This is a genomic window from Mucilaginibacter sp. P2_A4, from assembly GCF_056405015.1.
In genome coordinates this window covers 57,672-115,342 of record NZ_JBFUCX010000016.1, presented here as the reverse complement: position 1 = coordinate 115,342, position 57,671 = coordinate 57,672, and the positions used below count along the sequence as shown (strand labels likewise).

The 57,671-nt window shown below is 42.6% G+C and carries 37 protein-coding genes (2 of these 37 cut by a window edge); 13 read left to right on the top strand and 24 right to left on the bottom strand.

The window, feature by feature from the left end; all coding sequences use genetic code 11:
* Positions 1–336 carry the beginning of a peptidoglycan DD-metalloendopeptidase family protein gene (locus AC1DYB_RS24700; RefSeq protein ID WP_477438853.1) on the bottom strand. The gene continues 537 nt to the left of window position 1, outside the view, so 336 of the gene's 873 nt are visible here — the first part of the coding sequence; the start codon lies at positions 334–336; the stop codon falls past the left edge of the window.
* A gap of 197 nt (positions 337–533) precedes the next feature.
* On the opposite strand from AC1DYB_RS24700, the gene AC1DYB_RS24695 reads away from it, so the two are divergent.
* Complete coding sequence (locus AC1DYB_RS24695) at positions 534–944, top strand: BrxA/BrxB family bacilliredoxin (protein WP_477392043.1); 411 nt, start codon at positions 534–536, stop codon at positions 942–944.
* Between the two features lie 104 nt (positions 945–1,048).
* Here the strand turns inward: AC1DYB_RS24695 and AC1DYB_RS24690 are convergent, their stop codons facing one another.
* The 10 genes from AC1DYB_RS24690 to AC1DYB_RS24645 all read right to left on the bottom strand — a co-directional run bounded on the left by AC1DYB_RS24690 (position 1,049) and on the right by AC1DYB_RS24645 (position 25,555).
* The gene (locus AC1DYB_RS24690; protein ID WP_477438851.1) at positions 1,049–2,575 is read right to left on the bottom strand and encodes an alpha/beta hydrolase-fold protein; all 1,527 of its coding nucleotides are present in this window, start codon (positions 2,573–2,575) and stop codon (positions 1,049–1,051) included.
* Between the two features lie 17 nt (positions 2,576–2,592).
* Positions 2,593–4,977 (bottom strand): ABC transporter permease, encoded by a 2,385-nt coding sequence (locus tag AC1DYB_RS24685; protein ID WP_477438849.1) that lies wholly within the window; start codon positions 4,975–4,977, stop codon positions 2,593–2,595.
* Positions 4,978–5,092: 115 nt separating this feature from the next.
* On the bottom strand, positions 5,093–7,492 hold the full coding sequence (locus AC1DYB_RS24680) for an ABC transporter permease (protein ID WP_477438847.1): 2,400 nt from the start codon (positions 7,490–7,492) through the stop codon (positions 5,093–5,095).
* Positions 7,493–7,596: 104 nt separating this feature from the next.
* Positions 7,597–9,984 carry an ABC transporter permease gene (locus AC1DYB_RS24675; RefSeq protein WP_477438845.1) on the bottom strand — a complete coding sequence of 796 codons (2,388 nt, stop codon included), beginning with the start codon at positions 9,982–9,984 and terminating at the stop codon, positions 7,597–7,599.
* Between the two features lie 106 nt (positions 9,985–10,090).
* Complete coding sequence (locus AC1DYB_RS24670; RefSeq protein WP_477438843.1) at positions 10,091–12,451, bottom strand: ABC transporter permease; 2,361 nt, start codon at positions 12,449–12,451, stop codon at positions 10,091–10,093.
* A gap of 236 nt (positions 12,452–12,687) precedes the next feature.
* Positions 12,688–15,060, bottom strand: coding sequence for an ABC transporter permease (locus AC1DYB_RS24665; protein ID WP_477438841.1), 2,373 nt, complete (start codon positions 15,058–15,060; stop codon positions 12,688–12,690).
* A 173-nt stretch (positions 15,061–15,233) separates the two neighbouring features.
* Positions 15,234–17,606, bottom strand: coding sequence for an ABC transporter permease (locus AC1DYB_RS24660; protein WP_477438839.1), 2,373 nt, complete (start codon positions 17,604–17,606; stop codon positions 15,234–15,236).
* Between the two features lie 127 nt (positions 17,607–17,733).
* Positions 17,734–20,121: an ABC transporter permease gene (locus AC1DYB_RS24655; RefSeq protein WP_477438837.1), complete on the bottom strand. Its 2,388-nt coding sequence runs from the start codon at positions 20,119–20,121 to the stop codon at positions 17,734–17,736.
* 139 nt (positions 20,122–20,260) lie between these two features.
* Entirely contained in the window at positions 20,261–22,690 is a 2,430-nt protein-coding gene (locus tag AC1DYB_RS24650) for an ABC transporter permease (RefSeq protein WP_477438835.1), read from the bottom strand.
* A gap of 102 nt (positions 22,691–22,792) precedes the next feature.
* On the bottom strand, positions 22,793–25,555 hold the full coding sequence (locus AC1DYB_RS24645) for an ABC transporter permease (protein WP_477438833.1): 2,763 nt from the start codon (positions 25,553–25,555) through the stop codon (positions 22,793–22,795).
* Between the two features lie 321 nt (positions 25,556–25,876).
* Here AC1DYB_RS24645 and AC1DYB_RS24640 point away from each other — a divergent pair, with 321 nt between their 5' ends.
* A complete protein-coding gene (locus tag AC1DYB_RS24640; RefSeq protein ID WP_477438831.1) occupies positions 25,877–28,375 on the top strand; it encodes a M1 family aminopeptidase in 2,499 nt (832 codons plus the stop codon).
* 63 nt (positions 28,376–28,438) lie between these two features.
* Here the strand turns inward: AC1DYB_RS24640 and AC1DYB_RS24635 are convergent, their stop codons facing one another.
* The 6 genes from AC1DYB_RS24635 to AC1DYB_RS24610 form a co-directional block, all read right to left on the bottom strand.
* Entirely contained in the window at positions 28,439–29,899 is a 1,461-nt protein-coding gene (locus AC1DYB_RS24635; protein ID WP_477438829.1) for a serine hydrolase, read from the bottom strand.
* Positions 29,900–30,067: 168 nt separating this feature from the next.
* Positions 30,068–31,759 (bottom strand): serine hydrolase domain-containing protein, encoded by a 1,692-nt coding sequence (locus AC1DYB_RS24630; RefSeq protein WP_477438827.1) that lies wholly within the window; start codon positions 31,757–31,759, stop codon positions 30,068–30,070.
* A gap of 169 nt (positions 31,760–31,928) precedes the next feature.
* Complete coding sequence (locus AC1DYB_RS24625; protein WP_477392030.1) at positions 31,929–32,564, bottom strand: gluconate 2-dehydrogenase subunit 3 family protein; 636 nt, start codon at positions 32,562–32,564, stop codon at positions 31,929–31,931.
* A gap of 22 nt (positions 32,565–32,586) precedes the next feature.
* Positions 32,587–34,323 carry a GMC family oxidoreductase gene (locus AC1DYB_RS24620; RefSeq protein ID WP_295715926.1) on the bottom strand — a complete coding sequence of 579 codons (1,737 nt, stop codon included), beginning with the start codon at positions 34,321–34,323 and terminating at the stop codon, positions 32,587–32,589.
* A gap of 129 nt (positions 34,324–34,452) precedes the next feature.
* Positions 34,453–35,115 carry a 3-keto-disaccharide hydrolase gene (locus tag AC1DYB_RS24615; protein WP_477392029.1) on the bottom strand — a complete coding sequence of 221 codons (663 nt, stop codon included), beginning with the start codon at positions 35,113–35,115 and terminating at the stop codon, positions 34,453–34,455.
* 385 nt (positions 35,116–35,500) lie between these two features.
* Positions 35,501–36,475 carry a hypothetical protein gene (locus tag AC1DYB_RS24610; RefSeq protein ID WP_477392028.1) on the bottom strand — a complete coding sequence of 325 codons (975 nt, stop codon included), beginning with the start codon at positions 36,473–36,475 and terminating at the stop codon, positions 35,501–35,503.
* Positions 36,476–37,050: 575 nt separating this feature from the next.
* On the opposite strand from AC1DYB_RS24610, the gene AC1DYB_RS24605 reads away from it, so the two are divergent.
* The 3 genes from AC1DYB_RS24605 to AC1DYB_RS24595 all read left to right on the top strand — a co-directional run bounded on the left by AC1DYB_RS24605 (position 37,051) and on the right by AC1DYB_RS24595 (position 40,068).
* Positions 37,051–37,479 carry a CBS domain-containing protein gene (locus AC1DYB_RS24605; RefSeq protein WP_295715923.1) on the top strand — a complete coding sequence of 143 codons (429 nt, stop codon included), beginning with the start codon at positions 37,051–37,053 and terminating at the stop codon, positions 37,477–37,479.
* A gap of 183 nt (positions 37,480–37,662) precedes the next feature.
* A complete protein-coding gene (locus AC1DYB_RS24600; protein WP_295715922.1) occupies positions 37,663–38,910 on the top strand; it encodes a DEAD/DEAH box helicase in 1,248 nt (415 codons plus the stop codon).
* Positions 38,911–39,069: 159 nt separating this feature from the next.
* Positions 39,070–40,068, top strand: coding sequence for a glycoside hydrolase family 43 protein (locus AC1DYB_RS24595; protein WP_477438824.1), 999 nt, complete (start codon positions 39,070–39,072; stop codon positions 40,066–40,068).
* Between the two features lie 393 nt (positions 40,069–40,461).
* On the opposite strand, the gene AC1DYB_RS24590 is transcribed toward AC1DYB_RS24595, so the two are convergent.
* From AC1DYB_RS24590 to AC1DYB_RS24580, 3 genes are read right to left on the bottom strand one after another with little or no spacing between them, the layout of a single operon-like run.
* Positions 40,462–42,612, bottom strand: coding sequence for a xanthine dehydrogenase family protein molybdopterin-binding subunit (locus AC1DYB_RS24590; protein WP_477438822.1), 2,151 nt, complete (start codon positions 42,610–42,612; stop codon positions 40,462–40,464).
* Positions 42,613–42,618: 6 nt separating this feature from the next.
* Positions 42,619–43,608 carry an FAD binding domain-containing protein gene (locus AC1DYB_RS24585; RefSeq protein WP_477438820.1) on the bottom strand — a complete coding sequence of 330 codons (990 nt, stop codon included), beginning with the start codon at positions 43,606–43,608 and terminating at the stop codon, positions 42,619–42,621.
* Positions 43,605–44,249: a (2Fe-2S)-binding protein gene (locus tag AC1DYB_RS24580; protein WP_477438818.1), complete on the bottom strand. Its 645-nt coding sequence runs from the start codon at positions 44,247–44,249 to the stop codon at positions 43,605–43,607. Before AC1DYB_RS24580 ends, AC1DYB_RS24585 begins: the two co-directional genes overlap by 4 nt.
* 141 nt (positions 44,250–44,390) lie before the next feature.
* Between AC1DYB_RS24580 and AC1DYB_RS24575 the strand changes: the two genes are divergently transcribed.
* Complete coding sequence (locus tag AC1DYB_RS24575; RefSeq protein WP_477438816.1) at positions 44,391–45,611, top strand: GAF domain-containing sensor histidine kinase; 1,221 nt, start codon at positions 44,391–44,393, stop codon at positions 45,609–45,611.
* 141 nt (positions 45,612–45,752) lie between these two features.
* Here AC1DYB_RS24575 and AC1DYB_RS24570 read toward each other — a convergent pair whose 3' ends face one another.
* From AC1DYB_RS24570 to AC1DYB_RS24555, 4 genes are all read right to left on the bottom strand, one after another.
* A complete protein-coding gene (locus AC1DYB_RS24570) occupies positions 45,753–46,145 on the bottom strand; it encodes an RNA recognition motif domain-containing protein (RefSeq protein ID WP_477392021.1) in 393 nt (130 codons plus the stop codon).
* 859 nt (positions 46,146–47,004) lie between these two features.
* Positions 47,005–47,550: a 3-oxoacyl-ACP synthase gene (locus AC1DYB_RS24565; RefSeq protein WP_477438814.1), complete on the bottom strand. Its 546-nt coding sequence runs from the start codon at positions 47,548–47,550 to the stop codon at positions 47,005–47,007.
* A gap of 255 nt (positions 47,551–47,805) precedes the next feature.
* Positions 47,806–48,603 carry an alpha/beta hydrolase gene (locus tag AC1DYB_RS24560; protein WP_477438812.1) on the bottom strand — a complete coding sequence of 266 codons (798 nt, stop codon included), beginning with the start codon at positions 48,601–48,603 and terminating at the stop codon, positions 47,806–47,808.
* Between the two features lie 4 nt (positions 48,604–48,607).
* Positions 48,608–49,726, bottom strand: coding sequence for an alcohol dehydrogenase catalytic domain-containing protein (locus AC1DYB_RS24555; protein WP_477438809.1), 1,119 nt, complete (start codon positions 49,724–49,726; stop codon positions 48,608–48,610).
* Positions 49,727–50,006: 280 nt separating this feature from the next.
* Here AC1DYB_RS24555 and AC1DYB_RS24550 point away from each other — a divergent pair, with 280 nt between their 5' ends.
* From AC1DYB_RS24550 to AC1DYB_RS24520, 7 genes are all read left to right on the top strand, one after another.
* Positions 50,007–51,590: an alpha-amylase family glycosyl hydrolase gene (locus AC1DYB_RS24550; RefSeq protein ID WP_477438807.1), complete on the top strand. Its 1,584-nt coding sequence runs from the start codon at positions 50,007–50,009 to the stop codon at positions 51,588–51,590.
* A gap of 292 nt (positions 51,591–51,882) precedes the next feature.
* The gene (locus AC1DYB_RS24545) at positions 51,883–52,728 is read left to right on the top strand and encodes a dienelactone hydrolase family protein (protein ID WP_477438805.1); all 846 of its coding nucleotides are present in this window, start codon (positions 51,883–51,885) and stop codon (positions 52,726–52,728) included.
* Positions 52,729–52,809: 81 nt separating this feature from the next.
* Positions 52,810–53,784, top strand: coding sequence for a hypothetical protein (locus AC1DYB_RS24540; protein WP_477438803.1), 975 nt, complete (start codon positions 52,810–52,812; stop codon positions 53,782–53,784).
* A complete protein-coding gene (locus tag AC1DYB_RS24535) occupies positions 53,768–54,898 on the top strand; it encodes a glycosyltransferase family 2 protein (protein ID WP_477438801.1) in 1,131 nt (376 codons plus the stop codon). Before AC1DYB_RS24540 ends, AC1DYB_RS24535 begins: the two co-directional genes overlap by 17 nt.
* Before the next feature lie 91 nt (positions 54,899–54,989).
* A complete protein-coding gene (locus tag AC1DYB_RS24530; RefSeq protein WP_477438799.1) occupies positions 54,990–56,189 on the top strand; it encodes an ABC transporter permease in 1,200 nt (399 codons plus the stop codon).
* A 38-nt stretch (positions 56,190–56,227) separates the two neighbouring features.
* Entirely contained in the window at positions 56,228–57,466 is a 1,239-nt protein-coding gene (locus AC1DYB_RS24525; protein ID WP_295715906.1) for a PP2C family protein-serine/threonine phosphatase, read from the top strand.
* A gap of 132 nt (positions 57,467–57,598) precedes the next feature.
* Positions 57,599–57,671: the 5' portion of a ribonuclease HII gene (locus tag AC1DYB_RS24520; protein WP_477392728.1), read on the top strand. Its footprint extends 524 nt past the window's final position; 73 of the gene's 597 nt are visible here — the first part of the coding sequence; it begins with the start codon at positions 57,599–57,601; the stop codon falls past the right edge of the window.

Below are 57,671 nucleotides of genomic sequence, written 5' to 3'. Positions count from 1 at the left end.
ATAATCATTGATGGTTTTTAACTTGCCTTCAATAGCCTGAATATAGGATTGCGCGCTCCCTTCTTTATTGTTGGCCGGCGCCACAACCTGTGCCGGGATAGCACCCTTAAGCTTTACTATTTGCTGTAGCAGTTTTTGCTTTTCAATTTCCTGCTGCGTGTTTTGCGATCTTAAATAAATAATACATCCCACCAAAACCACTATTACCGACAAGATGCCGAGCGCATAATGCTTAAGCCTGCTCAGGTGTTTTGTTTTTATTTGTAAAGAACGGGTAGGCTGTTGATTTTTGTTAATAATAACAACAGTACTGATATCAGATGTCTTTTGTTTCATCAAAATCAATTAATTAGGGTCTGCAATATAACTATTACTGTGTATAAATCAATATGATTATAAACAAACAACTTATCACCTGATGGTTACGTTAAAATGTATATAGTCAGCAAAATGTTATTATTGCGTTTTTTAAACGTAAACTGTTAATCATTTCTTATTTTTGTTATTGATAAATTGTAAAAAAGAAACACATTATGTATCCAGAATATTTAGTTGCCCCAATGCGGGAAGATTTGACCAGGGTAGGATTTGAGGAGTTGAAAGATGCCGACGCAGTAAAAAACGCAATTGAAAGCGAAGGAACTGTGTTTGTAATGGTAAATTCTGTATGCGGTTGCGCTGCTGCTAACGCGCGTCCTGCTGCCAGGATTGCTGCTGCCAATGAGAAACACCCAGATAAATTTGTGACTGTTTTTGCAGGTATGGAAAAAGAGGCTGTTGATGCTGCACGTAACTACATGTTGCCTTATCCTCCATCATCACCGGCAATGGCTTTATTTAAAGATGGCAAACTGGTACACATTATTGAGCGTCACCAGATAGAAGGCCGCCCAGCACAAATGATAGCTGATAACCTGATCGGTGCTTTTGAGCAATACTGCTAATTAGCTTAAAGCCGATGGCTGAAAGCTGAAAGCTAAAAAGAAAGAATAAAAGAAAAGATCCGGTGTGAAAATACCGGATCTTTTCTTTTATCAATCGTTCCCCACTAATTACGGTTATACTGCAAATCCAGGGGGATTGTGATAGGATTTTTAGCAGCCATGATGCCTGGTGTAAGGTACACCAGCTTCAATTTACGGTCACCGGTTTTATGCAGGTACTCCAGCCTGAAAGGGTAAAACCCCTTTGTTAGCGGCAGTATGAATGATTTTCCGTCGCGATGTAAACTATCCGTAATTATCAATGGCTTATTACCGAGAGATAGTTTTGATCCGTTGTCGGCATCTAATGCAAAAATATAATAACCATCTTCCTTTGCTTCCAATAATCCATCAATAACCAGGGCGAAATTATTTTTCCGTGGAAGATTATTTACATCAAACTCTTTGTTTGTTATCCCTGTATTCGTAGGTTTTACGTTTTTGAGATCCGGCCATTTATCCCACTCTCCCTCATAATAGGCAAAGTTAAATCCGCCCGGTTTTGCGTTATTCTGCTTTGAAACAGGGCGAAGCATTTTTTCGACAGTAAAATTACCCGTTGAGGTTTTATCATAGCGGTTACGCCTGGTGAAACGTTTAAAAGTAATCGTGGCAGCGCCGGTTAAGGTTATCTCGGGCTGTGCCTTTGCAGATAAAATTGTGGGGACTGTTCCATCAAGCGTATAACGTACTTTGGTGGTATCGTTAAAATACCATATTTTAATAGGCTTGTCTTTCAAAACAATGCCATTCATCGGGTGAAATTCAATAGAACCGGTGGAACCTGCATAGGTAAACTTTAACCCATCATAAATACTTTTCAGCCTTACCGAACTATGTGTTTCATCGGGGTACATACTAATTTTCCAGGCTAAACCTGCGGGAGCACTTTTTTGAAGTATGGTATCCATGGTATCAATTTTCATCGATTTACCATCCTTACCTTCCCGGCCGCTTATAAAAAGTGTGGTATTTGAACCGGCTAAGGCGGGAAGCTTACCGGCCGCTATTTTTGGCAGATAGTTATTATCCCACCAAAGGCTGGGATCCACGGCGATATACGATTTAAACGTTTTTGGTTCATTCAACAGCGCGTACATTACAAACAAGCCCCCTAATGAGTGCCCCCAAAGTGTATTATCGCCATTGGAGGGGTATGTTTTATCAACATAGGGGATCAACTCATTTTTTATAAACCCAAGAAATTTATCCGCCCCTCCGGATGTTTTCCAACCTTCTAAATGAGTTGGTGTAAGATCTTTGTTCCGGTCGATACCCAAAACGCTTACAATGATGGTTGGAGGCATATTGCCTTCACCCTCTAAAAAGCGCTGTATCTCGTTTATTAAACCTGTATTCCAGTTGCCGCCATCAAGCACATATAGCACATCATATTTATCGGTGCTTCCCGGCTTATATTTTGGGGGAATAAATACCTGTATAAGCCTTTCCTGGTTTAATATGCCCGACTTTAAAGAGTCGAGCCTTGCGTTAACGGGAATTTTAAGAACAGTGTCCTGCGCCCTGGCCATGTTACCCAGGCAACCAATCATTGTTAGCAGGGTCAAAAAAACGCGCATTGTATTTTTCATTTTTATTGTATGATTCGTTATTCGCTCCTCAAACTTTTTACCGGGTTGGCTATTGCAACCTTTATGGTATGAAAGCTTACGGTAATTAAGGTAATAGTTATTGCCCCCAAACCCGACAAACCAAACACCCACCAAGCTATTTGCGACCGGTATTCATATTGCTGTAACCAGCCGTGCATAAAGTACCAGGCAATGGGTATGGCGATAAACAGGCTTATCGCTACCAATACAACAAACTCCATGGATAACAGCCGCCACAAGTTTATTACCGATGCGCCCAGTACTTTCCGGATGCCTATTTCGCTGGTGCGTTGTTCGGCAATAAATGATGCCATGCCAAACAGGCCAAGGCAGCTAATAAAAATTGCCAGCACAGCAAATGCGCTTGCCAATTGGCCGGTGCGTTTTTCGTTACCAAATTTTTGGGCATAATCATCATCAACAAACTGGTATTCAAACGGCTGTGCAGGGCTATATTTTTTGAAGATCTTTTCAATTTTATCCAGGGCATTGTGGGTGCCTGCTACCTGGTTTAGCTTTAACAGGGCTACCCTGCCAGCATTGGTTGATAAACGAAACAGAGCAGGCTGTACTTCCTGATACGGCGATTCCATGATCATATCCGCTACTACACCTATAACATGAAATGGCAATCCGTTCCAGGTTATTGTTTCACCTACCGGGTTCTGCAGCCCCATATACCTTACCGCAGCTTCGTTGATAACAAAGCCAGAGGAGTCTGTTGCAAAGGCATTTGAAAAATCGCGCCCGTTTTTAAATTGCCAGCCTATGGTTTTACCGTAATTGCTTGATACTTCAATATTCGGGAATACAACAGCCACGTTGGGATCTTTCCCTTTCCAGTTTAAACCGCCGGTATAGATACCTATAGCGGTGGTTGATCCGCCCGACTCGGCCATTTCTGTGATCGCCCCGACTTTCAGCAATTCATTCCTGATCACTCCAAAATGTTCATGAATATCCGGCGAAAACTCGGATATGGCGATAAGGCCATCCTGGTTATACCCTACCGGGCGGCTTTGGGCAAACTTCATCTGCCTGTAAACAATAACTGTGCTAATGATAAGAATAATAGATACCGAAAACTGTAATACAATTAGCACACGCCGTGGCATAGCAGCAAACCGGCCTGCTTTAAACACGCCTTTCAGCACCTTAACCGGTTTAAATGATGATAGGTAAAATGCCGGGTAACTACCGGCCAGTAAGCCGGTAATAAGTGTAAACACAGTCCCTGTTACCCAAAACAGTGGGTTGCTCCATAACATTTCAATCATTTTACCCGCCACCTGGTTAAACCACGGCAAACAAAGCTGTACCAAACAAACTGATACCAGGAAAGCGCATACTGCTATCAATAACGATTCTGTTAAAAACTGGACGATGAGTTGCCCGCGCAACGAGCCTACGGCCTTGCGGATACCTACTTCTTTGGCCCTTTTTTCTGACCGGGCCGTACTTAGGTTCATAAAATTGATGCAGGCCAGCAACAGTACAAAAATGCCTATCATGCCAAACATCCAAACATATTGAATGCTGCCGCCGGTATTTACCCCATTTTTAAAATCGGCATATAAATGCCATTTGCTCATGGGGTTTAAAAATAGTTCGGGTTTGTGCGTGGCTTCGTCTTTAGTGGCTTTGGCCAGTTTTGCATTTTTGATCTTTGCAGAAACTTTGCCCATATTGGCATTGTCGGCAATTTGTACGTAGGTTAAAAAAGCACTGCGTCCCCATTCGTTTTTTAAACCTGCCATCCAGGGGTTACTGCTTTCAAACAGCTGCCACGGCGCAAAAAACGAGGCATTGGAAAACGTGGAGTTATATGGCTGATCTTCATAAACGCCTGTTACTTTTACAACCGACCTGTTATCCAGCTTCATGATTTTGTTTACCGGGTCGGCATCTCCAAAGTAAGCCTTCGCGGCCGATTGGGAAAGGATGATGGAATTGGGGTCATATAGTCCCTTGTGGTCCCCGCGCAGCATTTTTATGCTGAACATATCCAATGCCTGCGGTTCAAAAAACACGCCGCGTTTGGTTAGTATTTTTTCATCAAAGGCCAGTGTATGCATTCCTGCGCCGGTTGCCATGCTTACATACTTAAAATCGCTGCCATAACTTTTACGCAATTCCTCTCCCAGCGGCACTGGTTCGTTCGGCATGGTCTGGATCTCGCCCGCATTGGTTTGATTTTGCATAACCTGCGCAATGCGGTTATAATTTCGGTAATATTTATTGAACGATAACTCATCATGTATCCACAAACCAATAAGCATAGCCACTGCCATACCCACCGAGAGGCCTGCAACGTTAATAAAAGTATGCGCCCTGTTACGGGTCAGGTTTCGCCAGGCGATCTTCAGATAGTTTTTTATCATTGCTGTATTAGTTCATTGGTTCACTTGTTCATTAGTACATTGGTACCTTTCTGTATGGCCCAGTTCCTACCGCCGCTGTCTTAACTCTTGACTCTTAATTCTTAATTCTTTGCTGTTATTCGCTCCTCAAACTTTTCACGGGGTTCATCAACGCGGCCTTAATACTTTGGTAGCTTACCGTAAGCAAAGTGATCGTGATAGAACCGATAGCAGTCGCCCCAAAAATCCACCAGGAAAGCTCAGCGTGGTACTTGTAATCTTTTATCCAACTTTGCATAAAATAGTAAGCGATTGGTATGGCTATCAGTAATGATATAGAAACCAGCACCACAAAATCTAACGACAGCAAGCGCCACAAACCAAATACTGATGCACCAAGCACCTTGCGCACGCCAATCTCTTTTGTACGCTGCTCGGCCATGAACGATGCCATACCAAAAAGGCCCATACAACTAATGAAAATAGCCAGCAGGGTAAAGAATCCCGCCAGCTTGCCAACACGCTCTTCATTCGCAAATTTTTGGGCGTACTCTTCATCTGTAAACTTAAAATCAAAGGGGCTGCCCGGGTTATATTGCTTAAATATAGGTTCAATTTTGCCCAATGCTTCGCTGGCGCTTATTTTAGGGTTTATTCTGATATCAATCAACTCACCTGCATAATTGATCATAAAAAACATACTTGGTTTTACAGGTTCATAGGGCGATGACATTACCATATCCTTTATAACACCGATGACCTTAATACCCTGACTTCCGTTTTTGATAATTTCACCTACAGGGTGTTTCAGGTTCATGAATTTCACTGCTGCCTCGTTCAGTATTACACCCGATGAATCGCTTAAAATCGTTCTCGAAAAATCACGGCCATCGGTAATTTGCCATCCGGCCACTTTTCCAAATTCGGGGCTTATCGGTATAACTCCAAAATCATCCTGCAGGTTGGGGTCTTTATCTTTCCAGCTAAACCCGCTGCTGTTTGACCATACCGCTGTTAACGGGCTGTTAGATTCAGCAACTTCAACTATCGCACCCGATCGAAGCAGCTCATGCCTCACAGCGCTAAAATGTTTATGAATATCATCAGTATTCATACTAACCTGTATCAGCCCGGTACGGTTATAACCAATTGGCCTGTTTTTGGCAAACTGTACCTGCCTGAAAACGATGATAGTACCTATAATTAAAGTAACCGAAACAGTAAACTGCAAAACCACCAATACCTTACGGGGAATAGACGCAAAACGACCCGCCTTAAATGTCCCCTTCAGCACTTTTACAGGCTGAAACGACGACAGGTAAAAGGCCGGATAACTGCCGGCTATTAACCCGGTTAGCAAACTAAAGCCTATACCTAACAGCCAAAACACCGGGTTGCCCCAAAGTATATACATGGTTTTATCAGCAACCTGGTTAAACCAGGGCAAAATAAGCTGCACAATCAATATTGAAAACAAAAAGGCAAATGAGGTGATCAATAGCGATTCGAGAAAAAACTGACCTATGAGCTGGCTACGCAATGAGCCAACCGTTTTGCGAATACCTACTTCTTTTGCCCGTTTTTCGCTGCGGGCAGTGCTCAGGTTCATGAAATTAATACAGGCCAGCAACAGTACAAATACCCCAATAATACCAAACATCCATACAAATTGTATAGCCCCTCCTGTATTAATACCGTTTTTAAACTCCGAGTATAAATGCCACTTACTCATTGGATGTAAAAAAATGGCGGGTTTAGAAGCGAGAAATAACTTATTGGCCCGTTCGGCAATAATAGCATCCCATTTTATGTTTTTTATATGAGCAGATACCTTATCTATATGAGCATTGGGGACCAGCTGAGCAAATATCTGCCATGAATTATTATCCCAATTTGCAATATTTCTTTTTAACCACGGCTCGGTGGTCATGTACAGATCCCAGGGGGCAATAAAAGCCAATTCGCTAAAACTGGTATTATGGGGCATATCTTCGTAAACGCCGGTAACCTTAACGTTCCATTTATTATCAATTTTTACAGGCTGCAACATGGGGTCGACATTCCCAAACAATGCCTTAGCCAGTGATGCGGAAAGCAAAATAGACGATGGATCTTTTAAGCCAGAGCGGGTTCCCTTCAGCATTTTTAAAGTGAGCAGGTCAGGGGCTTCGGCCTGCATATAGTTACCCTGCTGCTTTAGCTTTTTATCGCCATTTGCAATGATATGACCGCCCGTCCAGGTTGATAATACCACGTATCTAAAATCGCGTTTGTAATCCTGCCTCAATTTTGCACCTAAAGGCAGGGGAATAGCGGTTTGGGTAAACACATTACCGTTAACGGTTTGATGCTGCATTACCTGCACAATACGGTCATGGCTTTGATAGTATTTATCATATGATAATTCATCCCATATCCACAAACCAATAAGCATAGCCACTGCCATACCCACCGATAGGCCGGCAACGTTAATAAAAGTATGCGCCCTGTTGCGGGTAAGGTTTCGCCAGGTGATCTTCAGATAGTTTTTTATCATTGCTGTAGTTTTAAGCTTAAAGCAAAAGGCCCAAAGCCTAAAGCTTTTATATAATGCAACTTATTGCTTTTAGCTTTACGCCTTAAGCTTTCTGCTTTCTACTCTTATTCGCTCCTCAAGCTTTTTACGGGGTTCATCAAAGCGGCCTTAATACTTTGGTAGCTTACCGTAAGCAAAGTGATCGTGATAGAACCGATGGCAGTCGCCCCAAAAATCCACCAGGAAAGCTCGGCGTGGTACTTGTAATCTTTTATCCAACTTTGCATAAAATAGTAAGCGATTGGTATAGCTATCAGTAATGATATAGAAACCAGTACCACAAAATCTAACGACAGTAAGCGCCACAAACCAAATACTGATGCGCCAAGCACCTTGCGCACGCCAATCTCTTTTGTACGCTGCTCGGCCATGAAGGATGCCATACCAAACAAGCCCATGCAACTAATGAAAATGGCCAGCAGGGTAAAGAAACCCGCCAGTTTGCCAACACGCTCTTCATTCGCAAATTTTTGGGCGTATTGATCATCTGTAAATTTATATTCGAAAGGGCTGGCCGGGTCATACTGTTTAAATACAGCTTCAATTTTATGTAATGCTTCGCTGGCGCTTTTGCCGGTGTTCAGCCTGACATTAACTATCCCTGGAGCGTAGGGAATTATATAAAATATAGTTGGTTTTACGGGGTCATATGGTGATGACATAACCATATCCTTCACTACGCCTATAACTTTAAAAGTTTTGTACCATTTTATGGTTTCGCCAACAGGGTGTTTAAAGTTCATGAATTTTACGGCGGCTTCATTCAGTACTATTCCCGATGAATCTGTTAAAATATCTCTTGAAAAATCGCGTCCGTCGGTAAGTTTCCATCCAGCTGTTTTTCCAAATTCGGGGCTCACAGCAACAGTGCCAAAATCATCCTGTAAACTGGGGTCCTTATCCCTCCAGGTAAGACCACTATTATTGGAATATACTCCTGTTAACGGACTATCAGACTCGGCCATTTCAACTATTGCTCCCGACTGCAGCAGGTCATTCCTTACTGCTGTAAAGTGCTGATGAATGGCATCCGTTTTCATTTCTATCTGTATAAGGCCGGTGCGATCATAACCTATTGGTCTGTTCTTGGTGAATTGCACCTGTCTGAAAACAATGATAGTACCTATGATTAAAGTAACCGAAACCGTAAATTGCAATATCACCAGTACTTTACGCGGCAAAGCAGCAAAACGCCCGGCCTTAAATGTTCCTTTTAAAACTTTCACCGGCTTAAACGATGACAAGTAAAAGGCAGGATAGCTACCCGCAATAAGGCCGGTTACCAGGCTAAAGCCAACTCCCAGTACCCAAAACATCGGGTTGGCCCATAATACCTGCATGGTTTTATTGGCTACCTGGTTAAACCAGGGTAAAATAAGCAGTACAAGAAGTATGGAAAACAGGAAGGCAAATGCCGAGATCAGCACCGACTCTACCAAAAATTGACCAATAAGCTGGCTTCTCAGCGATCCTACCGTTTTGCGTATACCTACTTCTTTGGCCCGTTTTTCGGACCGGGCCGTGCTTAGGTTCATGAAATTGATACAAGCCAGCAATAATACAAATACACCAATAATGCCAAACATCCATACAAATTGTATGGCACCACCGGTATTAATACCATTTTTAAACTCCGAATATAAATGCCATTTGCTGATCGGGTGCAAAAACACAGCTGGCTTAAATGATAAACCCAGCTTATTGCCCTCAGCGGTAAAAGCATTCAGTTTCAAATCTTTTATCCTGGCCGATACCTTGTTTATATCTGCATTGGGGCTTAGCTGTGCAAATAGCTGCCATGAATTATTACCCCATTTTGTAATGTTTGTTTTTTCATAGGTAGTCATGTACAGATCCCAGGGTGCAATAAATGCTATTTCAGCTAAGCTATTATTATGCGGCAGATCTTCGTAAACGCCGGTAACCTTAACGTTCCATTTATTATCGATCTTTAAGGCTTTAAACATGGGATCAGTATCACCAAAAAGGGCCTTAGCCAGAGATGCAGAGAGAATGATAGATGATGGATCTTTTAGCCCTGATCGTGTGCCTTTGATCATTTTTAAGGTGAACAGGTCTGGTGCTTCGGCCTGCATATAGTTTCCCTGTTGGGTTAATTTTTTATCACCGAATGCGAGAATGTGTGCGTATGTCCAGGTAGATAGTACCACGTACTTAAAATCATTCTTATAGTCATCCCGCAGTTTATAACCCAATGGCATAGGTATATCCGATTGTGTGCCTACATTACCATTAAAAGTTTGATGTTGCATTACCTGCACAATGCGGTCATAATTTTTAAAATATTTATCATATGATAGTTCATCCCATATCCACAAACCAATAAGCATAGCCACAGCCATACCTACCGAGAGGCCAGTTATATTTATAAAAGTATGCGCCCTGTTACGCGTAAGATTTCGCCAGGCGATCTTCAGATAGTTTGTTATCATCACTGTTGGTTCATTAATTTACTTGTTCATTGGTTCTGTCAGTTTGTGGAGCCTGCAATAACCCCACTTAACTTCTGTCTTGTTTCTTGACTCTTAATTCTTCACTCTATTCCGAGCGCAGGCTTTTAACCGGGTTAGTCAGCGCTGCTTTGATGGCCTGAAAGCTTACCGTAATTAAAGTAATGGCAATTGCCCCAGTACCAGATAGTACAAAAATCCACCAGGATATTGGCGACCGGTATTGGTATTGCTGAAGCCAGCCACTCATAAAGTAATAAGCGGCAGGGATTGCAATAAGTAATGAAATAGCCACCAGCATCACAAACTCTGTTGACAGTAAACGCCACAAGTTTGCTACCGATGCACCAAGCACTTTACGCACCCCTATCTCCTTTATGCGTTGTTCGGCAACAAACGAGGCGAGCCCAAACAGACCAAGACAACTGATAAAGATGGCCAGCACCGCAAACACGGTAGCCAGGTTACCAATGCGCTGCTCGTCGCTAAACTTGTGCGCATATTCATCATCATTAAACTTAAACTCAAAGGGGCTGCCGGGGTTATATTTTTTAAATACGGGCTCAATTTTGCCCAGGGCTTCGCGCATAGGCATTTTAGGGTTTATGCGCAAGGTGATGACGTTAACCCAGGTTGGATTCATGTGAAAAACGGTAGCGATAGTAGATTTATATGGCGATTCCATTACCATATCTTTTACCACACCGGTTACAACGTGATTTTTACCTGCCCAATGCATGATTTTGCCAATAGGGTTTTTAAGTCCGCTTAGTTTTACTGCCGATTCATTTAATATAAACGCCCCGGTATCCGTAGGGAAACTTCTCGAAAAATCGCGGCCTTCAATTATCTTCCAGCCAACGGTTTTACCATAATCATAAGTTACAGCTATGGTACCAAATGTTGGATCGAAGCCGGGGGCTTTACCAGCCCATTCAAAGCCACCATTGTTTGACCATACCTGGGTTGTTGAACTGTTTGACTCCGTCATATCGGCAACCGCGCCCGTTTGGATCAGGTCGTTCCGCATGGCTTCATAGTGACCATAAATTTCAGGGGTATTCATACCCACCGTAATTAAGCCTTCGCGGGTATAGCCAATCGGCCTGCTGCGCGCAAACTGAATTTGCCTAAAAACGATAATGGTGCCGATGATGAGGACAATAGATACCGTAAACTGCACAACCACCAAAACCTTACGCGGCAGCGAAGCAAAGCGCCCAACACGGAAAGTCCCTTTTAATACTTTAATTGGTTCAAAGGCCGAAAGGTAAAATGCCGGGTAGCTACCTGCAATAATTCCGGTAAAAAAGGTAAAGCTCAAAGCAGCTGTCCAAAACCAGGGGTTAGCAAATGGCATGGCAATTTGCTTATCGGCAAGGTTATTAAAATATGGCAGAGCCACTAAAACAATAACAAGCGTAACCACCAAAGCCAAAAACGCAAACATCAGCGATTCGCTCAAAAACTGTTTCACCAGTTGCGAGCGGACAGAGCCTATCGCTTTGCGAATTCCCACTTCTTTAGCACGTTTTTCGCTGCGGGCGGTGCTCAGGTTCATAAAATTGATACAGGCCAGCAGCAATACAAACGTACCGATGATCCCGAACAACCATACCAGCTCAATACGGCCGCCAACTGCTTTACCGTTTTTAAAATCGCTATACAAGTGCCATTTGGCCATGGGATGTATTTGCATTACCTCGTCGTTCATTTTAAAATGAGGCTTGGTAATGTTCCTGATCTTTGCCGATACTTTATCAAAATCGGCATTCGCGTTCATCAGTGCGAATAAATGGCAGCCGTGGTTATCCCATGCACCACTTTGCGTGTTCCACCAATTTGCCGGGCTGCTCCAGGGCAGCATAAATTTAGTTGGATAAAAGGTGGTATTATGAGGCAGATCCTGGTAAACGCCGGCTACCTTCATATCGGTTTTGTTATCAATCCGTACTACTTTATTTATAGGATCGGCATCGCCAAAAAGGGCGATAGCAAGTGATTGTGATAATACAAAAGATGAAGGATCTTTAAAGTTGGCATAGCTCCCTTTTATCATTTTTAATGAAAGAATATACGGCAGATCAGGCTCGGCCCACATGCCGTTTTGCGAAATCTTTTTATCGCCAACGGCCAGTATGTGTGTACCCTCCCAGGTAAGGGCGGTCATTTTAAAATCGGCCGCGTATTTGGTTCGCAGTTCTGCACTAAGCGGCACCACGGTTGATCCGAAAGTTACCGTTTCACCATTGGCCGTTTGAGTGGTCATCAGCTGCGCCACATGATCATAGTTTTGGTGATACTTATCAAAGGATAGTTCATCCCAGATCCACAACCCTATCAGCATGGCCACCGCCATACCAACAGAAAGCCCCGCCACATTGATAAAGGTATGAACCTTATTTTTTACAATGTTGCGCCATGCGATTTTTAAATAATTTTTTATCATCGTGTTGATTTTTAAGCCTAATGCTAAAGGCCAAAAGCCTAAAGCCTTTTATATAATATAATCCTGTCCATTGCTTTTAGCTTTAAACCTTCGGCTTTCGGCTCCTTACTCGCTCCTCAAACCGTTCTTTCAGCCCTTCCCTGTTGTTCCCTGTCTTGATTCCTGACTCTTGATTCTTGACTCTTGATTCTTGACTCTTGATTCTTGACTCTTGACTCTTGATTCTTAACTCTTTTCTATTCGCTTCTCAAACTTTTTATCGGGTTAACCAACGCAGCCTTTATGGCCTGTACACTTACTGTTGCCAGCGCTATTAATACTATAAGCCCTCCCGATAGGGCAAACATCCACCACTGTATAGTAGTGCGGTAAGCAAAACCTTGTAGCCAGCTATTCATGGCGTACCAGGCAATAGGCGTTGCGATGAGCATCGCAGTTATTACCAAGGCCAAAAACTCTGACGACAGTAACCCGAATATGGATGCTATACTCGCTCCCAGTACTTTGCGTACACCTATTTCTTTAATCCGCTGTTCGGCCGTAAACATGGCTAAACCCAACAGCCCCAGGCACGATATAAATATGGCCAGGAACGCAAATATGTTCGACAGGCGACCAACGATCTGTTCGCTCCTGTATAGCCTTTGATATTGCTCGTCAGAAAAATTATAGTTGAAAGGAAAATTTGGATTTATCTCTCTACAAAGTTTTGAGATGGCGGCCAATGCTTCTTTTGTTTTGCCGGCCTGGGTGCGTACCAGGATGTTTCCCCGACTCAATTTTCCCCGGACGGGGCGAATGATCAACGGGAGGATTTGCTTATGTAGTGATTGAAAATGAAAATCTTTTACCAGTCCGATTATTTTTCCTTTCCTCCCCCACATCGTTATATATTTCCCAACGGGATCAGCAAAACCTAATTTTTGCTGCGTTACCTGGTTAATGATATAGTTATTGGAATCGGCAGGATAATCGGCAGAGAAATCGCGTCCCGCTAACATTTTCAGCTTCAAGGTATGCACAAAGTTATACCCAACCGCAATATTGGGAAAAGCCACGGTGTTGTTAGGGTCCTTCCCTTCCCAGGTAACGCCAATAGTACTATTATCAATAAATGTGGGATTATTTGACATTTGGCTAACCGATTTAATACCGGGCATACTCATAGCCTCGTTTTTAAAAATATCGTATTTGGCACCCAAATCGCCCTCGATAGGAATATACACCAGGTCTTCACGATCATAACCCAGATTCCTGGTTTGAATAAAGTTTATTTGTTTTGATACCACTATGGTAGCAATGATCAATACAGACGAAAGTATAAACTGCATTACAACCAGCCCCTTGCGAAACCATACCGCGCCGGCATCAAGCTTTAATGTTCCCTTCAGTACTTTAACCGGGTTAAATGATGACAGGAAAAGCGCCGGGTAACTACCCGAAATTAAGCCGGTAATTAGCGTAATTACCATTAGTTTTAGCCAGAAAGAAACCTCGCCAAAAGGCATAACTATTTCCTTTTGGGTAACCTGGTTAAATGCCGGCAAAAGCACAGCAGTTAAAACCACAGCTACCACAACAGCCAGTACGGTAAGCAGTAACGATTCGCCAATAAACTGCCTGATCAACACGCCTCTCACAGCGCCCATTACCTTGCGTACTCCAATCTCCCGGGCCCTTTTAACAGATTGTGCTGTTGTAAGGTTCATGAAATTAATACAGGCTATAAGCAATACAAATAAGGCTATAATACTAAACAGACGTACATATTCAATACGGCCGCCGGTTATTTTGCCATCTTCAAAATTGGAGTGCAGGTAAACCTGGTCAAAACGCTGCAGGCCATGTTCAACACGATAGCTTTTTTCCTGGGTTCGGTAAGTATCTAAAAAGTGTGTTATTTTCTTATCTACCAACACGGGGTTTGCATCCTTGCGTAGCATTACAAACGTTAAAGGCCCGCTGTTATTCCAACTTTTTGAACCGGGATTTTCGGCTAAATAGGCGTCCCAATTAATTACGTATTCAAATTTCCGTGAAGTGTTTTCCGGCAGATCTTTAAATACAGCCGTAACTGTAAAATCTTTTTTGTTTTCAAACCGGATGGTTTTACCCATGGCCATATCGGGATTGCCAAAAAACATAGCTGCCATTTTTTGCGATATAGCCATGCTTAAAGGCGAATTTAATGCTGTACCTGCTTCGCCTTTTACAAGCGGGTAGCTGAACATATTAAAAATATCGGCTCCGGCAAAAGTGCCATTCACCTTCAATATTTTATTACCTACCCTAAAAGTATGATCATCATTTCCATCCTCCATGTTAATGGCATATTCCACTTCGGGCAGTCCTTTTTTCAATTCGGCGCCCATCATGCCCGGTGTATCATAATTGCCATCTATTTTATGATCATAGTATTCCCGTTCATAAACTTTATATAGCCGGTCGCCATTTTGATGATAGCCATCAATGCTCAGCTCATTTTGCACCCACAATAAAATAAGCAGGCTGCAAGCCAGGCCAACCGAAAGACCGGTAATATTTATAAACGAGTGCGCCTTGTTCTTAACAAGATTGCGCCACGCTATTTTTAAATAATTTTTTATCACGATATTATATTTTAAGCTTAAAGCTAAAGACCAAAAGCCTAAAGCTTTTGTTTAATCCTGTCTATTGCTTTCAGTGTCCTACTCTTTTTTCAAACTTTTTATCAGCCCTTCCCTGCTGCTTCCTATCTTGATTCCTGACTCTTGATTCTTAACTCTTGATTCTTAACTCTTTCCTACTCGCTTCTCAAACTTTTTATAGGGTTGATTAATGCCGCTTTTATAGCCTGGAAACTTACCGTTGCCAGGGCTATTACCATGATGATACCCCCAGAAAGGGCAAATACCCACCATTGCATGGGCGTTTGGTAAGCAAAACCCTGCAGCCAGGCCCCCATAGCATACCATGATATAGGCAAGGCTATAAATAAGGATACCACTACCAATATTAAAAACTCCGACGATAGCAGACTAAAGAGCGAACGTACACTTGCGCCCAATACTTTACGGATGCCAATCTCTTTAATTCGCTGCTCGGCGGTAAACATGGCCAAACCAAGCAAGCCAAGGCATGATATAAAGATGGCCAGGAAAGCAAATGCATCTGACAGCTTGCTGATGATCTGTTCGTTTTGATACATTTTCTGGTACTCTTCATCCGAAAAGGTATAGGAAAAAGGGAACGAAGGATTAAGCTGTTTACAAAGCTTTTCGATACCGGCCAAAGCTTCGCGGGTTTTGCCTGGCTGTGTGCGTACCAGGATATTGCCATAACCCTCTTTTTCGCCAAACCTGATCACTAAGGGCTGTATTTGCTCATGCATCGATCGGAAATGGAAGTCTTTTAGTACGCCAATGATCTTACCATGCTTACCCCAAAGTGTAAGCGGTTTACCTATGGGATCTTTATAATTTATTCTTTTTAAAGCGGCTTCGTTGATAAGATATCCGGCCGAGTCGGTGCCGAAGGCCGTAGAATAATCACGACCTGTTACCATTTTTAGTTTCATGGTTTTTACAAAATCGTATCCTACAGATGCCTGGGTAAACTCGATATTTACATTAGGATCTTTACCATCCCAGGTTACGCCTCCTGTGCCGTTTTGCATATTAGTTGGCGTGGCGGTTATCCGGGTTACCAATTGAACGCCCGGCGTTTTAAGCGCTTCGTTTTTAAAGGCAGCATATTTGGGTATAAGCTCGCCATCCATTGGAATATAGATCAGATTTTCCCTATCATAACCCAGGTTTTTTGATTGTACAAAGGCCATTTGTTTTGAAACAATAATGGTGGCAGTTATCAATATTACAGATAAAGTAAACTGAAATACTACCAAGCCCTTGCGAAATATAGTGGTGCCGCTATCTAATTTAATTGTCCCTTTTAAAACGTTCACCGGGTTAAAAGATGATAAAAATAAGGCGGGGTAGCTGCCGGATATAAACCCGGTAACAAGTGTTAATCCTACAAGCTTAAGCCAAAAATCAAACTGGCGAAACGGCAAATCGATCTCCTTTTGGGTAATTTGGTTAAATACAGGTAATAATAGCACCAATAGGAGCAACGAAACTATAACTGCCAATAAAGTGATGAGCATAGATTCGCCTATAAACTGTTTTACCAGTACAGAACGGACAGCGCCAACCACTTTACGAACACCTATTTCGCGTGCCCGTTTTACAGACCGTGCCGTACTCAAATTCATAAAATTGATACAGGCTATCAGTAATATAAAAACAGCTACAATAGAGAACAAGTGTACATATTCTATCCGCCCGCCTGTAATTTTGCCGTTTTCAAAATTACCATGGAGGTATCCATCGGCAAAAGGCTGCATGCCAAGCTCAAGGGTAAACGTGCCCTTTTTCTGATCTTTATTCAGGTTATCTAAAAAATGAGTCAGCTTTTTTTCAACTTTTGCTGGGTCGGCATCAGACCGCAGCATGATAATAGTTGCCGGCCCGTTGTTCCCCCATTGTGCAGCCCAGCTATTGTCGGCCAAAAAGCTGGTCCAGTTTATTAAAAAATCGTAGCGCTGCGAGGATGTTTTGGGCATATCTTCAAAAACAGCGGTAACGGTAAAGTCTTTTCGGTTTTCGTAGCGGATAGTTTTACCGACAGCTGTTTGCGCGCTGCCAAAAAAAGCCTCTGCCATTTTGCGCGATATTGCTAAACTTAAAGGAGAACTTAATGCAGTTTTAACGTCGCCATGTATTAAAGGGATGGAGAACATTTTAAAACAATCTTCGCCGGCGGAAGTACCGCTCATCTTCAAAACTTTGTCACCAACCTTAAAGGTATTATCGCCACCATAGGCTATCCCGGTAACGGCTTCAATTTCGGGTATTTGTTTTTTAAGTTCATCGGGCAGCAATCCAGGTGTACCATATTGTCCAAAAACTTTGTTATCGTAGTACTGCCTTTCAAATACCGAAAACAGGCGTTTGCTATTTTTATGGTAAGCATCAATCTCCAATTCGTTTTGCACCCAAAGCAAAATGAGCAGGCTGCAAGCCAAGCCTACCGACAGCCCCGCGATATTAATAAAAGTGTGCGCCTTGTTTTTGATGATGTTACGCCACGCTATTTTTAAATAATTCCTGATCATGATTAGTTCATTGGTTTACTTGTTCATTAGTTCATTGGTACCTTTCTATCGGCCTTCCCCGCTTGCTTCCTGCCTTGATTCTTGACTTTTAATTCTTGGTTCCTTATTCTTAACTCTTGATTCTTTCCTATTCTGTTTTCAAACTCTTTACCGGATTTAGCATGGCTGCCCTGATGCTTTGATAACTTACCGTTAATAAAGTGATTGCCATGGCTCCAATAGCGGCAGCGGCATATATCCACCAGGCCATGCCGGCATGGTATTGGTAACCTTGCAGCCAGCCGTACATAAAGTAATAAGAAACCGGGGTTGCTATCAGTATGGCAATAATAACCAGCACCACAAAATCTGTAGACATTAAGCGCCACAGGCTAAATACCGATGCCCCAAGAACCTTGCGCACCCCTATCTCTTTAATTCTCTGTTCTGCTAAAAAGGATGCCATGCCGAATAATCCCAGGCAGCTGATAAAGATGGCTAAACCGGCAAAACAAGCCGCCAGTTTACCGATGCGTTGCTCATTGCCAAACTTCTTGGCGTATTCATCGTCAACAAAATGGTATTCAAAAGGCTGCGAAGGGTTATATAGTTTAAAAACGTGCTCAATTTTACCAAGGGCCTCGGTTGCACTAACTTTCGGGTTAATCTTTAACAGTATGGTAGATTCCGAATTTTTGGAGAGGTAATAAATGAACGGCCTTACTTCTTCATAAGGCGAGTTTACAATCATATCTTTAATTACGCCTATTACCTTTAATTGATCGCCGTTCCATTTAATGGTTTCGCCAACGGCATTATTATTAAAGCCCATAAAGCGTGCAGCGGTTTCATTGATCACCAGGCCTGAGGAATCCGTAAGGAACGACCGGGAGAAACCCCTGCCCTGCTTAAAGCTCCAGCCAATGGTTTTTTCATAATCATAAGAAACGCCTTCAGTCGGAAAATCAACGCTCATATTAGGGTCTTTACCCTTCCAGTCAAAACCGCTGCTGCTTGAACTATATTCTGTTGGGGAAGCACCAGCTTCGGCTACAGATATAACGGCTTCACTCTTTAGCAATTCGGCTGTTACCACATCCAGGTGCTTATGAATATCCTCATTAAGTACCGGTATAGAAACCAGGCCATCGCGGCTATAGCCGATAGGCCTGTCTTTAGCAAACTGTATCTGCCTGAAAACAATTATAGTACCGATGATGAGCGTAATGGATACCGTAAATTGGATTACAACCAGCACCTTGCGCGGCACGGCGGCAAAACGGCCTACCCTAAACGATCCTTTTAAAACTTTAATAGGCTCAAATGATGACAAGTATAATGCGGGATAACTGCCGGCAATTAACCCGGTAAATAAACTAAAGCCCACAACCATTAACCAAAACAAAGGGCTGCTCCATAAAACAGACATGCTTTTATCAGATACCGAATTAAAAAATGGCAAGCTGAGCTGAACCAGCAATATGGATAAGGCAAGCGCCAATACCACAAATAATAGCGACTCGCTAAAAAACTGGTAAATAAGCTGGCTTCGTAATGAGCCGATTGCCTTGCGGATCCCTACCTCTTTGGCTCGTTTTTCACTACGGGCAGTACTCAGGTTCATAAAGTTAATGCAAGCCAGCAACAACACAAACACGCCAATAATACCAAACAACCAAACGTATTTAACCCGACCGCCAATGTTTACACCATTTTTAAAATCGCTGTATAAATGCCATTTGCTCATTGGCTGTAAAAATAGCTGGGGCTTCTTTTTGGCCAATTCGGTATTGAGGTTGCGCAATTTGGCATCCTTTATTTTTAGCGATACATCGGCAAAGCTGGTATTATCAATCAATTGAACAAATATCTGGAAGGCATTTGGCCGCCATGGGTCGGCAGCTGTACGCACCCATTCGGTGTTATTAAAATAGAGTTGCCATGGCGCAATGAACGAGACATCGGCAAAGGTTGAGTTACGGGGCAGATCCTCATAAACCCCGGTTACTTTTACATCGAGCTTGTTATCAATCTTTAAAACTTTGTTCATCGGATCAGCATCACCAAAATAGGCTTTGGCATTTGATGCGGATATTAAAACCGAGTAAGGATCTTTAAGCCCATCGCGGGTTCCCTTTAACATTTTAAGTGTAAGCATTTCGGGCGCTTGCGGCTCAAAATAAACGCCCCTTTTATTCAGCTTTTTATCGCCTAAACTTAACAGGTGATTGCCCAAACCGGCGGCCATTGCCACAGCTTTAAAATTACTGCCGTAGTTTTTGCGCAGTTCGTTAGCCAATGGGTAGGGAGTCGCGGCCCAGGTATCGATGTTGCCGTTATTTTTTAAATTTTGCTCAACCAGGGCAATACGATTATAGTTTTGGTGATATTGATCAAACGATAATTCGTCCCAGATCCATAGCCCGATAAGGATAGCCACGGCCATACCAACAGATAGCCCCGCGATATTAATAAAGGAGTTAACCTTGTTTTTTATAAGGTTACGCCAGGCTGTTTTTAAATAGTTTTTTATCATAATTTCTTAAGCTTAAAGCTAAAGGCAGAAAGCCTAAAGCTTCTCTTTTTTATAACTTAGTTTAAAGCTAAAGGCCTTGGTTTTCAGCTTCTCCCGCTTATTTTTGCTTTCAGCCTTAAGCTTTCCGCTTTTAGCTTCCTTACTCCGTTTTCAAACTCTTCACCGGGTTCATTAGCGCGGCTTTTATAGCCTGGAAACTTACGGTGAACAGGGCAACAATAGCCGCCAGGATTCCCGCAAGGGCAAACATCCACCAGCTGATGGGCACACGGTATTCAAATGCCTGCAGCCACTTGTTCATGCCCCACCAGGCTAAAGGTGTGGCTAAAACGAAAGCTATGATAACCAGTTTTAAAAAGTCGGTTGATAATAGTTGCACGATGCCGGTTACGCTGGCGCCCAATACTTTACGGATGCCAATTTCTTTACTCCGCTGCTCGGCGCTAAATGCGGCTAAACCAAACAAGCCCAAACATGAAATCACTATGGCTGCCAGTGTAAAGGTGTTGATGATGCGCGATAGCATGACCTCGTTTTCGTACTGTTTTTGTACTTCGGTATCTAAAAACGAATATTCAAAAGGGGCATCTGCAATATCTTTACGCCAAAGGGCTTCTATTTTGGTTAATAATGCTTTATAATTTTTGCTATCGGTAGCTACAACCATCGTATTAAAATCGTTGATGCTTTTATCATACACCAGCATAAATGGTTTTACTTCGCTGTGCAGCGAGTTGTAATTAAAATCCTTCATTACGCCTGCCACTTCAACGAAAGTTTCGGGGTTTGGCTCGTATTTGGTGTACAACCTTTTACCTGGCGCGGTTTGCGGGTTTAAGCCCAGCCTTTTGGCCAGCGTTTCGTTGATGAGCACCCGGGTTGAATCATGATCCCGAAAATCGCGGCCGCTGATGATTTTGATGCCATTGGCCTTTGCAAAAAATTCGTCGGTATTTATATTTTGGGCATCAATGGCAGTGGTCATGTTACCACCTGCCGGGTAAACACCATGGTCGTGTGGTACAAACTGGCTTAAATAATTATCGGCATTGCTTACAATCTTAACCTCGGCCAACGACTTTAAATCATTTGCGAAATTTTTCATTTTGGCTTGCGTGCCGCCCGTATAAAAGTTGAAGATGAGCTTTTGCTTTACATCAAAGCCTAAATCTTTATTTTTAATAAAACTAAGCTGACTGTAGATAACAATGATACCGGTAACCAGCACTATGGATAACACAAACTGGAAAACCACCAATGATTTGCGGATCCCTGCTGCTGAAATATGGCTGGTAAAATTCCCCTTAATCACTTTTATGGCCTTGAATGCCGATAAGTAGAATGCAGGATAGCTGCCCGCCACCAACCCGGTAACCAACACAAGGCTGATCAGCATGATCCAGAGTTTGTAATTGGTAAAAAGCGATAGCCGGATCTCGGTATTGGTGATCTGGTTTAAATAGGGCAGCAACACCATTAACAATGGCAACGCTATAGCTACACCAATTAACGCCAGCAAAAACGATTCGCCCAAGAACTGTTTAATTAAATCGCCCTGGCCGGCGCCTATTACTTTACGCACGCCAACTTCCTTAGCCCGTTTGGATGCGCGGGCGGTTGACAGGTTCATGAAATTGATACAGGCAATAACCTGGATCATTACAGCAATCAATATCAGGATATAAAGAAACGAGGGATCGAGCGTTTTGGTAAGTTCATGTTCAAAACCCGGCGTAGTGTGTATAGTGGAAACCGGCTGCAGGTGCAGCGATTTTTTCATGCCTATCTCCCTCATTTGGGCGGCGCCGTATTTATTTAAAAACTCGGGCAGCTTTTTTTCAAATGCCGCAGGGTTGGCATCCGGGCGCAGCTTAATGTAGGCGTACAAAAAGTTATTACCGCCCCAGGTATTGTTTTGGCGCACATATTGGCCAAGTCCGCCGCTGTTCATCGCCATAAACATGTTGGCATGAATATGCGTTTTGCCTGCGCTTTCATCAATCACGCCGGTTACCTTAAAATCGTGTTTACCAAACGAGTTATCGATGGATATCATTTTACCTACCGGCTCTTCTTTCCCAAAAAGCTTATCGGCAACGGGTTTTAAAAGCACTATGAAATAAGGTTCGGCCAATACTCTTGAGGCGTTACCACCAACAAAGTGATAGTTAAACATATCAAAAAAAGTAGAGTCGACGTAAGCCGCGTCTTGTTGGTAAAATGATTTTTCCTTGTAGCGCAGCAGGTGTTGTTTGGCCCCAAAGCCTTCAGTAGTTACCACTCGGGTATATTGTACCACTTCGGCAAAATCACTTTTCATGGCCGGTGTAATGGGTGGCGAACTTGCCGCGCCATGGTGCTTATCGCCGGTTAACTCCAAATCGGTAGTAATACGGTATATGTCTTTTACATTTTTATGTTGCTTGTCGTAGTTATACTGATCCTGTACGTACAACAAAATATAAAGGCAACACAACGTGCCCGTAGCCAGGCCAATAATATTGATGAAGCTAAATGTTTTGTTTTTCAACAAAAACCGCCATGCTGTTTTTAAATAACTCTTTAACATAATATTGTTGGTTAGCTAAAGGCATAAAGCCTAAAGCTTTTTATCGTTAATTTAACTGTTCAATTTTCTTGCTTTCAGCTTTATGCCTTCGGCTTTAAGCTTTTATTCCGCTTTTAAACTATTTACCGGGTTCATTAACGCGGCTTTTATACTTTGATAGCTAACCGTAAATACCGCTATCAGTATAGCCGTTATCCCTGCAAGTGCAAACATCCACCAGCTTATGCTGATGCGGTTGCTGGGGTTAAAATCCTGCAGCCACTTGTTCATAGCCCACCAGGCTATTGGCGATGCTATAATAATGGCCAGGAATACCAGCTTTATAAAATTCATTGACAGCAGCGTTGTTATGTTACCGATGCTTGCGCCCAGCACCTTGCGGATGCCTATCTCCTTGCTGCGCTGCTCGGCCATAAAGGCGGCCAAAGCAAACAGGCCAAGGCAGGCTATAATAATGGCGAGTACGGCAAAGCTGGTAAATATGCGGCCCATGCGCTGCACATCGGCATACATATTGGCAAAGCGCTCATCCATAAACGTGTAACGAATAGGCTGATTGGGCGAAAAGTTTTTCCACGTTGAAGTAATCTGCGCCAGTGTGCTTTTCACATCGCCGGTTTTTATTTTTACAGATACAATGGAGTTACTGTTACCCAGGTGCATTACCAAGGGATCTAACCTGTCTCTCAGCGATTCGAAATTAAAATCCTGTACCACACCGATAATCAGCTTTGGCCGCCCGTAGTTGGAGATCCGTTTTCCTACCGGGTTTTTGAGGTTGAGCTTCTTGGCCATCGTTTGATTGATGATATACGCGTCCGAATCGGTTTTCATGGTTGGATTGAAGTTGCGGCCGGCAACTATCTTCATGCCGAAGGTTTTGATATAATCCGCATCTACATCCCAGAACTGCCCGCCGACGCCGGCCTCTATTTTTTCTTTACCTTCGTTGTGAAACTCGTTGCCATTACGCTTGGTGCCCGATACAGGCAGAAAATCGCTGATGGATACACTTTTTACCGATGAGAGTTTTAGCAATTCGTTTTTAAAATTCTTCACCTCATTTTCCAGGGTGTTTGTGCCCTGGATCATTAATACCTGGTCTTTCTCAAATCCAACCTTTTTATTGAGGATAAACTGCATTTGATTATAAATAACAACTGTGCTAATGATGAGAATAATGGATGTGGTAAATTGAAAAACCACTAAGCCGTTTCTAAGCACCGAACTTTTACTGCCCACGCTTAACCTGCCTTTAAGCACTTCTACAGGCTTAAAGCCCGACAGGTAAAATGCCGGGTAAATACCCGCAACAACCCCAATTATAACCGCCGAAACCAATACGGTGGGCAGCAACCACCATTGTTGCCATGGTATGCTTAGTGTTTTTGACGCCAGCACATTAAAATACGGCAGCAGTATTGCAGCCAATATTAAGCCCAGTGCAAAAGAGAAGAAACTATACAATAATGATTCTGTTAAAAACTGGCTGATGAGCCCACTGCGCTGCGAACCTACCACTTTACGTAAGCCCACCTCTTTTGCCCGGTTGGCAGATTTAGCGGTAGAAAGGTTGATGAAATTGATACAGGCAATAAGTAATATAAAACCAGCAACAGCACCAAACAGCCATACAAAACGAATATCCCCGTGCGACATGCCATCGTGGATATCATACGATTTAAGGTTGATATCTTTTACATTCTGCATGAACATTTTCATATGCCCGGCAATCCTAAGCGCGTTTTTATCCCCGTTCTTTAACATATCAGGGATATAGTAATTTTTAATTATGCCATCGGTTAGTTTTTTGTTAAAAGCCGGAATATCGGCTCCCGGTTTCATCAGCAGGTAAACGCTATAGTTGCTTGCTCCCCAGGTTGTCTGTTCGCCATTCCAATACTCAATGCCTGTAAGCGTCAGTAAAAAATCATAGCGTAAATGCGATGTTTCGGGAAGATCCTCCATCACACCGCCAATTTTATATGGCCTGCTTTTATTATTGTTAAGGTACATTACCTTGCCAACAGGGTTTTGACCAGGGAAGTATTTACTGGCTTTGCTTTTTGATATCACCATGGTTAAAGGCTCGGTAAGCGCATGCGCCCTATCACCATAAGCCATAGGTAATTTTAATATATCCAGCAATGATTGATCTGCATAAGCAAAACCTTCTTCGTGCGTGTTCTCCACTCCATCGGCACGTTTAAGCTCATTGCTGCCGGCGCCCCAAAACAGCGAATTAGGCATCAGCCGGCCAAACTTCTCCACTTCCGGAAAATCAGACTTTACCGTTCTGCCCATCACCGCGGGCCAATCCACACCTTTTTCGTGAATGCCAACATCCTGGTACTCTCCCACAATACGGTAAATTCGGTTGGCATCGGGGTAGCTTTTGTCAAAGCTAACTTCGTTACGGATATACAAGGCAATGAGTAAACAGGCAGCAATGCTAAATGCAAAGCCACCAATTTTTATAGCCGTGTACATTTTTTGTTTGCGCAATTGCCTAAAAGCGATCTTTACATAATTTTTAATCATCCCCGTGTTAATTAAAAAGTGAATTTTATTTATCGGCTTCTTTGTTTCTATATATTCGGGTCGCGGAGGCTCAGGTGTAATTGAATTTAGTTTTGCACCCTCTTCAACCGGTTTTATCTTTTTCATTATTCGCTCAAAAAGCAAATAATTATTGGTTTCGTTATCTTGCGGCTCATCCTCCCACCAGTCATACATTAACATTACTGCAGTTTTCAGGTGTGGATTTTTCATCAGCAGCATATCTAACTCCTGCAGCTCATCTTCCGACGCTTCATTAGCCATTTTTTTTGCTGCAAGGCTCCAAACATGATCTTCTATGTTCATACTTTGTTAATTGCTTTAGGTAAATGCGCATATTCTACCAAACACATAGAATAAAATATGTGCCATTTATTTAAATAGCTTATTATCAATATATTAAATAGTTTTAACAGCCTCTACTGTACGAATACGAACAGGTGGTGTACGCTTTTACATGGTGTATAGTTTTTTCCGGACCAGATAGAGCGGGCAAAAAAATGCTATCGTTGGTAACATAAAATATTTTGCAGCGTCTTAGGTATTTTATGGCCGAAAACTTTTTGGCCCTGCGGATGTATAATTGTTTTATCCATCCATTGTTACCTTGCATCATTACAAAAAAATATGACTGATCTGAAACCCATTTCCACACTGCTGCTATCATGCATGCTCACAGCAGTTTTCACCTCATCCCAGGCGCAGCAAGCGCCCCCGGCCGAAAACCCGGCACTGAAAATTTATCGCGAAACACCCAAAAAGGTTAACGATTTGATTCACACCAAACTTGATGTGCGTTTCGATTACAAAAAACGCTATATGTATGGCAAAGAATGGATTACTTTAAAACCTCATTTTTACCCTACCGATAGCCTTAGGCTTGATGCCAAGGGTATGGACCTTAAAAACATTTCGGTTGTAAAAAACGGCAAAAACATCCCGCTTAAGTTTACTTATCAGGATAGCCTGAGCGTTGCCATTAAACTGGATAAGGTTTATCATAACAACGAAAGCTATACCATTTATATTGATTATACCGCCAAGCCAAACGAGCTGAAAGAAAAAGGCAGCGCTGCCATAAATGATGCCAAGGGCCTGTATTTTATCAATCCCGATGGCACCGAAAAGGATAAACCAACCCAGATATGGACACAGGGCGAAACCGAAAGCTCATCGGCCTGGTTCCCTACCATTGATAAGCCAAGCCAAAAAACTACCGAAGAGATCAGTATGACCGTACCAGCCAAATACGTTACGCTATCAAACGGCAGGCTGGCATCGCAAAAGAAAAATGCCGATGGCACCCGTACCGATACCTGGAAAATGGAGTTGCCGCACTCGCCATACCTGTTCATGATGGCTGTTGGTGATTTTAAGATCTATAAAGATAAATGGCGCAATAAAGAGGTGAGCTACTACCTGGAGCCTAAATACGCCCCATACGCCAAAGAAATTTTGGGGATGACACCCGAGGCTATTGAATTTTACTCCAAAACCTTAGGGGTTGATTATCCTTGGAACAAGTATTCGCAAATTGTGGTGCGCGATTATGTAAGCGGAGCTATGGAAAACACTTCAGCTACCTTGCATGGCGCTTATGTACAGGCCACTCCGCGCGAGCTTTTAGATGCTTACTACAATGATGGCCGCAGCACCATTGTTCATGAACTTTTCCACCAATGGTTTGGCGATTATGTAACCGCTGAAAGCTGGAGCAACCTTACCGTGAATGAGTCCTTCGCCAACTTTAGCGAAACCATTTGGGCCGAGCATAAATATGGCAAAGATGTGGCCGATGAGCATAACTATGCTGATATGCAAAACTATTTAAGATCGCCTGATGCCCGCAACAAGAACCTGGTTCGTTTTCATTATGCCGATAAGGAGGATGTTTTTGATGTAGTTACCTATCAAAAAGGCGGCAGGATCCTGAACATGCTGCGCAACTATTTAGGTAATGAAGCTTTTTATAAAGGATTGAACATTTACCTTACTACCAACGCCTTCAAAAATGGTGAAGCCCAGCAATTACGGTTAGCCCTTGAACAAGCCAGCGGACTTGACCTTAACTGGTTCTTTAATCAATGGTATTATGGTGCCGGTCACCCTATATTGGATATCAGCTATAAATGGGATGATGCCACTAAAACCCAAACCGTTTACCTGCAGCAAAGCCAGGACGGACAGATCTTTAAACTGCCAATGGCTATTGACATCTACGCGGGCGGCAAAAAAACACGCCGCAAAGTATGGATGAACGACCAGAATGATACCCTCACTTTTAAACTGGCCTCAAAACCAGACCTTGTGAATGTTGATGGCGATAAAATATTACTGACCAAAAAAACCGACCATAAAACACTGGAAGAATTTGCTTTCCAATACTTTAACGCGCCGCTTTATTTAGACAGACTGGAGGCAATTAACTTTGCCGCTGATAAGCAAACAGAAAAAGATGGACAACGGATATTGATTGCCGCATTAAAGGATAAACACTACGGTTTGCGCAATAAAGCCATCAGAACGTTAAAGCTTGATAATGATGCTATCCGCAATGCTGCCCAGCCTATCCTGGCTTCATTGGCGCAAACAGATGATAATACACTGGTACGTGCTGCAGCCATTACCGCTTTGGGTAGTTTAAAGGCATCAGGTAATATGAATATATTTAAACAGGCATTAAGCAGCCAATCATACGCGGTACAGGGCGCTGCCTTAAATGCTATTGCTTTGTTAGATCCTGCACAGGCTATGACACTGGCCAATGGTTTTGAAAAGGATAACAAAGGCAACCTTACCGTTGCCATATTGGATGTTTACAGCACCAATGGAAACGACGCCCAATGGCCATTTGTAGCCAAACAATTTGAGGATGCTACCCCCCAGGGTAAATTTAATACAGTAAGAAAATTTGGAGCATTGGCCGCCCGCGTTGAAAAACCGGCATACGCCCAGCAAGGGATCAATGACCTTAAGGCCCTTGGTGTAAAATACAAAGCCTTTGGCGCCGGCGATATCGCTATCAAACTGATTACTGATATTAAAGCCCACAGCGAAAAGCTGCATGATGATGCAACAATAAAAGCTGCCGACGAGGCGATAAAACTGATAGCAGACGCTAAGTAGACTGATAAATAAAACAAGCCATATGAAGTTTTGAAAACTTCATATGGCTTTAATAACACCTCCTTATTTAATTTTCTTTGCCTCGTTTTTATGCCCGTTTTGATAGAGGATAACCGAAGTTACTTTCCCTGTGGCATCTTTAATTACTTCTAAATCGGCAAGGAAATTTTTAGGGAAGAATTTATTCTGCGCTTCGGGGTAGATAGGAAATTTAGGCTGACCTGTAGCTTGCGCATATAGTTGGTTTCCATCCCTGCTTAGCGTTATTATAAAATCGGGTTTAAGCGCGTATTGGCCTGTATAACTCTCCAAATCCGAGTCACTAACCTTCACCAATGTTTTTACGGTATTTAAAAGCAAGCCTTTAAAGTTGTAAACTTTGGCAACGCTATTAACCACCTCCTGCAAAATTTCACCATTATCCGAGTTAACCATCACAACGATACCATTACCGTCCTTAAGGCTTCCGTAATACTGGCACCTGAAGCCTTCATTTGCTCCCCCGTGCTGAAAGTATTTTGTACTATCCACATTAGTGGTTGTAATAAATACGCCCAAGGCCGCGTCGGCGTTTTGGAAGGGCGTTAACCTGAGCTTTGTAGTTTCCTGATCCAATACCTTAGCAGATTTACCCTCATAAGCCAATTGCGTTTCAATAATATACTTAGCCAAATCTGTTGGATTTGTCCACAAACCGGCAGCCGCCTGCTCGGGATAAATATGGTACTTACCGGGAATAGTCTTTCCATTGGGATCATAACCGGCAGATAACAAAGAGGGTGCTACACCAACCGGAGGTTGTGCATAAGTGCTGGAGATCATGCCCAAAGGCTGCAGCACATTTTTTTTCATATAATCGGCATACGGCTGTTGGGTAACATCCATCACTACCATTTGAGAAATGGTAATACCTCCACCAGAATATTCCGACCGTAAACCAGGTTGATACATGGAACGGATTGGGTCGGAATTTGCCGGCTTTTGTCCGTTTAATATTTGAACTACTGATGGCAATGGCTTGCCTTGTTCATAACCAGGAAAACCATGAACGGTTAAGCCGCCGGTATGGCTCAACAGGTTTGCCATATTTATTTTTTTACCCTTAGCAAGGCTATCGTAAGGAAATTTCCAGCTTTTTAAATAGGTATTAATATCTGCATATAAGTCTATTTTCTTTTCCTGCACCAGTTTCAGAACGCCAACGGCATTGATAGATTTACTGATGGAAGCAGCCTGAAAGAGTGTTTGCGGGGTGACGGGTATTTTTAAACTATCGTCTGCCGTTCCGTAGCCCTTTGCCCAAAGTATGTGATAGTTTTGAATCACGGCCAGGCTTAATCCATGTACTTTGTAATAAGCCATACGTTCCTCCAAAGTTTTGGGTGTTTCATCTTTGAATTGTATGGTGCTGATTAAATTGGATTCAACCTGCTTAATTTTATTATCGGTATCATCCTGCCCATAAACACATGATTGGCTGAAAGCCAATGCCATTAACACAAAAAATAAACGTAAAGTTTTCATATGAGTGATTAAATATAGGTGTATAATTATCCCGCCTCAAATACAAAGCCAATATTTAAAAAATTAACAATCAACGCATTACACAGTATCCCATTATAAATATGTTCGCATGTGAACAGCGTTGTGCGATATTGAACGGTGTAAACAAAAAGTTCGGCTGTGCAGTAATCATAGTGCTTTAGTTTTAACAAACTTCAAGTGCATTACCCGCCAGCTATCCACTTCAAAACCTGTAATTTTCTTTGCTTTATTCCGGGTGACTAAAAGGTGCTTCATGTACCAGGTATCATTAAGTAAATGGTCAGGTCCAAATAGCGTCAACTTCGTGTCGTTATACTTGCTGTTGATTAAATAAAGCTGGTGGTCTTTTAATGTTATTTTATAAGTACAATCTAATTCGGGGCTATAATAAATACCGGTATATTCCAACAAGCTTTTATCGTCGGCTTGCATCTTAGTTGGTAATCTGGTAAAATGGTATGCATCACCCGGCGTATTCATGGTCAAATCGTAATCTGATTGTTGATTGAAATTGAATTTAATACTGGGAACATAAAAAATGGAATAAGTATTTTTCGATTCCCTTGTCAGCAGGTAATCATTCGTATTAGTTCCCATATGCTGATACAAACTATCATTTTTAAGCGTCAAACCCATAGTCATATTCACTTCGTTACTAAAATAATCCCCCTGTTGTTTTGCCATGAAAGGCAGCTCGGCAACAGGTATTTTGACATCCCTTTTCTTTTCTTCCGCTTTTGGTACGGCTGTCTTTTCAGCAATCAAAAGATCGGCAATTTGACCGGCTTTTTCCTGGGCATATATTTCACTCGAATTACTTAAAACAATAATCCCTGTTTTCAGCTCAGGGAAAACAGTAATATAGGTGCGGTAAGCGGCATCTGCGCCATCATGTTTGTATTGTTTCCACCCTTTGTAATTTGCAGCAATAATCCCTGCCGCATAATCCAGTTCAGTTCCGTCATTTAACTTTGCCTTTTGGGTAAGCTGTAATATGGATTGTTGATTCCCAACCCTGGTATCGTAAAAATTCATAACCCATTTGGCCAGGTCATTAATATTAGAAAAAAGACTGGTGGGCCCCACAGTAGAATAGCTTAAAACACTATTACTAAAACGGGTATTGTCTTTCCTGTCGTAAGAGTATGCCCTGTTCCTTTCTATCTCGGTATAATCATCATGAAAATGAGTACTGCTCATTCCCAAAGGTTTAAATATCGCCGAGTCTGTAAATTTCCTTAACGACTGGCCGGATATCGATTTCACAATTTCTGCCAGTAAGGTATATCCGCTGTTGGAGTAAATGAATTTATCGCCGGGGTTAAAATTGAGTCCCTGCTGTTTACTTAAAATTTTGATGATATGTTCCTGGGTGATCACATCATCAATCCTGGTTCCCGAAATGCCAAGCAGTTGCCATTGGTCTCTTATTCCGCTTGTATGATTCAGCAAATTACGGATGGTTATCTTTTGTTTGAGATTTGGAAACCAGGGCAGATATTTACGAATATCGTCGTCGAGGTTAAGCCTACCTTGTTGCGCCAGTAAAACAATAGCGTAGGCTGTGAATTGTTTAGATACTGATGCCAAATGATATACAGTTTCTGGTGAGTTGGGTATAGCATATTCCAGATTTGCCATGCCATATCCTTTGGAAAAAATAAGTGAGTCGTTTCTGACAATGCCTACTACGCAACCGGGGCTTTGAGTATTGTCCCAGCTTTTAAAAAGAGAATTGATTTTTTTAACAATAGGCTCAGGTAATGCCTGGGCCCGTAATTTAGTATCCGCTGTTAAGATCAAACAAAGGAAAAGGCAAAATACACGTGTTTTAAACATTACGTGATAATTAGGTTTGTTTTTGGTTGGGATAAATTTAGCAAAAAAAACCTCAACCTTTTTGACTTGACCAGGTATCCGGCAAAACATCTTTGCCCCCCGATGAAAAATTAACCCAACAAAAAACCGCCTCATAATTACTTATGAGACGGCCTCTTGTTTGTTGGTATTAAACTCCGGCTTTTACATCCTGCATACCGTAATGCTTTAACACATCATCAGGCACACCAGTCCATTTGTTGGGAGTGTTACCGGCGTAACCTATGTCTTTAACACCAATCTCGCTGGTGAAAAAGCCCGATGCGGTTAAATCGCGCATGCGGTTAAAGAATGCCACACCCTGGGCCATTTCTGGTTTGGCCTTATTGGGGTAAGCTATCATATCTATCAATTCAATTTGCTGCGCTTTGCTGCTATCGGTAAAAACCTTACCGTAACGGTTAAGGCATTGCATATCCAACCAGCGCAGGCCACCACGCATTGGGGTTTGATGATCGGGCATATCCTTCACAATAAACTCAATAAAATCGGGCACTTTGGCATCTGATGCACTGCCAGATTTTTCGTCTTTAGGAATTATAATATCGACCAAAACTGTAATGGTAGCCATTTCCGCCGTGGTGAAAAACTTATCAGCATTAAGCTTTTTATCACGTTCAACCTCAAAGGGCTGTCTGCCTGCCGCGGCTTCTGCTGCCGGGGCCGCTTCATCAACTTTTGGGGCACCTGGTTTACAAGCTTCCAGTAATAATCCTGCTGAAAGTGTGGTAAAGCCTAATGCTTTTAGGGAGTCACGTCTGTTCATAATATTTTATCGGATTAGCTTGTTAAACGTTTAATTTTTTTCTTTCCTGTAATATGTATTCCGCGGTACGCATTGATAAAGCAAGAATTGTCCATGTTGCATTTTTATCGCCCTGTTGTACAAACGGAGCGGCATCAACTACAAAAAGGTTTTTACAATCATGTGCCTGGCAGTACTTGTTTAAGGCCGATTTTTTAGGATCATTACCCATACGTACTGTACCAACCTCATGAATGATCTTACCCGGAGCCTCTAAACCATAATTGGTTTCGGGACCCTGCGGACCACCATATATAGCACCACCCATATTATGCATAATTTCCTGGAAGGTTTCCTGCATGTGTTTGGCTTGCTTAATTTCATCAGGTGCCCATTTATAATGGAAGCGTAAAACCGGAATACCGTATTTATCAACCACGTTAGGATCTATCTCGCAATAGTTATCATAACGGGCAATAGCGGTACCACGGCCGGCCATACCAAACTGGGTACCATAAAAACGGCGATAATCATCTTTCAATGATGCACCATAGCCACCGGCTTCTTTTACTTTACCATCTCTGCCCGGTACAGCGCCATTCATATTATGGATACCGCCACCAAAACCGTATGATGGCATGTGCATGCCGCCACCATATTCAATATGATAACCACGCGGAAAATCAAGTTTTTTATTATCAAGCCACCATGGCGAGTAAATGTGTACACTGCCTGCGCCATCTTCGTTATAGCGTTTTCTATCCATTAACTGAGGCAAAAAGCCACCCGCGCTTGATCCGGTTGAATCATGCAGATAACGACCAACCACACCGCTGCTGTTAGCCAAACCACCCGGATGGGCTTCTGACCTGGAGTTAAGCAGGATCCTGGCCGATTCACCGGCACTGGCGCCAAGTATTACTGTTTTTGCATTTACCTGGTATTCCTGCATATCCTCCTTATTAACATAGGATACGCCGGTTGCTAAACCTTCTTTATTGGTGATCACTTCGCGCACCATAGCATTGGTGATCACTTTGAGATTACCTGTTTTTATGGCCGGGATAACCAGGCATGATGATGCCGAGAAATCGCCATAAATTTTACAGCTGCGTCCGCATTGGCCGCAAAAGAAACAAGCACCACGATCTTTATTACCCGGCAAAGCTTCTGTAAGTACAGCGCCACGACCCGGGATAATAGTTACACCTGCTTTTTTAGCACCATTAACAATATACAACTCATTTAAACGTGGCTTTGGCGGAGGTAAAAAGATACCATCTGGTTCATTTGGCAAACCTTCTTTAGTTCCGTAAACACCTATCATCCGGTCAACCTTATCATAGTAAGGTTTAACTTCATCATACGTTATTGGCCAGTCATCGGTAAGGCCATCTTTGGCCTGAAAATCAAGCGGACCCATACGTAAAGAGATACGCCCCCAGTGATTGGTACGCCCGCCCAGCATGCGCGAACGGAACCAGTAAAACTCGGTTTTATCTTTTGTGGTATAAGGCTCGCCATCAATCTCCCAGCCTCCAAAAGCTGCATCAAAATCACCAAACGGACGGGTTGTACCTGCACCGCGGCGAGGCGACTCCCATGGCCATTTTAATTGTTGTGAATCCTTCTGCGGATCAAAATAAGCACCTGCCTCAAGCATCAGTACTTTTACACCGGCATGCGCCAAAACATAACCGGCCATACCCCCGCCGGCACCAGAACCAACAATTACTACATCGTAGGTTTCCGATGATTTTTTAATTTGTAGATCGCTCATATTATCTCAAAAATACCCTTTTTTGTTAAACAGGAAAATGCATGCCCTGCAGGCATGCATTAATTGAATGGGATTATGTGTGTACAAATATATTGAACGCTGTGCGTAAAATATATGTTATTAAAAATTTTATAATTCTTTAATTGAAATATCGCGGAACGCTACCACATGACCGTGATCCTGCAGCGCGATATGGCCTTTAGGATAGGCGGCAAAATCTGTCCAGGTTTTAAATTTGCTGTTTGCAATCATTGTTTTCCACTCTTCGCTGCCCATTTGGGTATCAACTATTTTGGTACCATTTAGCCAAAAAGTAAGATGACCGTCTTTTTTACGAAGTTTCACTTTATTCCATTCGCCGGCAGGTTTTGCAACATCCTTTGAAGGGGCTTTCATATCATACAGTGAACCTGCAAGGTGGTTGGCTTTTTTATTATCGCTGGCATCTTTATTATCAAGCACCTGCATTTCAATACCTGTAACGTAGGTTTCATTAAATTTAGGATCTTCATGAACACCAAAAATAACTCCACTGTTACCTTCCTTTGTGATGTTCCACTCCAGGGTTAGCTCATAGTTTTCGTATTCGCCATCAGTAACCAGGTCGCCCTGTTGTTCGGCTTTTGGGTCAAGCTGCAAAGCGCCGTCAACAACTTTCCATGCACCGGCACCTGTTTTTAAATAAGTGTGCCAGCCGGTAGTTGTTTTACCATCAAACAATGGTTTGGTTTGGGCCGATACAGCAAAATGCAGGGCAGGGATAGCCATAAGGCTTAGTAAGATCTTTTTCATTGGTTTCGTTTTATAATTAATAGGAAGATATACCTTTTTAATTGGTTAAATATATCTGCTTTTTGTTAATGCTAAAACGATTATCGGAAAAATAAATTACATACAAGCACGATTGGCTTTGTAAAAATATGGATATACAAAACTGAAGACATAATGCACCTGGCCGAAAGCTAAAAATCAGCCGGCAATGTGCAAATAAGTGAATGAAAAAATATTTAAAACTTAATCCCTGCTGGGAAATCGCTTTTAAAATATTTAAGGGTCAAATGCCAGAAAAATCTATTAAATGATACTGTTTGGTACAGAATATTGCCAAATAGCGATGGGGTTGAAACCCATCGCTATGGTGAAAGTTTTAATTTATCTTTAAAAAGCGATTCCCTTGTTAATCCCTGGCATGTTTATGGAAACCAAAAGATAAGCCCGCTGCTATACCAACGGTAACATAGCCATAGCTATCCTGGAAACTTTGGTTATAATCATCCTGCCCGCGATAACCGCCGCCAACCATAAATGCCGTACCCTGCATAAAAGGAAATGAGTAATAATATTTAAGGCTCACGTTTAACCTTTTTTTGATATCAACGGTAGAGTAGTTATCGTACTTATCGGCAATGTAAGTAAAATCAAACTGGATGCGCTGCCAGTTTTGGTAGGTCATTCGCCCTTCCTCCAATGGATCTTTATAGGCTTTTACAAAATTATACATCCGGCTGCCGTTTACCCTGATGAAACCATAATGATCTTTTAAGCCCTGCGATAGCCCTAAGTTAAACAAACCGGCATGTACCTCTAAGCCTATGTTATCATACCGATTAATGGTAAGCCCGGGCTTATCAACCCGTTTACCTGTAAAATAGGTAAGGGTATAAAAGTTAGTTGTGAATTTACCGCTATCGGTATTAAAGCTACCATCCTTATTTAACGATGGCCCCCGCACACCGTTTGAATGGTGCGAATAGGCTAACGACAAAAATTTTGGCTTAAAGGTGTCCTCATTAACCCTGAAAAATACTGTTGCATTGGGCATATAGCTTGGCGATTTTACCGGGGCATCCCTTGTATCCAGTAAACGAATTTTCACCCTTGAACTGAACACAAAAAAGAACCGCGATTTTGGAGAGCTGAACAAGATAAAATTTGGCGAAAGATCGGCAGTCAGCTGTGTTTTATCTTTATTGAAATATTCATTACCTGCTATGGATAACCGCATGTTCTCCTCAAATATATTATCAAAAGCATGATTGATAATATGCCGTGTTAAACGCGCCGAATCTGATTTGCTGGTATCACTACCTAAAGTAGTGGCCTTTGCTATAAAGCTGCCGTACAAAACCAGCAACACTATGCAGCAAATCAATTTTAAAATTAACTTAATTTTATGTTGAAATGGTGAAGCAGTATTTTTAAATGATGCCTTAAAAAGTAAAGATGAAATCAATTTAGTAAGTATTATTTTTTATAAATCGTTGTTTAATTAAATTATGAAAGCATGGCAAATGCCTTATGCTTCATTGTTAAATTTGATGCTGCAATATTAAATATTAATCGTTTTTAAGCAGGCAAACCACTGTCAGTTCAACGTAAAGCTTATAAGCAATAGCCCCATTGGATAAGATAATGCATATTGCGTACGGAGGTTTTTACAGTACAATTACAGTTGATTGCCGGTTGTTAACAACTATACCTTAATTGTCCATTTTTTTGGCTCTCAAATGGAGGGTGAGTTTTAATTTATTAAATAGAAAAAGCGGGGTTTATACGGGCGGCCGAGGAACGCAGGTGCCCCCCCGCGGCAGCGTAACCTTTTTAAAAGCATACAAGCCCAAAACCAGCTACCGGATCATTGATATTAAATGATGAAAAAGTGTATACTTTTAATTCTGATTTATTATATTTGGTAAAGGCCAATCCTCTCATTATAAATTTTTTACCATGATAAAAGTTTCAACCGTACTTGCCCGTAAAGGTGGCGGAGCCATTAGCATTGATGCAGATGTATCAGTTTTAGAAGCGCTAAGACTTATGGCCGAAAAAAATATCGGTTCTGTAGTTGTAACCCAGGATGATGAATACCTTGGCCTGCTCACCGAACGTGATTATGCCCGTAAAGTGATCCTGAAAGGAAAAGCATCGTACGAAACCCTGGTACGCGAGATCATGAGTACCGGCCTGCCCCGCATTGTGCCCGAAACCTCTATTGACACCTGCATGCACCTCATGAGCGACAGTAATATCCGTTACCTGCCCGTTTTTATGGCCGATAAATTATGCGGCATCATTTCTATCAATGACCTGGTAAAGGAAACAATCCTGCATCAACAGGAAACTATTGAGCAGCTAAGGGATTATATAAGTTCATAAGGAGTGTATTTATTGGTATATGGTAAGTGTTGACGAAGTTATCTAACACGTAGCGTTCATCGCGGCTGTGCTTTATTGCCATTGGCTTTATGTTAAATACTGGCTATAAACACCATCCATGTTTAAACGGCAACCATATCCAATTAAATTTTCATACCTTGCATAATTTACTTATAAGATATAGTGACTTTTCAGGATTTTAATTTCAACGGACAATTATTTGAAGGCATAGAGAGTATGGGTTTTACTACCCCTACCCCCATACAGGAAATGGCCATACCGGTTGTTTTGGCCGGACAAGACCTTATTGCCTGCGCCCAAACCGGTACAGGTAAAACAGGCGCATATTTACTGCCTGTGCTAAACCACATTACCGGTACAGCCAAACACCAAACAAGCGTGCTTATTTTAGCGCCAACCCGCGAACTGGCCCAACAAATTGACCAACAGGTTGAAGGTTTGGCTTATTTTACCGGTGTTAGCTCTTTAGCGGTTTTTGGTGGCGGCGATGGCATGGCTTACGAGCAACAGCGCCGTGGCATCCAAAATAATGTAAACATCATTATAGCTACTCCAGGCCGTTTAATTGCGCACCTTACATCTGGCGTATTAAAGCTTAACCATTTAACGCACCTGATATTGGATGAGGCCGACCGCATGCTGGACATGGGTTTCTCTGACGATATCATGAAGATCATCAGCTACCTGCCCAAAACCAGGCAAACGCTGTTATTTTCTGCAACCATGCCCGGGCGTATTCGCTCATTGGCTAAGGCTATCCTGAAAGATCCGCAACAGATCAATATCGCTATTTCGCAACCAGCCGTGGGTATCGATCAGCAGATTTACCGTTTGCATGATCAGCAGAAAACACCTTTACTGCAACTCATCCTGCGCGATTCGGCTTATGCAAGCACCATCATTTTCGCATCCCGCAAGGAAATTGTAAAATCATTATACAAAGAACTGAAAGCTATCAAGATCAACGCAATGGCCTTCCACTCCGATCTGGAGCAAAAGGAGCGTGAAGAGATCCTGTTAAAATTCAAAAACAAACAGCTGCCGGTTATTATTGGTACCGATGCCCTTTCGCGCGGTATTGATGTGGAAGGCATTGACCTGGTGATCAACTATGATGTACCCGGCGATCCGGAGGATTATATCCACCGCATAGGTCGTACAGCACGGGCCTTAACCACCGGTACAGCTATCACCTTTGTTAACCACCGCGATGAGCGCAAGCTTAAAAACATAGAGCAACTGATAGAGCGGCCTATCCGTGTAGTTGGCCTGCCCGATGAACTGGCTTCTATACAAGCAGCTCCGCAATCCCATACCGACGATAAAAGAAAGCCAAGCAGGCCCAACAAACGCTGGGGTCAAAAGAAACCGAAAAACAGCAGTAGTAATAGCGGCGGCAGCGCTTCGTAGAGACGCATAATTGCGCCTCCAACTATACAGAGCCGCTTTGCAAGGTTGATTTGCACGCGTAGAGACGCAAATATGCTTCTCTACGGAAAAAAGCGGGTGCATGTTTAACTAAACCATTTTAGCTATTATATTAGCGGTCTTAAAACATAATTATCTACTATGAAAAAGGGCCTCTATAAAAAAATGGTTTTAGTGCTAACAATGGTTGCCGCCATTGCCGCGCCGGTTCACCGTACTTTTGCACAAGACAAGAAAACATCCGGCAACCCGGTTGTTGAAGGTTGGTATGCCGATCCCGAAGCTAAAATTTTCAATAATCAATACTGGCTATACCCCACCTACTCGGCCAAATACAATGAGCAGGTATACATGGATGCCTTTTCATCGCCCGACCTGGTGCATTGGACCAAACACTCTCACATTGTGGACACTAGTGGTGTAAAATGGGTTCGTCGCGCGCTGTGGGCACCGGCAGTTACTCAAAAAGATGGTAAATATTATATCTTCTTTGGCGCCAATGATATCCAGAACAATAATGAAAAAGGCGGCATTGGTGTCGCTGTAGCCGATAACCCCGCTGGCCCTTTCAAAGATTATCTGGGTAAACCACTCATCGACCAAATCATTAATAAAGCGCAGCCAATTGATCAGTTTGTTTTTAGAGATGATGACGGCCAGTATTATATGATATATGGCGGCTGGGGCCAGTGCAATATTGTTAAACTTAAAAATGATTTTACAGGTGTTGTTCCGTTTGAGGATGGTGTAACTTATAAAAAAATAACTCCAGAGGGCTATGTAGAAGGTCCGGTAATGTTTAAACGCAAAGGCAAATACTACTTTATGTGGAGCGAAGGCGGTTGGACAGGTCCTGATTATCGCGTTGCCTATGCCGTTGGCGATACCCCTTTCGGTCCGTTTAAACGCATAGCCACCGTATTAAAACAAGATGCCAGCATCGCCACCGGCGCAGGCCACCACTCGATGATCAATGTGCCCGGCACCGATGAATGGTATATTGTTTACCACCGTCGCCCCTTAACCGAAACCGATGCAAACCACCGTGTAATGTGTATTGATAAAATATACTTTGATAAGGATGGATTGATACAGCCGGTTAAGATCACCAACGAGGGTGTAGCAGCGAGGAAATTGTAGATGTGCAGATTATAGATTTCAGATGTGCCGGTTTTTTAAAAACCTTTGCTGAATGAAATAATTAAAAATGTCATTACGAGTGATAAAATTTCGGGAAACGCTGAAGGTGAAATGACCTTAAAAAAGTTTGTCATCCTGAGGAACGAAGGATCTATTCGCCGACTTTACAGGGCGAAGAAGCATGACGAATAGCAGATCCTTCACTGCGCTCAGGATGACAAAAAGTTTTTTTTGCGACCATGCCATAGCGAGAAGGAACAACGAAGCAATCGCGAACCATGCAAGTCCATCCTGCACAGTTCGCGATTGCCACGCTGCGCTCGCAATGATATGAGGCATATTTGACATGTTTCTCACCTCATTTCCTGCCTTAGAGTTTCCCGAATTTTATCATTACGCCATCACCTTATCAGGCGTGATAGGCAAATCCCTTACCCGTTTACCGCTGGCATTATAAACCGCGTTGGCTACTGCGGCAGCCATACCGATAAGGGCGATCTCGGCCATACCTTTTGCACCCATTGGGTTAATGATCGGGTCGGGTTTGTTAACAAACAGGGCGTCAATCTGCGGGATATCGGCATTTACGGGTACATGATAATCAGCAAAATTATTGTTGATGTATCGGCCATAGCGATGATCAATAATGGATTCTTCCATTAAAGCCATGCCAATACCACCTATAGCGCCACCCACTACCTGGCTGCGCGCTGTTTTTGGACTAATAATATGGCCCGAGTCGGCCACACAGGCAACTTTATCTATTTTAACAACACCGGTTGCCGGGTTTACCAACACCTTTACAAAATGAACCGACCATGAGTTCATGGCATATTTTTCCATGCCATTACCGCCGCCTGTTTCTGTAACCACCTCCAGCGATGGCAGGCTGTGCTCTTTTAATATTTTGGCATAATCGGGCTTGTCGGCACCTCCGTTGCCAATAAGCTTTTGGAATTTCTCTTTCAAATCTGCGCAGGCCTGGTATACTGCAGACCCAACGCTGGCCGTAGTCGCCGAGCCGCCCTGGGTTGGCGCATTTGGCAGCGATGAATCTCCCATCTCAAACCTGATCTTTTCGCCCGGAATGCCCATTTGCTCAGATGCGATCAAAACCATTGCGGTTCCTGTTCCGGGCCCAATATCACTAACGGCGCTTTGCAATAACAATGTACCGTCTGTATTCATCTTTGCCCTTATAGTCGCCCCGCTTCGATAGGCGCCAAACATGCCACCCGCCATGCCATAGCCAACAAACCAGCCATCTTTTTTAACTGATGCGGGCTCCTGTTTACGCTCGCTCCATCCTATATGATCAGCACCCAACTGGTATGCTTCATTCAGGAACTTGCTGGAAAACGGCTTGCCGCTATCGGGATCTTTTTCTGCATAATTCCGGAGTCTTAACTCAACCGGATCAAGCTTTAAGCTATATGACAGCTCATCCAGCGCAGATTCCAGCGCGAAGGAACCTGTAGCTTCGCCCGGTCCGCGCATCCAGGTTGGGGTGGCAATATCCAATGCAACCAAATGATATTTAGTATTCACATTAGGGCAGGCATATAAATTCTGGCTTACACCTGTTGGCCCTTCAGTAAAGTTTTCGTAAGATGATGTTTGCCCGGCGGCTTCATGGGTAATACCCGTGAGTTTACCATCGGCAGTAGCGCCAATAGCGATTTTTTGCCAGGTAAACGGCCGGTAGCCCACCGAAGTGAACATATCTGCACGGCTTAAAACCAGCTTAACCGGCTTTTTAACAACCTTTGCACCAATAATAGCGGCAACTTCATGCGGCCATGTACGCAGGGCGCTGCCAAAAGCCCCGCCTACAAACTGCGAGTGTACCTGCACATTTTCAACAGGGAGTTTAAACAGGTGAGCTAAATCTTCCTGTGTACCCTTTACCCCCTGGGTTTTGTCCCAAACAGATAATTTATTGTCAGCATCCCAATTGGCTATAATGGCATGCAACTCCATGGGGTTATGGGTTACTGTAGGTACAATATATTCCTGCTCCACCTTAAACGGGGCCGTCTTCCAGGCATCTTCTGTGCCGCGTTTATAAGTCCCTTCGCCACGCGGCGGGAAACCATTACTCCTATTATCTGGCAGGCTGGTAATATGCTTATCGGTATGGTATTGTGCCTTTACCAGCGATGCGCCAAACAATGCGCGCTCAAAAGTATCAGCAATTACCAGTGCGATGGGTTGCCCGTTGTAATATATCTTATCATCATAAAACACTTTGAATGCGCCTTTGGGCTGGACGGGTTTACCACTTTCAGGCTGATCGCCCGGTACCTTTGGCGCGTTTAAATGGGTAATTACAGCAAGTACCCCCGGCGCTTGCCCGGCGGCTTTGGTATCAATGGATATTATGGAGCCTTTGGTGACTGTACTACCCACCAAAACCCCGTAAGTTAAACCCGCTGGTGTATATTCTGCCGAGTATTTAGCCGCGCCGGTTACTTTTAACCGCCCGTCTATCCGGCTCATGCCTGCTGATGAGGATGGCATAATGGAGTCTATCGCTTTTTTCATAGGGTGTTAAACTAAGCCTGCTGCATGTTTTAAAGCCTCGGCAATGGTGGCCGGGGCAAGTTTTAATTTAAACGAATTGTTGCCGTAGCCTTTGGCGCCCTGCATAGCCAGCTGTGCCGCATGCTCAAAATTTTCTTCGGTTGCCTTTTTGCCTATGAGCGATTTTTCGGCATCAAACAAGCGCCATGGCTTGTGGGCAACACCGCCCATAGCTAAACGGGCATCTTTAATAATGCCATTTTCGATATTGAGGGCGGCCGCTACTGACACCAGCGCAAAGGCGTATGATTGCCTGTCGCGTATTTTTAAATAGTAGCTGTTTTTGTTGAAGTTGTTAATTGGAATCGAAACTTCTATAATCAATTCATTAGAAGCCAGGTTATTATCCAACTGTGGAGTTTCTCCAGGCAAACGATGAAAATCTTTAAAGGGAATGTAGCGAACACCCTTGGGGCCGGCAACTTTGACTGTAGCGTCCAGGGCTGTAAGCGCCACGCACATGTCACTGGGGTGTACCGCTATGCATTGATCACTTGCTCCAAATATGGCATGCATCCGGTTAATGCCTTCCTTTGCAGCGCAGCCTGTGCCAGGAGTTCGTTTGTTACATGGCATAGTAGTATCGTAAAAATAGCCGCAACGGGTACGCTGCATCATATTGCCCCCTACAGTGGCCATGTTACGTAATTGAGGCGATGCACCTGCATTAAGCGCCATTGATAACAATGGAAATAATTCCTTAACGTGCTTATTTTCGGCAACTTCGCTATTTGACGCTAAAGCCCCAATAATCAAAGTCATTATATTTCCTAATGGCTCACTAATATGTTTTAAAGACAGCTGATTAATATCAACCAGCTTATCTGGTGCAGTAACACCACGTTTCATCAGGTCGACAAGATTGGTGCCGCCTGCTATGATCTTAGTACCGGGTTTATTAATAACATCCAACACGCCCTGTTGCGTGGTAGGGCGAACGTATTGAAACTGCTTCATACTTTCATCCCTCCATCTTTAACTTCCTGTATAGCATTTACTATATTGGGGTATGCACCACAGCGGCAAATATTACCGCTCATGTATTCCCGTATCTCATGTTCGGAATTGGCATGCCCCTCGCGGATGCAGGCTACTGCCGACATGATTTGACCAGGAGTACAATACCCACACTGAAAACCATCATGTTTTATAAACGCTTCCTGCATGGGGTGTAACTGATCGCCCTTGGCAAGCCCCTCAATAGTGGTGATCTTTTTCCCGTTTACCATTATGCCTAATGTTAAGCATGAATTTACTCTATGCCCATCTACATGCACAGTACATGCGCCGCATTGGCCATGGTCGCAACCCTTTTTGGTGCCGGTAAGATCAAGCTGTTCGCGCAAAATATCAAGCAGGGTTGATCTGGGTTCAACAGATAAACTTTGCTGCTTTCCGTTTACCTCCATTTTTAACGGCATTTTTTCAAAAACCGCGGCAAACTGCTCGTCCACATGATCGGCAGCTGCTTTAATAGCAGTTCCGGGAGTAAGGGCAATTGCGGTGAGCAGGGTAGATTGTTTCAGAAAATTCCTGCGCGAATTGTCCTTTATATCCAGCCCATCATCGGGCCCGGTACACGTTTTTTTGCTTTCCATAATAATTGGCTTTTGGAATTGTTAAGTTAAACATTTTTCACAAAAAGCATTGATCAGCCATGCAATTTTAGCGGGCGTTAGGATCTGCTTACAAAACCTTGAGTGTTAAAATTTCGTATAAACGTATAACTAATTGACTATATGCTAACTCCCCCGATTCCAGAAAATGAAATGGGCAGGCTGATGAGCTTGTCGGACTTTGATTTAGATTACGCCGGGCAAAAAGACAATTTTAAGGATCTTACTAAACTGGCGGCCAAGGTTGCCGGCACAGAAATGTCATTAATTAACCTCATAGATTCCTATACCCAATGGACAATAGCAAGCCACAACCTGGAGCTTGAGCAAATGCCCCGCGAAGAATCTGTTTGTCAGTATGTGCTCATGGGTGATGAAACCCTGGAAGTTGCAGATTTGAGTGCCGATGAGCGCTTTAAAGACCGTACCTACGTTACCGGCGGACCACATCTGCGCTACTACTTTGGTATCCCCCTAAATGTAAACAACCATAATATTGGGGCGCTTTGCGTGGTTGACCAGCATGCAGCAAAAAATCTTAACCCCGAAAAAGTTGAGCTGCTTACGATAATAGCCGCCGAAATAGTAAAAAGGCTTAACTACATGAAGGTGATTGATGACCTGAAAAATAATTTATCAGAAGCCAAAGAAACGCAAAGAAAAGTTGCTCATGACATTCGCGGACCGTTAAGCGGAATTATCGGGCTGGCGAAATTAATACAGGAACAGGGCGAGGAGAATCAGATGGAGGAAATACTGGAGTTTATGAACCTGATTCACAAAAGCGGGAGATCAATACTGGAGCTTGCAGATGAAATATTAAGTGCCGATGATAAAAACAAAAATTTGCCCGAACTAAAAGCAAATGAATTTAACCTGCTGGTATTTAAAGATCAGTTGGAAAAACTTTATGTGCCACAGGCCATGAACAAGCACATCAGATTTACGGTGAATACCTCTTCGGCATCAGAAACAATTCCTTTCTCTAAAAATAAATTGCTGCAGATAACCGGCAACCTGATCTCGAACGCGATAAAATTCACACCCGATAACGGCAGTGTTACTGTTGGCCTGGATTTGGTAGAAAATAAAGATGCAAACGTATTGCAGATAAAGGTAAAAGACTCGGGAGTGGGCATAAATATCGACGTAATTGAAACCATACTTAATGGCAACGCCACATCAAGTAACGGCACAAGCGGCGAAAACGGATATGGGTTTGGCCTGGCGCTGGTAAAGCACCTGGTAGAAAGCCTTAAGGGAACGTTTAATATTATATCAACGCAGGGAGATGGTGCCACTTTTGAGGTAAAACTACCGCAGCAACCCAAACAGGAAAAATAATACAGACCGGATTTTGGGTAAAATAAAATCACGGCGGGTAAAATTAACCCGCAAAATCATTTCCGAAAATAACGTAAGTAGATAGCACATTTAAAGTAAAGCGCCAGGTAAAACTACCCGGCGTTTTACTTTAATTATAATTTACCAACGGCTACCGCCGCCGCCGCCTCTGTTATCTTTTGAGTAGCCGCCGCCACCGCCGCCACGGTTACCGCCGCCGCCGCCATAGCCACCACCGCCGCCGCGGTTGCCACCATAACCACCGCCGCCACCGCTTCTGCGATCACTTGGTTTTTTATCTTCAGCCTGGCTAACTGCAATTGATCTGCCTTTTACTTCTGAACCATTTAAGGCAGTGATTGCTGTTTGTGCAGCCTCATCATCAGACATTTCAACAAATCCGAAACCTTTGCTTCTGCCAGATTCCCTGTCAATAATAATTTTTACAGTGCTTACTTCACCGTACGCTTCAAAAAGCTCTTTTAAATCGGCTTCCTCTAATTGAAAAGGAAGGCTTCCTACAAATATGTTCATCAATCTTTAATTTATAAAAGGCAAGGTTATTTAGTTGCCCAGTTTTGTTAACATCAAATATAGTAATAGATATTTGATGATTACTGCATCATTTGATGAATGAGGGGTTTTATTTTTAAAAAAAGTTAATTTTTATTGATTTTGGGTTAAAACGGCTTGTTTTTTAACATAAAATTAAAATATGATATAGGTTACTTTTTAAATAAGGACCTATTTATACCATAAATTATAAAACCAATACCATTTATTGTTTTAAACGAGATGAATTAATTAATTTTTATATTTTCAACGCCATTAGCCTTCGCAATTCTTTTAAAACAACGTCATATAAAATTTTGCGGCAAGTCTTCCTACTATGGCTACTGAGAGGTTGGCGATGTAATTCTTTCAATCATCAGCAGAAGCAATTTACATAACACCGAGCTAAACAAGGAGTTAAAACAAAAAAGCTTGGAAATATCGAGACAAAGGAAGCGCTTGATGACCCTAACCATACCAAAGATCTTTTATTTTCTGTTATCAGCAATGACCTGCCAGGCTGTTTCGCATCTATCAAGCGCCCCATTAAATCCATTCTTTCTGAAGATATAATAATATGGTAAATAATATGCCGGCGTGGGCAAACAGTCAGCAAAAAAAAATTAATATTGAAAAAACAGCGTAAATATTACTGGCGTAGTTGATGAGATACTTTCGGTATCCGGCTTCCTGGCAAAAAAATAAGTAAATTATATTCACCATATCTATAATGGAGATCAAATGGTTATTGCAGAGCAAAATCATTTAAATATTATCATCCAAAACCAGGTCGGTAATGCCATAAAATTCACACCCGGTATACCTGCTAAAAGCATAACGCTTAACTTACCAGTTCAATAACATATAATTTACCATTCAGCGTAAAGCTATCGCCCTTCTTTTTACCATTAAGTTTAAGGCCAACCGGCGATCCGGGAGAAACCGCGAAATAGGTTTTACCCGCAAGCGGCAGGCTACCGGCACTAATAGCCAGGTAAAAATTTCCGTTATTAGTAATAATTACACTCCCTAGCTCGGCAACGGCAGATGTTCCGTTGGTGCTGATGCGGTTTAGGGCAACCATAAGTTTATTGGCTTCATTTAACTGGGCCAGGTTGCGGTTGGTTTCCTGTTGCATCATGGCGCGCCCGGTTTCGTATTTATCGCCGGCGCTGCTTTTGGTATCATCGTTTGATGCTTTTTGGGCTTCCTGGATAGCCAGCTCGGCAGCATCCATGCTTCTACGCACATAGGCAACACACAAATCATATAATTCTTTTTTCAGATCGCTCATTTGTGTATTAACAGGTGCCGGATATTTTTGTAAGCTGCAAATAAAGCAATAATTGATGGGTTTACCTGATAGATGAGCTGTTTCACCAGGCATCTTCCTTAAAAATTAAAAGTCCCCTTGCACTCGCTGCTTGGGGACTTTAAACCTAAACCTTATCACTATTTGCAGGTTAGAACCTACAAAGTAGTTAAACGTTCAAATTAGTGAAAATTGTATAAACAGCCATGACTAATTGACAAAAAAATGATATTTCTGAAGGAGCAAGGATTTAATTAATTGATTATCAAAAAATTATACTAATAAAAGACATTCGCCCGCAAAATATCTGCAATTATTTTATCTCTTTTTTTAAAGATGCCCGGCAAAAAATTTTAAGCTTTTAACTACATGTTTTGACCAGTATGACCACTCATGCCCGCCGCCAAATTCCTCGTAAATGTGCGGAATCCCCTCCTCCTCCATTTTTTTATGCAGATCGCGATTATACGTTAATAACAGATCGCTTTCACCACAATCAAACCTTAGCGGCGGCAATTGTTCCCTGTAATGTTTAAAGGTTTCAAAAACATCTTCATCAATTTTATTATCCTGGGCATAGCATTTTAAAGGCTCCTCCACAAAAAGCTTAATCTGCGGCAAACTGGTAATTGACGACATTCCGGATATAGCCCTAAACTGCCGCCCATATTTGGCACCAATACGCAATGCGCCAAAACCACCCATTGATAGGCCCGAAATAAATAAAGGTGAATCCTTTTTAGCGCCCGCAATATTTTCCCTTACAGCGGCTGGCACATCCTCCGCTATCCATTTTTCGAAATTACAGGTACTGTGCGGCAAAAAACCAGATCCATCACCCCAAAGCCCGTCTGATGGCATGGCCAATATCATAGGAGACAACTCACCTGTCTTTATTAATTCATTCACCGTTAAGTGCACCCCGGCACTGTAGGCCCAACTCCAGGCGCTGCCATAAACACCGTGCAGCAGTATTACAATAGGCAAGGTATGGGTTGATTTTGTTCCCGGCGGCACGTATACACATATATCGCCCCGCCCTTTAAGGTTCGGAGTTTTTACCGTTATAAAACGTAGATTATTATTTTCAAACTGCGGGTTAGATATCTCAGTTGTTCTAAATGGCATATTTTTAGTCAAAAACAATAACCCCTTTGGCGTTTCTGCCTTTCAGCATGTCATCAAAAGCTTTATCGAGTTCATTTATCTTATAGGTACGTGTAATCATTTCTTCCAGCATCAGGTTCCCGTCTTCATAATGTTGTACAATGTCAGGAAAATCTATCTGCGGGCGGCATTTGCCATATAGTGGATTGATGTAAATTTTATCCCATTCAAAAAGGCGCATATCAATGGTGATATCCTGCTCAATACCGCTTACCTGTACAGCGGTACCCGCGTTGCGCACCATCGCCAGCGGGGCTGCGCCCAACTCCGGGATGGCAGTACATTCAAAAGCATAGTCGGCACCCCGGTTATGGGTCATGGTTTTTACCTTCTGGGCGGCCTGTAACAGGCCGGTATCCGTTTTATAGGCCAAAAGTGTATGGGTGGCTCCAAATTTAACCGCCATGTTTAAACGATTCTGGTTGATATCAATGGCGATGATCATCGCCGCTCCCGCTATTTTTGCACCCTGGATCACATTAAGCCCTACCCCACCGGTGCCCAATACTACTACCGAAGACCCTACTTTTACTTTGGCAGCATTCAGCACCGAGCCATAGCCCGTCATCACACCGCAGCTAATGATACTTGCCGCCGGGAATGACATACTTGCCGACGCGTTTTTTACTACTGCCGATGCTTTTACCAGCGTGTAGCCCGCAAGGGTACCAATATTGAACGAGCGCAAAACCGGCAAACCATTTAATGTGGTGCCCGATGGATGTGCGTGACCAGGCGTATATCCGTTGCCACCCGCCGCTACCGGCGAAGCCACCTCGCAAAGGTGTTGATTACCTGCTAAACATTGAAAACAATGGCCGCAATGCATGGCCCAGTTTAATATCACTTTATCGCCGGGCGCTAAGCCGGTAACTTTACTGCCGGTTTTAATAACAACACCGGCACCTTCATGCCCTATAATGAGTTGCTTACCCCAGCTCAGCGAGTCGTGATCAGTATGGCAAAGGCCGGCGGCCATAATCTTTACCAGTACTTCATCGGCCTGCGGGTCATGAACTTCAATATCTTCAATAGTAAAACTTCCGTCGCCATTCGTAATGGCAGCTTTGCAGGTAATGGGCATGTTGAATTATCGTTATAGCAGGTTTCAGGGTTTTATTATTACGCGTAGTTTATTGCCTAAATAATTAAGGAAGTATAATGTGCAAAATTAATACTACTACGGCCGTCAAAACACAGTAAAATTGGCCAATATGTGGAGTATATAATCCATATATTATTACCAAAAGCAAAAACATAGTAATAAAGACTATTTTTAATGATAAGATAGGCTATTAAATAAACTGTTTATTCATTGTATATTAGTACTTATTTCTGTTGTTTTGGCAGCCAATTATAACTCCATGAAAATAAAAAAACTTGTTGCAATTGCCTGCCTGCTTTGCATTGCACTATCCTCACGTGCCGGGTTGAAGCGCAATAAACCCCAGAGCAATAACGACGAGATTATTTACCATATTTTTCAGCGGAGCTTTTTTGATAGCAATGGCGATAGTCACGGTGATTTGAACGGAATAAGGCAGAAACTGGATTACCTGCAGGAGCTTGGGGTAACCTCCATTTTGTGCACACCGCTTTATGAATCAATTTATTACCATAATTACTTTGCTATCGATTTTCAAAAGATCGACCCTAAATATGGCACGCTGAACGATTACCTGGCGCTGATTAAAGAATTGCACAAAAGGGGCATGGAATTTTATATGGATATGGAAACCCAATATGTTACCGAGGATTCCAAATGGTGGAAGGACGCGTTCGGCAACCCAAAATCCGAGTACACCGATTATATTATATGGGACGATAAGGAGAATAAAAAACCATCAACCATTGTATATAACTTAACCAGCCTAAAAGGCTATGATGGTATAACCCATAAAATCACCACCGCCAATTTAAACAGCGAAAAATCAAAGGAATATAATTTAAAACTGTTCAGCTACTGGCTCGACCCGAATAAGGACGGTAAATTTGATGATGGTGTAGATGGTTTCAGGCTGGACCATATGATGGATAACCTGGATAATAAAGGCACACTGCCGCATTTATTTGATACTTTCTGGAATCCTTTATTAGGTAAACTAAGAGCCATCAACCCTAAAATAAAAATAGTTGCAGAGCAGGCCAACTGGTTTAGTTTAGGGCTGGACTACCTGGAGAAAGGCGGCGTTGACCGCGTGTTTGGTTTAAGACTCGCTTTCGCCATCCGCTCGTTCAGGAAGGATCTTTTATTAGCCAACGCCGATTCAACCCTCGCCATGAACCCTGCAGGCAAACAACAGGTGGTATTTATTGAAAACCATGATATCCCCCGTTTTAGTACCGCTGTTAAAGGTGATATAGCCAAACTAAAAGTAGGCTGCGCACTTAACCTGCTCATGGGCGGCATACCATCTATTTACTACGGCCAGGAATTAGGCATGACAGGCTCTAGCGCCAATTTCGGAGCCACCGATGCCAATGAAATCCCCGACAGACAGGCATTTGAATGGTATGCAACAGACAAAGGCAAAGGAATGGCTTACTGGTACAAGCAAACCGGCCCGTATAAGGATCAGTTTAATGATGATAAGCCCAACGATGGCATATCCCTTGAAGAGGAACGAAAAGATCCCAATTCGCTTTTTAATTATTATAAGGAGGTGATCCGCCTGCGCAAATCCAATCCGGCTATAGTTAGCGGAACGTACAAAACCCTCATCAATAATAACGACCAGGTATTTTCATTTATCCGGCAGGATGGGGATAAGGCCGTTATAGTGGTTGTCAATTTATCAGATAAGCAACAGGCAGCAACTGTGGAAGCGGCTGGCTTACAAGAAAAAAAGACTGGTAATTTTATCGGGAAAGATGTTACTAATATTATTGATGGCAAACTTGAAGTAAATTTAGCTGCATACGGAATTAGTGCCTGGACGGTTGAATAAAGAACCTGCCCCCAGGGAAATCGCTTAAAAAAAACACAACGTCATGCCGCTTTTTAACTTTGAACTACCTCAGACTGATGGATAAGTCGCTATAAATTTAAAACGATTTCCCTGATCTGCCCTCCTCTAATCTCAGCATAAAATTGTATTGGAAAAGGTATATTAAACAGTAATTTTGAGGAAGCGGATCCCCATTAAAAAATATGGAGATCCCCCCTTGCTATTACCGGTTAAGTTTAAGGCAACGCAAATTAATTCATCAACGTATTTGTTATTAACAAAACATCCAACCATGAAAAAGCGTACTCTTTTTACCCTACTCTTCATTTTTTGCAGCGGTGCATTTGCACAGCGCAAAGTGGTTTGCTGCAGTAACCCATCGGCCACACAACGGTTTGCCATGCTGGCCTCCGATTCCAAATTTAAAATGGCGCATTTAAAGCCATTGCCCATCCGCTTTCAAAGCAGCATCGGCACAAATATTACCTATAAAACACCCGATGGCAAAGAATCAACGGCATACCTGCTAAAAGCTAAAACACCAAGTAAAAATTACATCCTGGTAATTCACGAGTGGTGGGGATTAAATGATTTTGTTAAACGCGAATCTGAAAAGATATACAACGATCTGGGCAACGTGAACGTTATTGACCTTGACCTTTACGATGGCAAAATTGCTACTACCCCGCAGGATGCAGGTAAATTTATGCAGGCCGTAAATGAAGACAGGGCCAAAGCCATTATTAACGGCGCCATAGCATATACCGGTGCAGGAGCGCATATTGCCACAATAGGCTGGTGTTTTGGTGGCGGCTGGAGCTTGCAAACCGGCTTATTGGCGGGTAAAAAACTGGCAGGCAGCGTAATGTACTATGGCATGCCCGAGCAAAACATAGCGCGATTAAAAACTTTAAATGCCGATGTACTGGGCAACTTTGCCAATAAAGATCAATGGATAAACCCCAAAGTTGTTGCCAAATTTAATGATGATATGAAAGCAGCAGGCAAAAAGCTGTACCTGCACCAATATGATGCCGATCATGCTTTTGCAAACCCAAGCAGTCCCGCTTATAACAGCGAGGCCACCCGGGATGCTTATGCCAATACCATTGCATTTTTAAAAGCGAGATTGAAATAAACAAAAGTATTTATGCTGTGTTATATGGGGCGGGTTAAACCTCGCCCCATTTTTCGTAACATTGCATAAATTTTTATCTGTTTGACTAGTTCTACCAAAAAAATAGTTTCCTATTTACTTAAGGCCGGTATATTAATTGTAGCTGCATTGTTTATCTACAGGCAGTTTTCCAAAAAAAACAACGACTTAAAAGCCTTTGAGCTTTTAGCATCACATTTAAGTATCACCCGGGTAATTATCACCATGTTTTTTGTGGTAATGCTCATGTTTGTTAACTGGTTTCTGGAGGCTTTAAAATGGCGCTATGTTACCAAAACACTTATTGATATAACGCTTTGGGAAGCGGTGGAAGCCGTTTTTTGCGGTCTTACCTGGGCGGTAACAACACCAAACAGATTGGGCGAATATGGTGGCCGGGTAATGTTTTTACCCAATCGCAAGCGCATTCCCGGTATTTTTGCCATGAGTGTTGGCTCATTTAGCCAGGGCACCGTAACCAATGTTTTAGGCGCGGTTTCTATCATCTGGTTTATATGCCGCTATATACATGATTATTCCTGGTTGCTTATAGGTGTAATGGCCCTGGGCGCTGTTTTGGCAACACTGCAGCTCATCATCTATTTCCATATCAATTGGGTGGTTAGCCTGTTTGATAGCATCCCCCTGGTTAAAAAATATCACCGCTTTTTTGCAATCATGGGTCAATATAAAACCCATGAGCTTATTAAAACAATGGGTTTCAGCGTAGCCCGGTATGCTACCTTCTCGTTGCAGTATTATTTGGTTTTCCAGATGCTGATACCACAGATCCCGATTTTCTCTATGCTGATGATGTTGATGCTGTTTTTTTTAATATCCTCCATTGTACCATCTCTTGATCTTTTTGATATTGGTGTACGTGGCTTTACAGCATCGCACCTGTTTGTTTATATCACCGATCAAAAATTTGCCATAATAGCCGGTGTATCGTCTATATGGCTCATAAATTTATTTATTCCTGCTATTTTAGGCTCTTTATTTGTATTTAAACTCAAATTCTTTGATCGCAACGCTTAGTATAATTTCGTTATTATTAACAGGCTTATATCTGTTACTTGTTATTTATTTAATTAAAGGATGGTTTGATATTAAGGTAATTCCCTTTACAATTGCCGATTTTAACACAAAGGTTACCATACTTATTGCTGCACGTAATGAGGCAGAGCGGATACATTTAACTATTGAAGATATTTTAGCACAGGAATATCCAAAACACCTGTTAGAGGTTATTATTGTTGATGATCACTCCACTGATGATACTGCTGCAATTATCGCCAGCTATGCAGACCAGGGCATAACCCTGATGAAACTGAACGAGGATAAGCCACTTAACTCCTATAAAAAAAAGGCGATAACAGAAGCCATTAGACGATCATCTGGCGATTTAATGGTGGCTACCGATGCTGATTGCCGCATGGGTAGCAAATGGTTATCAACTATAGTAAATTACTATCAAAGCCAGGACCTGGTAATGGTTTCAGCCCCGGTAACTTTTTTTGAAGAGAAATCGGTATTTGAGCTGATGCAAACCCTGGAGTTTTCTTTTCTTATAGGTATAGGTGCGGCATTTATTGGCAATGGCCGGGCATCTACCTGCAATGGTGCCAATTTGGCCTACCGTAAAGATGTATTTAATGAAGTTGGTGGCTTTACCGGAATTGATGATGTAGCATCTGGCGATGATGAATTACTGCTGCAAAAAGTAGCGGTGCGCTACCCCGGCAAAATTGGCTTTTTAAAACAAACAGATGCTATTGTTTATACCCATGCAAAGCCCAACTTAAAAGAGTTTTTGCAGCAGAGGAAGCGCTGGGCTTCAAAATTTACAAAGTATAAGGATAAAAAAATAGTAGCTATTGGCATGTGTTTCTGGCTTTTTAATGTATCCATATTGCTAAACGCCTGCCTGGGTTTTTATGATGTATATTTCTTTAAACTTTTCTTGACACAGTTTTTATTAAAATACCTGTTTGAAGCTATTTACCTGCTGCCGGTTACTAACTTTTTTAAACGCGGATACCTGGTAAGCCTGCTTATTATAACCATACCTGCACATGTAATTTACCTTATTATGATGGGCCTGGTAGGCAGCAATAAAAAGTACCAATGGAAAGGCCGCGAGGTAAAATAGCGCTCATTTTTAATATCAATGTAATTTGTACAAAGCTAATTGCTTATTGTACCTAATTAAACGATATTTAGCCAAAAGGAACTATTAACTATTGGCCCAGCTTACCCCCTCAAAACAAACGTGGATCGCCTTTAAGCCTAATAAAATTGCCATGGGCGGGCTTGCTTTTATCGCAACTACGCTGCTGATAGCCATATTAGGTTATCTTGTATTGCCTGATCAAACGCCGCATGCCAATAACATGACCATACAGCTGAGCATCAAAAAGCCGGGAGCCCGGTTTACCATGCTGCGTATACGCAAAAGCGAACAGGTTGATACTGTTGGTTTCTTGAGCAGGATGTTTTTTGGGCAATCGTCATTTTACAGGGAGATCCCTATTACCGGGTATTATTTTAAGCAGGATTCTATTCATGTAAACGAATATATTGGCGATGAGGACAAGCCCGATAAAAAGGCTTATAATATTTTTGAAGTAGTGAATGGGATTAAACCCCGCTATCATTATGGCATGGTACTACTAAACCCTGCTATCTCCTCAAAAAAAACAGCCGAAATCTATCAGCACTTTGCCGATAAAATAAAAAGTGAACAAATAATCACCAAAACCTTTTGGCTGGGTACTGATATTTATGGCCGCGATATGCTGAGCAGGCTGTTGCTGGGTACCCGCATTTCGCTGGCTGTTGGGCTTATGTCGGTTATCATTAGTATGTTGTTAGGGGTAACCATCGGCGCAATAGCCGGCTACTTTGGCGGCTGGATAGATGCCGCGCTTAGCTGGGTAATGAACATATTATGGTCGTTACCGGCATTGCTGCTGGTTATAGCCATATCTTTTGCTCTTGGCAAAGGGCTGTGGCAAATATTTATAGCGGTTGGCCTATCCATGTGGGTTGAGGTGGCCCGGCTGGTACGCGGGCAGGTGATGAGCCTTAAACAGGTGGAGTATATTGAGGCTGCCCGTGCCCTGGGTTTTAACAATGCCCGTATTATCAGCAAACATATTTTACCCAATATAACCGGCCCAATATTGGTACTGGCCTCATCCAATTTTGCGTCGGCCATATTACTTGAGGCCGGTTTAAGTTTCCTTGGCTTTGGCGCGCAACCGCCTATGCCTACCTGGGGCGGCATGATTAAAGAACATTACGGTTATATTGTAATGGACTCGGCTTACCTGGCCATTATTCCCGGCATTGCTATCATGCTGCTGGTGTACGCGTTTAACCTGGTTACCGTTGGTTTACGCGATGCCTTCGATATAAAATCACAAAGTACACGCATTTGAAAATATTTTTTCTATTTTAGTCAGCGTACTAAAAACAGATGCAATATATAGACGATAGTTCTGGCGAAGACGAATTAATCAGGCTGTTGCTGAAGCGACAATCAGAATTAAATTCCTTATTGGAGATTACCAGGGCCATTAATAAGAATACTGCCACCCCGATACTTATCCAAATGCTTGAGGTTATCCTGCAAAATTACCTGCAGGTGGGCAAGCTGCGTTTTCTTATCGAAAAGGAAAATAAGTTTGTATGCATCTCCAAATACGGCGGCGATATAGAATCGTCGATGATTTTAAGCAAGGCCTGCAATAAATTAAGCAAGGTAAAATCGCCTATAGCGATAGCTGATCATGAAGACCATACCCTGCGAAAGTACAATTACTTTATCCCCATATATCATAAAAGCAAGGCCTTAGCTTACGCGCTTATCGGCGATTTTAATACATCGGGCGAGATGCTGGGCAACGATCTTAACTTCATTCAAACCCTGATGAATGTGATCATTGTGGCCCTGGAGAATAAAAAACTATTTCGCGAACGCTTACAATCAGAACGTTTTCAGCGCGAAATGGAGCTTGCCGTTGAGGTACAAAACATGCTTATCCCACTAAAAATCCATAAGGATGCTGATGTGGAAGTTGGGGCCAAATACCTGCCGCATCAAAACATCGGCGGCGATTATTTTGATTTTATCCGCCTTAACGAAAACGAATTTCTGTGGTGTATTGCCGATGTATCTGGTAAGGGAATTTCGGCAGCGCTGCTGATGGCCAATTTCCAGGCCAGCCTGCATGCCTGGGCAGCGGTGGAAGACGACCTGACCAATATCATCGACCGCCTGAATAAGATAGTACTCAACAACACCAAAGGCGAGCGTTTTATAACACTTTTTTTGGCCCGTTATAACCAAAAGAAACGCAAACTTAATTATATCAACGCGGGCCACAACCCTACCATACTCTACTCCGACGGAGGCGCCATACCACTAAAACTGGGCACCACCATGATAGGCGTTTTTGAAGAACTTCCCTTTTTAAATGAGGGCGAAATTGATATAGAGCCGGGCAGCCTGATTGTAAACTACACCGATGGGTTGATGGATTTTGAATCAACCACCAACAAGGTTTGGAACGAGGACAAACTGCTTGATTTTGTAAAATCCCATGGCAGCCTCACACCAGATAATTTTAACGACGCCCTTTTAGATCATTTAAATCTGGTACACAAAAGCAAGCCCATAGATGATATCACCCTGCTTACTTTAAGGATCTTTTAATACACACTAATTCCCGCTAATTTTTTCGAATTGCACGAATTATAGCTCCTGTCTTGATACTTGATACTAACGACTTGATACTTCTCCTGTCTTGATACTAACTACCTGATACTTCTTATTATATTTGCACGGATGTTAGCAGCCAGGTACCAATATGAATTGATTGAAGCAGGATGTGACGAAGCTGGTCGCGGATGCCTTGCTG

Excerpts from the sequence above, each read along its gene's own strand:
- AC1DYB_RS24615 (WP_477392029.1), bottom strand. The coding sequence starts at position 35,115 with ATGAAAAAGATCTTACTAAGCCTTATGGCTATCCCTGCCCTGCATTTT.
- AC1DYB_RS24545 (WP_477438805.1), top strand. The coding sequence starts at position 51,883 with ATGAAAAAGCGTACTCTTTTTACCCTACTCTTCATTTTTTGCAGCGGT.
- AC1DYB_RS24660 (WP_477438839.1), bottom strand. The coding sequence starts at position 17,606 with ATGATCAGGAATTATTTAAAAATAGCGTGGCGTAACATCATCAAAAAC.
- AC1DYB_RS24695 (WP_477392043.1), top strand. The coding sequence starts at position 534 with ATGTATCCAGAATATTTAGTTGCCCCAATGCGGGAAGATTTGACCAGG.
- AC1DYB_RS24590 (WP_477438822.1), bottom strand. The coding sequence starts at position 42,612 with ATGAAAAAAGCGATAGACTCCATTATGCCATCCTCATCAGCAGGCATG.
- AC1DYB_RS24560 (WP_477438812.1), bottom strand. The coding sequence starts at position 48,603 with ATGCCATTTAGAACAACTGAGATATCTAACCCGCAGTTTGAAAATAAT.
- AC1DYB_RS24675 (WP_477438845.1), bottom strand. The coding sequence starts at position 9,984 with ATGATAACAAACTATCTGAAGATCGCCTGGCGAAATCTTACGCGTAAC.
- AC1DYB_RS24635 (WP_477438829.1), bottom strand. The coding sequence starts at position 29,899 with ATGAAAACTTTACGTTTATTTTTTGTGTTAATGGCATTGGCTTTCAGC.
- AC1DYB_RS24525 (WP_295715906.1), top strand. The coding sequence starts at position 56,228 with ATGCAATATATAGACGATAGTTCTGGCGAAGACGAATTAATCAGGCTG.
- AC1DYB_RS24685 (WP_477438849.1), bottom strand. The coding sequence starts at position 4,977 with ATGATAAAAAACTATCTGAAGATCGCCTGGCGAAACCTGACCCGTAAC.
- AC1DYB_RS24680 (WP_477438847.1), bottom strand. The coding sequence starts at position 7,492 with ATGATAAAAAACTATCTGAAGATCACCTGGCGAAACCTTACCCGCAAC.
- AC1DYB_RS24690 (WP_477438851.1), bottom strand. The coding sequence starts at position 2,575 with ATGAAAAATACAATGCGCGTTTTTTTGACCCTGCTAACAATGATTGGT.
- AC1DYB_RS24655 (WP_477438837.1), bottom strand. The coding sequence starts at position 20,121 with ATGATAAAAAACTATTTAAAAACAGCCTGGCGTAACCTTATAAAAAAC.
- AC1DYB_RS24570 (WP_477392021.1), bottom strand. The coding sequence starts at position 46,145 with ATGAACATATTTGTAGGAAGCCTTCCTTTTCAATTAGAGGAAGCCGAT.
- AC1DYB_RS24645 (WP_477438833.1), bottom strand. The coding sequence starts at position 25,555 with ATGAACATAGAAGATCATGTTTGGAGCCTTGCAGCAAAAAAAATGGCT.
- AC1DYB_RS24650 (WP_477438835.1), bottom strand. The coding sequence starts at position 22,690 with ATGTTAAAGAGTTATTTAAAAACAGCATGGCGGTTTTTGTTGAAAAAC.
- AC1DYB_RS24555 (WP_477438809.1), bottom strand. The coding sequence starts at position 49,726 with ATGCCCATTACCTGCAAAGCTGCCATTACGAATGGCGACGGAAGTTTT.
- AC1DYB_RS24640 (WP_477438831.1), top strand. The coding sequence starts at position 25,877 with ATGACTGATCTGAAACCCATTTCCACACTGCTGCTATCATGCATGCTC.
- AC1DYB_RS24605 (WP_295715923.1), top strand. The coding sequence starts at position 37,051 with ATGATAAAAGTTTCAACCGTACTTGCCCGTAAAGGTGGCGGAGCCATT.
- AC1DYB_RS24580 (WP_477438818.1), bottom strand. The coding sequence starts at position 44,249 with ATGGAAAGCAAAAAAACGTGTACCGGGCCCGATGATGGGCTGGATATA.
- AC1DYB_RS24595 (WP_477438824.1), top strand. The coding sequence starts at position 39,070 with ATGAAAAAGGGCCTCTATAAAAAAATGGTTTTAGTGCTAACAATGGTT.
- AC1DYB_RS24575 (WP_477438816.1), top strand. The coding sequence starts at position 44,391 with ATGCTAACTCCCCCGATTCCAGAAAATGAAATGGGCAGGCTGATGAGC.
- AC1DYB_RS24620 (WP_295715926.1), bottom strand. The coding sequence starts at position 34,323 with ATGAGCGATCTACAAATTAAAAAATCATCGGAAACCTACGATGTAGTA.
- AC1DYB_RS24585 (WP_477438820.1), bottom strand. The coding sequence starts at position 43,608 with ATGAAGCAGTTTCAATACGTTCGCCCTACCACGCAACAGGGCGTGTTG.
- AC1DYB_RS24630 (WP_477438827.1), bottom strand. The coding sequence starts at position 31,759 with ATGTTTAAAACACGTGTATTTTGCCTTTTCCTTTGTTTGATCTTAACA.
- AC1DYB_RS24550 (WP_477438807.1), top strand. The coding sequence starts at position 50,007 with ATGAAAATAAAAAAACTTGTTGCAATTGCCTGCCTGCTTTGCATTGCA.
- AC1DYB_RS24625 (WP_477392030.1), bottom strand. The coding sequence starts at position 32,564 with ATGAACAGACGTGACTCCCTAAAAGCATTAGGCTTTACCACACTTTCA.
- AC1DYB_RS24670 (WP_477438843.1), bottom strand. The coding sequence starts at position 12,451 with ATGATAAAAAATTATTTAAAAATCGCATGGCGCAACATTGTAAAAAAT.
- AC1DYB_RS24565 (WP_477438814.1), bottom strand. The coding sequence starts at position 47,550 with ATGCCTGGTGAAACAGCTCATCTATCAGGTAAACCCATCAATTATTGC.